The sequence below is a fragment of the Ligilactobacillus equi DSM 15833 = JCM 10991 genome, assembly GCF_001435735.1.
Taxonomy (GTDB): Bacteria; Bacillota; Bacilli; order Lactobacillales; family Lactobacillaceae; genus Ligilactobacillus; species Ligilactobacillus equi.
The window spans coordinates 1-57,100 of the sequence record NZ_AZFH01000011.1; the positions used below are offsets into that span (position 1 = coordinate 1).

The following is a 57,100-nucleotide window of genomic DNA, read 5'->3' on the forward strand; positions in this document are numbered from 1 at the left end:
TTGAACTTAATGATAGCTTGAAAATACAAGCAGTCAAGGAACATTCATCCGTTTCAAAGATATTATCTAAATTGGCTAAAGAATATTTAGAAAAAACAAAATAGCTCTTACGAGCTATCGAGTGGAGCGTAAATCTCCCCACTAAAGTAGGGGGATTTACGCTCCTTTTTCATTAAAGCTGATAATATTAGCGTAGTGGTTTCACAAAATTTCCAACAAAACGGTTTCTCTAATTTACCTAAAGCTATTTTAAACGCCTTTACCTACGCTGGGTTCCAATGTGTAACTTTACCAACCATTATCGCTTGTGGAAAAGTTTTTCAGGGACAAAAGAATTACGGTGAAAAGAAATCTATGTGGGTTTCTTTCGTAATGAACACCGTTGCTTTAGGAATGGCTGTTATCATGTTGATGAGTTACCAAGGTATTTACTCCAAGAGTGAAGCAGGCTTAACTTTACCGACTTTGACTTCTTTAGCATCTATGCACATGGATTGGATGATGATTGTCTACGGTATTACTTTAGTGTTATGTTTAATCTCGACCGGGGTTACGACAACGTTTGTCTTTGTGAGTCGTTTTGAAAATTCCAAGGTCGTGGCTAAAATTCAAAATCCTGTTCGTCGTCGCATAACAATTTCTGCCTTTATTATTATTTTATCCATGACCATTGCGTTAGCAGGTTTGACCAATATTATCAAATTCGGTTATGGTTACTGTGGTTATTTAGCCATTGCGATTGTAGTTATTCCATTTTTAACTATTGGAGTTTACAAGAACCGAAAATAAATTTGACCTAAAAAGGTAACAAAATAAGACCATAACTTCAAAAATGAGTTGTGGTCTTATTTTTAGTTAAAAAGGTCGCAACAATTAGCGCTAAACTTGGTTTGAAGGGAATATATCTTACCAAACCTTAGTTTCAAAATCGAGTAACTGAACATTTTTGGGGGTGACGAAACTCAAAAGTCAAGCTATTAACCGCATACCAAAAATGAGTAAACAAGTATAATATCCAAGACCTAAACGACCTTCTACCAATGCTCACTTGGACTAATTAACCGAGTAGCTAGCAAAAAAGCTGAAACTCTCAATTCGGAATTTCAGCTTTCTTCTAATTAAGTTTTAAATCTGCCATGTCGTGACGTAAATCTTCGAGGCTGATTTGACCTGGTGCCGAAGTCTTACCTACAGCGCCAAAGGTGAGGGCGGAACCAAAGACTTGCCCGGCAACCCGGCTTACTTTACCTAAGTCACCCATTGACATAGTAATAACAGGGATATCAAGATCTTCTTGTGCTCTATTAGTAGCGGTGAGTAAAGTTAGTACATCAGTGACGTTGTTTGGCATAGCTGCTAATTTCGCCACATCAGAGCCAAGTTCCGCCATTTCTTTAAGACGGCTAAAGATATCTGTTTCAGAAGGCGTTTTGTCGAAATCATGGTTTGACATAATGGTTTTTAGACCATTACGGTGCGCCAAGTCTAAAACTTGCTTAATTTCCTGGCGATCATGTTCGAGTTCGACGTCTAAGAGGTCTGCCATCTTGCCTTTTGCAATTACTTGGCAAAGTTGGAAATATTGGTCATCAGCTAAAGTTAGGTTTCCACCTTCACCTTTTGTCCGGAAAGTCATAAGAAGGGCAATATCACCTAAAACTTCACGAATAGCCGTAGCTGTTTGACCTAATTTATCGTAGTCAGTTACATCTTGATAGAAATCAATCCGCCATTCGACAACATCAGGCTTTAAAGCAGCGACAGTTCGGGCTTGTTTGACAAGTGCTTCACGGTCTGTATCCACCAAAGGAACGGCAATTTTAGGAATACCTTGGCCAAGAGTAATATTACGAACTTGAACTGTTTTCATATTATTCACCATCTTTAAAGAGTAATTCACGAATGTAATCAACCGGCATATCTTCACCAGTCCATAACTTGAAGGCTTCGGCACCTTGTTCAAGCATCATACCTAAACCATTGAAGACATGTTCAACACCCGCTTCTTTAGCCACTTTCATTAGCTTAGTTTCCCGTGGTGCATAAACAGTATCATAAACAATCATATCCTTGTGGAACCATGAGGGATCATTAACCAATGACATGTCTTCAAGTGGTTTCATACCGACCCCGGTTGCATCACAATAAATATCACAATCAGCAATCGCTTGCTTAAAGTCTTCTTGATCTTCTAAGCGATGAAGGGTAGCCTTGCAATCCGTCTTTTCATTGATAATCTCAACATTCTTCTTAGCTTGTTCCCATTGAGGGTCATTTTCACGGTTGAAAATGGCAATTTCAGCCACACCATCTAAAGCAGCTTGAATGGCAATTGGAGTACCGGCACCACCAGCACCTGCTAAAGTCATCTTCTTGCCGATAATGTTAAGTCCTTCATCTTCAAGTGATTTCATGAAACCAGTTCCGTCAGTTGTGTAACCAGTTAAGACGCCGTTGTCGTTGACGATGGTGTTAACTGCACCAGTCATTTCTGAAGCAGGAGATAATTTGTCTAAATAAGGCAAAATCTTTTGCTTATTAGGCATGGAAACGTTAGAACCGCGCATGTCTAATGTCCGAATAGCATCCACAGCTTTTTCCAATTTTTCGTTGTCAATTTCAAAAGCTAAGTAAGCATAGTTTAGGCCTAACTTAGCGAATGCGTGGTTATGCATTGTAGGTGACATTGAGTGGCGAATGGGGTATGCCATCAAACCAATAAGTAATGTGTGTCCGTCAATTCTTTCCATGATAAATTCCTCCTAGAAATTTGATTATTTTAATTTAATAATTAGTTAGCATATTATTTAGGCTTGGCTTGCTTTTGTTCCAGCGACAAAACCAGAGGCAAAGCTCCAAGAGTTCATCATACTTGGCATGGAGTCGTGGCCGTTAGCACCGCCGACAATTTCCCCAGCAGCGTATAAGTTAGCTACTGGTTGATCACTTTCGTCCAAGAGTTGCATATCTTGGTTGGCCATGTAACCACCAAGGGTGGTTGCGAAACGGTCGCGTTGTTCAATCAAATAGTAAGTGTCGCCTTCAAAACTGTGTAAAAATTCTGGAGCACGTCCAAATTCTTCATCCTTATTATTGGCAACGTAACCTTCATAATCAGCAACAGTTTTTTCTAAGCCAGCAACATCGATACCCGCTTTTTGGGCAACTTCTTGTAAGCTACCTTCAACTAAAACAGGGCGCTTCTTGCCATCGTTTGCCAAGTATTCAGCAATTTCAGTCTCAGAGAAGTCGTGTAAGACCAAGAGCTTGTAGAACTCATCCCAAGTCCTTTGATCCATTAGTAAGTAAGCAACTTGACCATCTTGTTTGAGAACTTGATCACGTAACTTAGTGTAAACATCAGATTCGTTAACAATCCGCTTCCCGGCTTGGTTGACATAGATGGAACCCATATCAGTTGCTAATTTAGAAGCATAAGTGGTTAATTTGGCAATTCCAGGTTCAACTTCCAAACCGTGAGGGTAAACCTTGTACCAGTCTAAGTCGTGAGTTTTTAACTTCAACTCCTTAGCATAAGTGTAGGAATCACCCGTTGAAGTTAAGGGACCGTAATAGTTAATTCCATTGCCACGACCTTCATTATAAACTTTAGCCCCATAACCGCCGGCAGCTAAAATAATCTTATCTGCATAAATCTTAGTTTCGGAGTGCTTACCACCACACCATAGACCAGCTAAAGTGCCGTCGCTGTGTTTAAGTAAACCTTCTACCCGACAATCTGTTAAAATTGTGCCACCTTTGGCTTGGAAAGCTTTTGCTACTTTAGTGATAAATTCATAACTACTTGAAGTAGGTAATTCAATTTGACGTTCTACTGAGTGCTCTGGCGTTTGTGTTTGCGCCTTTTGGTAGTTTAAATCGGCAAAATCAGAAATGAAGTCGATAGCTTGGCCGATATTGTCTGCTAATAATTGGGATAATTCTGGGTAATTAGTATTTTTTGATTCATGTGCAATGTCGGCAGCTAAACGCTCTGCGGAATCTGCTTTGGAAGCATCACCAAAGATTTTAGCAGATACTTGCGAGCCAGTACCAACTACGTTTGAACCGTTTAAAATGGTAGCCCCGCCAAGGTAACCATTCTTTTCGACCAGAATAACTTTTTTACCCAAGCTTAAAGCTCGACTAGCAGCAACCAAACCAGCTCCACCAGAACCAACAACTAAAACATCAGTTGTAAATGTCTTTTCTTCTTTTGGCTTAGGAGCCGGAGCAGGAAAATCTATACCATTTTCCTTTAACGTCTTGTCAGCTGAATCTAAGATAGACTTAGTCATATCGCTGGCCCCAGAAATGGCATCAACTTTAAAAGATTGTTCGGTAAGAATATCTTCCTTTAATTGATTGAACACTTGTTTAAAAATAGCAGGCGTTTCAGAGTGTTTGTCGATGGTGACATCTTGAATTTTTTCATTTTGAACATCAACAGTTAGATCAATCTCCCCGTTATGTCCATGAGCTTTAACGGTATACTTACTCATTAGCAAAACCTCCTAATTTTTCATTGGTTTGTTATTTGTTTCACTAAATGTTTACAAGAAAATTGTAACCGCTTTTTATCGATAAATCTAATTGATTATTTTTGACTTTCTAAAGAAAAATTCTATGGATTAACAAATTAAGCATTTTTTCTTAACGTAAGCAATAAAGGACTGAGTTGCTGGACTTTGGTAATGTTCACGTAAAATAGCCATGTACAAGAAACGGTGCCATTGTGGGTAAGCAATGGGAATTTTCTTCAATTCCAAATCGTCAAGGTTATCTAGTTGAGGTACAATCCCAATCCCAAAACCCGCGGCAACTAATCCCGCAACTTCCACGTCTTCAGAAACAGAATAGGAGGATTCAGGATGTTGACCACATAAGTTATAAAGATGATTTAATTCGTTAGCTAGACCGGTATTATTAGCGTAAGTAATATGAGGATAGGCAAAGGTATCTTGCAAATTAATAGACTTTCGATTAGCTAGTGGATGATCTTTAGGAGTGATTAAATAAAGTTTTTGTTCCAAAATTGGATAGTAGATAATATCATCCTGATCATCAACTTTAGAGCAGAAGCAAATATCATATTTTTCTTGTCGTAAGCCTTCTATCATAGCCTGAGAAAAACCTGGGGTGGGGGCAAATTCAAAGTTTATTTCTTGGTCATGAACCTCATCTAAAAATTCTCGTAACAATTTAGGGAGAAAAGATGAACCTAGAGTTCTTAAAGAAGTTATCCTAATGCTATTATTTTCCTGATCTAAATGATGGATTTTTTCAACTGCCTGATTTAAAATTTCCAAGGCTTTATTGCTTTCTTTAACAAAAATTTTGCCACGTTCAGTTAACTTTACATTACGCCCGACTTTTTCGAAAAGAGTGGCATCAATCTGTGTTTCCAAGGTTTTTATAGCATACGATAAAGTTGGTTGGGTAATGTTAAGAATTTCCGCAGCTTGTGTATAGTTTTCGGTTTGTGCTAACACCGCAAGATATTGAAGTTGGACTAAATTCATAAAAAATTCCTTTCTTTCATTGTCAACAAAAACGTTAATCTATAGAAATTTTAAATCTATTACACGAATAAATCAATTAGATTTTTTCTTGAAAACGATTTATATTATACGTGTCAGAAAGATTGATAATAAAATCACAAAATATCCAAGGAGGAATTTCTTATGAGTAAATCACATCCAATTACTGTTAGTTCATGGACACTAGGTGACCAATGTAGTTTCGAAGATCGAGTAAAAGCAGCTGCTAATGCTGGATACGATGGCATCGGTTTACGAGCAGAAACTTACGTTGACGCTTTAAACGAAGGTTTAAGCGATCAAGATATTCTTGATATTTTGGCTAAGTACAACGTGAAGTGCACTGAAGTTGAATATATCGTTCAATGGTGTGAAGAACCACGCTCTTACGAACAAAAATATAAGGAACAAGCTTGTTTTCACATGTGTGATTTGTTTGGGGTAGAACACATTAACACTGGTTTAATGGAAGATTACTCCGTAGAGTACACTGCTAAGAAATTGCAAGAATTAGCTGCTCGGGCAGGTAAGTACATTATCGCCTTAGAACCAATGCCATACAGCGGAATGAACAACCTTAAGAAAACTTGGGACATTGTGCAAACTGCAAACTGCGACAACGTACGTATGTTGCTTGATACTTGGCACTGGTTTAGAGCTGGGCAACCATATGATTTGTTAACTAAAGAACAAGCTAAGTTAGTTATTTCAATCCAATTAGATGACGCCTACCAACGTCCGTACGCCCAATCTATCTTACGTGATGAATCAATGCATGATCGCTTGGCACCCGGAACAGGGGATGCTGACACCGTAGCCTTTGTGAAGATGATTAAGGATGCTGGAGTTGATCCTAAGGTAATTGGGGTTGAAGTGATTTCAGACCAATATATGGCTAAAGGTATCGACTGGGTGGCTAAATACACTTATGACAACACCGTTAAGGTTCTAGAAGAAGCTTGGCCAGAAATTTTGAAGGATTAAGAGGAGGATAAAAGTATGACTGAATGGTTAGGATTAAAAGATAAAGTTGTCGTTGTTACTGGTGCTGTCGGTGGTATGGGAACTAAGTTTACCGAAGACTTTGCTAGTCAAGGAGCAAATGTAGTTTTAATGGACTTAATTACTGATAAGCTTGAAGCTCGTGCTAAAGAATTGGCTGACAAGTATGGTGTAAAAACTTTAGCTATTACAGCTAATTCAACTAATGAAGATGACATTAATACTGCCGTAGCTAAAGTGGTTGAAACATTTGGTCGTGTTGATGTTTTGGTTAACACGGCTGCTATCTTGCGTTTCTCACCATTAGAAGACTTGTCCGTTGACGAATGGAAGACTGCTGTTAATATTAATTTGAATGGCTACTTCATTACTTCCCAAGCTTTTGGTAAACAAATGATTAAGCAAAAGAAGGGAACGATGGTTCACATTTCAACTGTGGCTGGTATTTTCCCTGAAACGTACTCTGGTGCTTACTCCACAACTAAGGCCGGGGTCTTGATGATGTCTAAACAAATGGCTGCTGAATGGGGGCAATTTGGGATTCGGAGTAACTGTGTTCTTCCATGTTTGGTTGAAACGCCATTGTCTCATGACTTCTATACCGACCCTGAAGTTGAAAAAGGGCGTTCCCGTTTAGTTGCAAGCAAACGGATTGGTAAGCTTGAAGATATTTCTAATGCTGTTTTATACCTAGCTAGTGATCGTTCAGATTACACTAATGGAGAAGAGTTACGTGTTGATGGTGGGTTAGGTATTATGATGCAAGACATGATTCCTAAGCCAGGTGGTCGCCGTCAATATGCGATTGACCACCACAAGAAATAAACTGTTCTAAAACGGTGTTGAGGCAGGCGTTTGAAAGAAGTTGCCTGCCTCTTTTTTTAAAGACAGAGGTGTTATTTATGAAAAAAACAAACTATGCTGGTGTTGCAACATCGGTTTATATTAACTTCGCCATTGTGGGGATGGCAACAATCTTCATCTCCCAATATAGCACTTATTTCCAAGAAGCATGGCATACTGACGTTAAAGGAATTTCTTTAGTCCTGGCAGCCGTTGGTTTAGGACGGGTGTTCACAATTTTTCCAGCTGGAACAATTTCCGATAAACTAGGTCGAAAGAAAACAATGACTATCGCCATGATGTCTGACATTATCTTCTTATTAGGAGCAGCTTTTGCTCACAATGTGTACATGGCTGCTATCGCTGCTTTATTCTTTGGTTTTACCAATTCATTTGGGGACACATCTTGTTATCCTGCCTTAACAGATGCTTTCCCAACGCGGGCAGCATCTATGAATTCCTTGGTCAAGGCTTTCATGTCCCTAGCACAATTCCTTTTCCCATTTTGGGTATCTACGGTAACCAATGCGACTGTAACCGCCATATGTTTGGCTATTTTCTTGGCTTTAGATATGGTCTTTATGTGGAAAGTACAATTTGCTTCTCAAGATAAAACAGAGCAATTAGCAGAAATTAAGGAAGAAGAAGGGCAAAGAGGAGTTGACGGACCACAACCATCTATGGCTTTAGATGGATCCTTATTGATTGCTATGGGCTTTACCATCTGTTTTACTTTCTATGTATTTTCCCAATATTTACCAAACTTTGGGATTAACGTGTTAAAGGTTAGCCCTGAACAAGCTAAAACATTGGTTTCCTTCTACGCTATGGCTTCAATGATTTCTGTATTTGTAACCGCCATTTTAGTTACTAAAATAAAGCAATTGTTTTTAATCTTAATTTACGGTACGATTGCCGCTTGTGCTTTATTCATGATGATTTTAGCTCCATCATTGACGACCGCTCGGATCGGAAGTGCTTTATTAGGTTTCTTCGCTGCCGGAGGGATTTGGCAAGTTGGTTTAGCAATTTTAACCAGCTACTTCCCAACCGGTAACGGAAAGCTAACTTCCTACTACTCATTTATGGCTTCTGTGACTTACTTCGTTGGTCCTTTGGTATCAAGTTTCGTGATTAGTAATACTGCAGAAAGTGTTTTGGCTGTTTTTTGGATTACGGCAATTATTGCAGCCATAACGATTGTTTTAGCCGCAATCTTACTCTTCCGGCAAAATAAATACAAGTTTGGCTAAAACAACATTTTCAGATCCGACTTAGTCGGGTCTTTTTTTATCGTTTCAATAGAGAGTTTGAATAATTTAAATAATTTATTTAATTAGTAGAAAGCGTTACCACGAGTTAAACTTGATATATAAGTTAAATTAATCACAAGTAAAATAAAAATATATCTATAGAATAGGAGTTGATTTAGATGGTTAAGATGATTACAGATTTCGAAAAATTCGCAGCTAAACTATTAAATAGTGATGGTGAGCACAAACTTAAAGCGACTGGTAAGGAAATGTATGGCTTATACAAACCAGATGTTGTTTATGAAACAATTGATGGTGTAGAAAGAACCTTACAAATGGTAGTACCTGAAACCAAGGAAGACAACCAACAAAAGTATCCTTTACTTCTTTGGGTACAAGGTTCAGCTTGGTTTAAGCAAGATAACTATAAACGGATAACCGTCATGTCACGCTTAGCTCAAGCGGGGTTTGTTACGGGAATTCTACAATATCGTGAATCAAGTATTGCTGAATTTCCAGCCCCTGTGCAAGATACCAAAGCTGGTTTGCGTTATTTGCGAGCTCATGCTGAGGAATTTAAGATAGATACCAATAATGTTTTTATTTTAGGTGATTCAAGTGGTGGTAACACGGCTTTACTTACTGCTTTCACGCAAGACGATGGCCGTTTAGATTCAGATTTATACCGTGATTACTCAGCACAGGTAAACGCCGTCGTCGCCTTTAATCCAGTGATTAATATCTGTATTCCTGAAGATTTTCCAACTACACCAAATGCAGGACAACCTGATTCACCTGAAGGGCAAGAAATTGGTCATCTAAATACTTTGGAAAATCCAGAAATTTCCGCCAAGGTTAACGTTGATACTTACGTCACTGCCGATGCACAATTGCCACCAACTCTTGTAATGCATGGTACAGCTGATACGACTGTCTCTTGTCGTCAAAGCATCCTACTTTACCAAAAAATGCTCCAAATGGACAAAGAAATTGAGTTTTATTTAATTGAAGGGGCTGAACACGGGGATGTAGCCTATTATACCGATGAAAATCTCGCTCGAGTCTTAGAATTTATTAAAAAGCACATCAAATAGTAAAGGAGAAGATGCTCATGACATTACTAATGGCAATTCTACTGATTATCATCGTAGTTATCACCGTTGTGACCGATAAAGTGTTTAATTTTGTGTTACTAACGGTACCAATTATCTTTGCCTTTATTTTAGGCGACAATATCTTTAAAGTCTCAACTTATGTCGTTACACAGTTCGCATCCCTGATGCAGTCAACTGGTTTTATGCTCTTATTTGCCTTTTTGTATTTTACTATGTTGACCAAAACGGGGATGTTTAATACCATCGTTAATTTCATCACTTCCAAAGTTAAGATGAATGCCGTGGTTTTAATGATTTTGACCACTTTAATTGGGGGCTTTTCAATTTTGACTGGGAACTTTACTCCCGCTTATCTGATTACCTTCCCAATTTTGTTACCTCTATACAAGAAGTTCAATGTTGATCGCGGCGACGCCTTTATGATTGCCCAAACCGCGATGTCTGCCATGTGCTTTATTCCTTGGGGCATTGGGATGGCTTACACAGCATCTTCTGCCGGCTTAAATGCCACCCACTTGTCCAAAGAAGGAATGTGGTGGGGATTATGTTTTATTCCTGTCATCGTCTTACAATTAATTTACTTTGCCATGCGCCATAAGAAAATTAACGGGACTTTTGGGGCAGTTAATCACGAAGAAACAGCCCAAGAAAAGCAAGAAGAAGCCGAATTTGAACGGCCAAAGATGCTTTGGATTAACCTTGTGATTTTCGTGATTGTGATGATTGCCTTGGGAATCTTCCAGATTGCTCCTTACCTGGTCTTTATCTTTGCGACTGTGGTAACCGCCATGCTCAATTACCCTAAAGACTACAGCAAGATTTTTGCAGAAGTTGGTCCTATGTATGTCAACATTTTGATTATGTTACTGGCAATCAATGTTTACCAAGCAATCTTTAATAATACAGGGATGGTCAAGGCTTTATCCGATGCCTTGATTCAATATACACCACACTTCTTATTGCACTACCTAAGCATTATTATGTTGCTGTTGTGTACGATATTCCCTTCCAAATTTTTAACGCTTTGTACCCAATTTTCATCACCATTGGGGCAAGTTTTGGGATTCCAGCGGTTGCGATGATTGCACCATTTATCTGCAACCTTTCCTTAGCAACTTCTGTCACTCCAACCAACTCCTCGACTTACATCGGGGCCGGGCTCTTAGATTTGGATGTTCCTTCCTACACCAAGCGTGCCGTCCCAATCATGACGGTCACAAACGCCTTAGTCATCCTGGTCGCCGCCGTCACCGGAGTTTTGCACATTTAATAATTTGATGAATTGCGTGTGATATAATGAAAAGTAAGGGGGACATAGATATTATGAAAAAAGTAATTTTATTAGGTATGTCTGCTTTAACAGCTTTATCATTATCGGCTTGTCAAAGTAGAAAGCAAAATTCAAGTAACTCGAGCTCGGCTCAAGTTTCATCGATTTCAGAAAAGAAGAATAAAAAGTGGAGTTATAAACACGGTAAGATTATTACCAATGATCAAACTTTCAAGCAAACCAAATCTCAACTGGCTAGTTCCGCTGACGGTAAGGAATTTTTGATTTTATCTTATGATGTAACGAATACATCCAAAAAAGATCAAGTATCAACAGTACTTAAATCGATTGTGGAACCATCCCAAAACGGGAAAAAACTCCAAAGTGTTGAAAGTGATTTTCCAGAAAATGATGCTTTAAAAACGCAGGTTAAAAATCTAGAAAAGAAGCTACAACCCAGTGAAACAACGACAGTGTCTTTAATTTATAAATTGATCGACCAAAGTGAAGTGACTCTGAAGTATAAGGGAGAAATGTATCAAAAAATCGGCAGTTCTAAACTTGATGTAACTGATTTATCCCAAATGGAAGTCCAAGCTTCTTCTTCAGCTCAGTCAGGCTACGACCAACCATCTACTGCTAGTCAAGCTTCTACTACGACGGATACAAGTAGTGTAGAGGATGATGGTGACACATATGTTGATGAAGATGACGGGGAAAGTTACGAGGACGATAGTTCGGCCTCTCTTAATTCAATATTAGAGCAATGGCACCGTGAAGAGCAAAGAGCTAATGAGTATCAACAAGATGAGAATGGTCAATGGTATCATGAAATTAACGGTAGTGCATATCCAGTGGATGCTCCACCAGCAGATTGGCCTTGATAGTAAAAGTCGGCAGAAATGTCGGCTTTTTGTTTATCAGCTATATTTTCGCAACAGGCTTCTTTTGCTATAATGGAGAAAAAGGGGGATGAATCTAATGTTATACACTTTAACTCAATTGGTCGTCTGTATCTTGTGTGTTGCCTCAACGGTTTACAGCTATAAAAATCGGGCCAAAGCCTTTAAAGTTGATGTGAAAAATGCTAGACGCAATATTATCATCAGTGCCATCGTCTTCATCTTAATGATTCTCGCAATTATAGCGCACTCATTAATACTCCAAATTTGTGTAGCACTTGCCTTAATCTGTGAATATCTACATGGAAGACTCCTTTACAAAAAAATTAAGTGAGTTTGATGGTTTTACTAACAAAAAATAAGTATCTGTGTTATACTTAGTAATAATTTATTCGGGAGGTAAGATTATGTCAAAATATGTTGTTTCTTCAAGTTTACGTAACATCGGTTATCAGGTTGGAACCCAAGCAGGCGTGCACCGCTTTTTAATTGATGAACCTGTCAATTTACGAGGAACAGATGCCGGTCCTAACCCGGTCCAATACCTTTTAGGGGCGGTCAACGGCTGTTTAGCGATTACAGCAGAATCTGTAGCTAAAAGACAAAAGCTCACCTTAGACAAATTTGATGTGCGTTCAGTCGGCAATATTGCCCGCTTTGAAGACGGCTCTTCAGCGGTTGACCACATTAAGGTCACTATCACTTTTAAAGCTGATATTGAAGGGCAAGCTAAAGAAGATTTCTTGGCTGAAACTCTAAAAAAATGTACCGTTCACAAGACCTTAGCACCAGGGGTCAAATTTGAATTCGACTTTATTCAAGAAGATTAACATGGGGAAAGTTTTATGCGTAAAATATCTAAGCTCTCAATTCCGTTAGCCTTGAGTTTGCTGGTTTTAGCTGCTTGTGGTAATAAAGACCAAGCCAGCCAAAAAACAACTTTAAATCTCATGCAATCCTCGGAATTAACTACTTTAGACAATACTAATCAAGCAACGATGCCAGAGTTTTCAACCTTAACCAATTTGGACGAAGGTTTGTACAAACTCAATAGCAATAATAAAGTTGTTCCGGCCATTGCGACTAAGATCGTCAAACCTACCAACAATGGCAAAACTTACACAATTAAGTTAAGAAAAGATGCGCGCTGGTCCAACGGGGACAAGGTTACAGCACAAGATTTTGTTTATTCTTGGCGACGGTCTGTTGATCCTAAGAATAAACCAGTTTACACTTATGTCTTCAGCGGTATCAAGAATGCGGATGCGATTGCAGCCGGGAAAATGTCCGTTGAAAAGTTAGGGATTCAAGCTAAGGGAAAATACACTTTGATGATTGAATTAGAACATCCGATTCAGTCTTTCAATAAGTTAGTTACCATGCCTACTTTCTTACCGCAAGACCACAAGTTCGTCCAAAAGGTTGGCACTCAAAAGTATGGAACCAGTGCGAAGACCACCGTCTCAAATGGGGCCTTTAAGATTACTAACTGGACGGGAACCAACACTAAGTACAAGTTAGTTAAAAATAAGTATTACTACGCTAAAGATAAGGTTAAGTTACAGACAATTAACTACCAAACCGTCAAGGACGATACTACTGCTTATAATTTATTTAAGACCGGTAAGCTTGACGATACAGTGGTCTCTGGCGTTGTCGCCCAAGGATTGCAAAATGACAAGAACATGAAAAAAATCCCACGGGCTTGGACTTACTACCTGCAAGTTAACCAAAGCGGAGATGCTCCGTTAAGTAATGCTAAATTACGGAAGGCAATTTCCTTAGTCTTAGATCGTAAGGAACTTACACAAAAGGTACTGGCTGATGGTTCCACGGCTGCTGGGGCCTTTGTTAGTCCTAAGACTGCCACCGACCCAACAACCGGCAAAGACTTTAGCTCTGAAGTGTCTGCCTCAACTAAGGCCAATGTCGCTCAAGCTAAGAAACTTTGGCAAGAAGGTTTAAATGAAAGTGGAAAATCTTCCATCACTTTAAACGTAATTGCTGAAGATACTAGTCAACAAAAGAAAGTCACGGAATACCTTCAATCGACCATCGAAAGTAAACTAAGTAACGTCACGGTAAATGTATCTAATCTACCATCAAAGTCCTTGTCTAACCGTAAGGCCGATGGCGATTTTGATTTATCATTGTGGTACTGGTTAGCTGATTATGCCGACCCAATTAACTACTTAGGAATCTTAACGAGTGGTAACTCGATGAATCCAGGTAAATATGCTGACAGTACTTACGACACTTACATCAAGAATGCCCAAAATGCTGGTAATCAAAAGACTTACTGGCAAAACTTGCAGAATGCGGAAAAACAACTCCAAAACTCAACAGGTATCATCCCACTTTATTATGTCAAAGAAGACCACATGGTGAAATCAAACTTAGCAGGGGTTAATTACCATACTGCCGGCTTTGCTGATTACACCCGGGCTTATTGGAAATAATTTTTAAGTTCTAGATTAATTTCTAGAACTTTTTTTGTTTAAATTTTCGAGAAAACGTTTTGCAATTTTAAATTTCTCTAAAGATGCGCTCTAACCCGCCTTAACAAACACGAAGTAAGCTTAGAAGTAGAGAAAAGTTTTATCGTGAGGTGATAATATGAATAAGCAAATTTTCTGTCCAAACTGTGGGCACGCTAACAATGCAGACGAAAAGTTTTGTGCCAATTGTGGCCAAAGTTTAGCAGATGTTGTGCAACCAACACCACCGACAGAAAATAACACTACTAGTCAAGCTAAGACTTGTCCAAATTGTGGGTAGGTTGTCGAAGCGGGGACTCTTTTCTGTGAAAACTGTGGGTTTAATTTAGCTAATGGACACAAAGGAGCCCGTGTTTCTGCTCGTAAGTCTAAAGGAAATAAAAAACCTTTGTATCTGGCTATAATACCTTCTTCAGTAACTAATATTAAAATGTACATCTGCGTTTTTATAACATTTGGAATTGTTCTATATTACGTACGGGAAGGAATTGTTCAAATATTCACATTGAAAAATTATATAACGGAATAATCAAAACATAGTTATTGAAATTTATTGCTCTACTCCATAGGTTTCACAATAAAAATATAATGTAAAAAAGACTTCAAATTCCTGTGTAATTCCAGTTTTGAATTTCACAGGAATTTTTTCATGAGAAAAATTTGACAGATAATGGTACAATAAGTATTTAGATTTTAAATACGAAGGGATGTTTCATACCTTATGGAAGAACTTTTTGAAAAGGCACCGGTTAAAAAGGTCTACTATCAATTGGCCTTGCCGGTGGTTTTCTCCATGGTCGTCTCCATGATCTATAACTTAGCTGATACCTTCTACGTTGCCAAAACCGGGAATACCGACCTGGTTGCCGGTGTCACAGTGGGCTCGCCACTTTTCACCTTTATGATTGCTGTCGGCGATATTTTTGGTTTAGGTGGGAGTGCCTTAATTTCGCGTCTTTTTGGGCAAAAACGCTATGAAGAAAGTAAACACGTATCAGCATTTTCATTTTATTGGGCTATTATTGTCACTGCAATTTTAACCGTGCTCTTATTAATCTTTGAAAGTCCTATCTTACACTTGATGGGGGCGACAAACGCTACGTATTCCTATGCAGCAGGCTTTTACCGGGTCTTAGTCCTGGGGTCAGTCTTTATCACTGTCTCCTTAGTCCCAGGAAATATGATTCGAACAGAAGGTTTGGCTGTAAAGTCCATGATTGCCACGATTGCTGGGACAGTCGCCATGATTATCCTAGACCCCATTTTTCTTTTTATTTTCAACTGGGGCGCCAGTGGAGTTGCCTTTGCCAATGTCTTAGGTTACGCTTTAAACACCGGTTTATTAGTATGGTTCACTTACAAGGATAGCAAGTACCTATCCTTTAATATCAAGTACATCTCTTTGGGATGGCAACACATCAAAGATATCATCGCCATTGGGATTCCTGCTTCGATTACCAACTTCATGCAAACCTTTGCCATGGCTTTTCTAAATAACTACCTGGTTGTTTACGGAACAGATAAGGTGGCCGCTATGGGGATTACACAAAAGATTTACAGTATCGTAATTTTAGTCTTAGTAGGCTTTGCCTTTGGAGCACAACCACTAATCGGATACAACTATGGCGCTAAGAATGCCAAGCGTTTCCGTGAAATCTTACGCTACGATTTGAAAGTTGAAGTTGTTTATGCAATTGTAGGGGCCTTGATTTTAATCATCTTTGCGCCCATTATCGTTCGCCTCTTTATGAACCGGCCTGATATCATCACCAATGGTTCTTACATGTTGAGAGCTTGTGTCGCAACGACACCATTTATTGGAGCAATTTTAGTTTATACGACGGTTTTCCAATCAGCTAATATGGCTGGTAGTGCTTTAGCCATGTCAATTTCACGGCAAGGAATTGTTTATCTGATTACCATGATTGTTTTAGCTAAAGCATTTGGCTTACACGGGGTTATCTGGGCACAACCATTGGCTGATGTTATTACCTTTGCGATTGGTTTTATAATCTACCGTCACAATTTCAAGGATTTCAAATAAGTATGAAGAATCTTCTTCGGAAGGTTCTTTTTTTTGCAAAAAAGCCCTTAGCAGAGCCAAGAGCTTAGTTAAAGTGCTTTTGTAACCACGAAATAATAGTTTGTGCAACTAATTTATTTTGTTGTTTACTGCTTATAGTAGCTTTTCCATCGCCTTTTTGATGACCGTAAGAGCCAAAACCTGAGTGATTTCCGCCATCAAGTGTTACGAAACTTGTCTGACGTGGAAGATAGATTTTGTTATGGCGATACTTTTTCCAGTTGAGAACTTTATCATGACCGGCTGTAATCGATAAAGCTGGGATATTGAGCTTTCTTAAGGAACCTTTTTGATCGGGATAACTGGCTAAAAAGAAAATTCCTTTAATTTGTTGTGAATGGTTAGCAGCATAGCGACTAGCCATGGCGCCACCTAAAGAATGACCTCCTAAAATAAATTGCTTAAGTTTTTGATTGTGGCTTATTTTTTGCGCCTTATTAGGAGAAAGCACCGCTAAATTAAGGGGAAAGTAGGCCAAATAGACATCATAGCCAGCTTGACTAACCCTTTTAATCCAAGGTGCATAACTCTTGGGCGCTACCAAACCACCGGGATAGAAGACAATGGTGGTTTGGTGCTTTTTACCTTGTGCTTTAAACAGGAGTCCTTGATGGGATGGTAGGACTTGAGCCTTTTGACTTGCTTTTAGTGCAACTTGACTAGGTTGGTAAGTTTTACTTTGGAGTAAACCATAACCCAAACCTAAAAGAGCCAAAATCGTTATGCAGACATACAGTAATTTCTTCTTCAAAAAAACAACTCCTCTAAAAAATGCAATGTAATAAGTATAGCATAGACAAGTTTTGATTTGTTATTTCTGTTTTGTAATAAATTCAAAAGACATTTTTGAACTCAAAGTATATATTTAAACTCTAAATATAAAGTATATATTTAAACTCTAAATATATAGTAGATAAGAAAAAATACAAGTCCTCTATCAGATGTGGTGCAGGAAATTGTTAAAAATATTTGGAAGTCAGACGTAAGCTGGGGGATAATGCTTGCTTTTTCTGGAAATTAGGGCTATCTTAAAGTTAGAAAAAAGTGAAGGGGGCTTGCCAATGACAACAGCATTGATTACATTTTTACTTAGTAATTACGGTCTAAAGACTTATTTGATAATTTTCCTTTTTATCTTTGCAGAAACCGGGTTTATCTTCATGCCATTTTTGCCTGGAGATATGATGATCTTTTTGGCAGGTGTCTTTCTTGTCGGCCACCACGTTAGTCCATTATGGGTAATTTTAGCCTTTGCGTCGGCTGCAATTGCCGGTGACACGCTTAACTTTTCTCTTGGACGCAAATATGGCCGGCGTTTACTAGAAAAGCCTTTTATTCGTAAGTTCGTTAAAGACGAGCATTTAAAAAGGGCAGATGCGTTCTTTGAAAAACACGGTGGTCTAGCTGTTACCTTAGGGCGCTTTATTCCAGTCGTGCGAACCTTAATCCCATTTAACGCTGGTACCAGTAAGATGTCAAAGACAAGCTTCATGTTTTTTAACATTTTAGGTGGAGTAACTTGGATTAGTTTATTTGTGGCTGGAGGTTACTTCTTAGGTGGAGTAAATTTTGTCCAAGAATACTTCGAATTTATCGTCATTGGTTTCATTCTGGCTTGTGGTTTAGTAGCAGGTCTAGGCTATTTATTAAAGAAAAGAATTACAGTTTAAATCTAGGTGGAGACATCTGGATTTTTTATTTTGCACAACTTATAACGTAGACAAAAAGTGGACATAAAAACTCTTAGGCCGTATAATATATGTACAAAAATGTAGACAAAGGTGAATCATGTTAAAACCCAAAGAAGTTAGTCAAATTTTAGATGTCAGTGTTAAAACCTTACAAAGATGGGATGCTAAAGGAATCTTAGTGGCGCAAAGAACGGGACATAATCGACGGTTTTATAGTCAAGATCAGATTGACAAGTTTTTGCAAAATAATAGTGAACGCTTGGAAATCGTTTCATTAAAAGGCTTGACAAGTAGACAGCAAGCCATTATTAAGGATTTACTAACAGATTTTAGAAAAGCCAATCAAGTGACACGCTAAGTTCAAAGCTTAGCGTTTTTTATTGTCTCAATAGCTAAATGATTTTAGTACTGAGTAGTAAGTCAGCAATAATTTCAAACTAAAATGCAAGCAAAGTATCTGTGACAAAGCAAGCAAAGTATCTGTGACAAAGTATGTAGAAAAATCAAAAAAGACTTACTGATAAAAGCAAGAATTTAGCACATTAATAGATATGGACTATATGGTGAAAATCTAGGGGCCCTTAATAAAATTCTTCGCTATCTTTCCGAAAAACTAACATTTTTTAGAAAGATATTTAAGCCTTGAAATAGTCCCTTTTATTGGTGCTTACGAATTTCTTCGTTCTTTATTTGCGCAACATTATTAGGATTTTTCATTATTAGGATTTTTACTAGACGTGTCATTTTAAATCAAATAAGCTGGCATCAATTTCCTACAACCTACAAAATTGTCCAAAAACTTATCTTGAATACGTATTTCTAATTTACCAAGAGCACAAGTTGGCTTCTTAATTTTCTTTTATTTATGGGATAGTTTGCTACTTTTCATCAATCATAATTATTTCAGAATGGCGACGCTTGATATTTACAATCTAAGACATAAATTTTATGCATCTTAGCCCCCTCAATTCTCCCATCATTTTAAATATACAATTTTTTAAATTAAATTTGGTTGCACACAATATTCCTCACTATTTTTAATTAAGATAAGCGTCCTGATCAATTTTTCCGATAATAACTAAAATTCATTAAGTTTAACATTAAAATGTTATTGACAAAACATGGAATTTGGTGAGAAAATTATTAAATAAAAGCATTATTATTTAGATAGGAGAGTTGAGCATGGATATTATTGTTAAAAAGTTCGGTGGGACTTCCGTTCAAGACGATGAAGCCCGCCTACATGCCTTAAGACACGTAAAGGATGCTGTGTCTAAAGGTTTTAAAGTTGCCGTGGTTGTTTCTGCAATTGGCCGCCAAGGAGCTCCTTACGCTACCGACTCCCTACTTAGTTTAGTTGGAGGCAAGGACACGCTTCTAGATGAACGTGAGTTAGATATGCTGGTTTCTACCGGAGAAATTCTTTCAACCGGTGTCTTCACAGAACTTTTAAAACAACATGATATCAAAGCCATTGGGATGACTGGCCCTGATGCCGGGATTAAAACTAATAATGAATATCAAAATGCCAAGGTCCTAGATGTTGATACAAGGTCTATCTTAGATGCCTTTGCAGACAACGATGTCGTCGTCGTTGCTGGTTTTCAAGGCTTATCTCAAGAAGGAAGAATTACGACCCTTGGACGTGGTGGTTCTGATACTTCAGCTGCCCTATTGGCGGCCGCCTTACGGGCTAAATATTGTGACATCTTCACTGATGTTTCTGGGATGATGACTGGCGACCCGCGCGTTATCAAGCACGCCCGCTTCTTAAATGAAATTTCTTATGATGAAGTAGCTAACATGGCGCATGAAGGGGCTAAGGTTATTCATCCCCGCGCTGTGGAAGTCGCCCAACAAGCTCACATCCCAATGCGTATCCGTTCAACTTGGGATGACGTCGATAAATTGGGTACGGTAATCTCCCAAAACGGTATCAAACATCCCGTAATTGGTGTTACCCACCAACTCGGCTTGACCCAATTTAGAGTACCAACTGAACATAGTGATAAAGTGCTCTCACTACTTGCCGACCATGATATTAGTGTCGACTTCATTAACATTAATAGCGAGGCAGTTGTCTTTAATTTAACTGGTAAAGCTAGTGAACGTGCGAAGTCTTTGTTTACAGCTCATGAAGTTGACTTTAGCTTTACTGACGATTGTGCCAAAGTTTCAATCGTCGGTTCTGGGATGATGGATACTCCAGGGGTGGTTGCAACCTTAGTTACCGCTTTATCCCAAAAGGATATTGATATCCTCCAAACTTCAGATGGTTTCTCAACGATTTGGGCACTAGTTACTGGTAGTCAATTTGCCAAGGCCGTCAATGCCTTACATGACGCCTTTATTTTAAATCAAACTATGTAATATAACTAAGGCAAGCTGAACTGAGAACTGTCAAATAAAAAAATAAAGTTTTTCTGTTGCTTGATTCCAGGTATTCTACCAGGATCAGGCTTTTTAGTTTTTTTACGAATCGCTAGGTTTAACTTTAATCAATCTAAGGAATCCACAGCATCCCGTAAAGAACCAAAAATTGTCATTTAAGGGTTGACCACAGGATTCTGCAATTAACCCAAAAAAACCACCTCCTAAATAAGGAAGTGGGTAATTATATAAAAGTCGTTGTGAAGACAACGACCAAACGAACATAGACTATGCACTGAAATAGTTTAGGCTCAAAATTCAATTCTTTAACAACTGTATCTTACAATATATTGTTAAAAAAATCAAGTCCAAATATGTACGCGAGGCACGACTCGCCTTGTTAAAGAATCTAATTTATGAGCCTACAAAACTACTTTTTCTTAGAAAAGTAGAATTCCACCACTGTCTTAATAGTTTTAGCAACTACAAGAACTACTGGTGCGTAGGCACATAACACATCGTTCAATGTGCTGTGCACAATTCCACCTCCTAATCACCGGTGAAACCGATAATTTGTCGTGCCAAATTATCAGCATCACTACTCCGGAGTAGTGTGCCCAATTTAGGACACGAAACCATTATACATTCAAACATTCCTGCTATCAAGAATATTTGAACGTACCAAGTACGTTTAATCGCTTCAAGGTTAAACTGCGGAATCACAGGATTAATCAGTCCCCTCCGTCACTTTAACAATGCTCCAAGTGACTTGTAGTTCACAACGGTTAAATCTACTTAGTAACTTGCCAAATCTACAATAAATTCTCGTGTCATCAGCGTTTTCCTCCCTTTGTTTTGTCATAAATTCAAGGTGTTGCCAAGTCCTTTTGAGTTGGGTCGTTAAGAGAGTTTCATAAGCTTACGGTGACTAGCGATAAAACGTAAGGGGTACCGATTGCTTCCATCAGGACCGTTCCTAACGTTTGCCAGCTTGCAAGTTCTTGCGCACTAGTGGCGTATCCTAGGATTGGCGTTAAAATCGATAGAATTAATTGCACGACAAAAATCAGATTCTTGATCCGGACCTTCAAGTTAGTCATTGTATGTGTTTCTCCAGTCTAATAACACGCTTTTCTTGTTCTACTACGTCATTTTCTATTTTGATAGACGTTCAGTAGTTTTTTTCAAATCGTTAATCATATTTTTTAATTCCTGCAGATTAATTCGTTGTAGCGTTCAAGGTTGGCATTTTTAAATTGAACTCGTTCTTTACTGTTTGTCGGTTACATTGTCCCGTTCTAGATACCATCAGTTAGCCCCCTATTGTCAGCGATAACTTGCATGTTAGTCGCTAATTGGTCTTGTTGCTCCTTGTCAATCGCTTCAGACTCTGCTTGAACATCATTAACGATAGATAAAGCTTTAAGCCATGTCTTACGCGATACAAGCTCCGATAAGGTTTGTGCGTCTTTGATGTTATGTGGTAGATCGTAATGGAAACTTACGTCTATATCATCCCACGCTTCCGGGTCAACCCCTTTAATAAGCATGGTTTTAAAAAGAACCCGGTAAAGCTCTCGGAGTGACTTGGTAAACTTCCGCGCCTTGCTGGTATCCAGGTTAAGCACTGGTTTAAATTTCATTTCCAAGGCAACTCCACTGGCATTCCCGAAATCTTTATCATTAAGGTTAACAATCATACTAGTTTGATATAACGCGTCTAACAGCCTGTTAATGAGGTTTTCTTGCGTTGTGTCTGCGTCTGGCTTTGATAAAAAGTCAACATCTAAGGTTTCTACAGGTTCATCCTCGTCCATTGAAGATTTAAGGTTAATAATGCGAGTGTCTCTTAGTGCGTTTAAGTCTTCTTGTTCTAAGATCGTGCCTAGGACTTTCATATATGCACCCCCAAAGTAATCCACATCATTAGACTTCTCACTAATAGCTTTGTTTAACTCGTTAACGATACTTAATACATTTTCAATTACACCAACTCGTTCAGAGTTTTCTGGTGCCTCAATAATTGGGATGGCTTTAAACTCGTTGGTTTGACCTTCACCTAATCCACCACCGGAATTTGAAGTGTTTAGGTTCCATGTTTTTTCCGTTGAAAAAAAGTTCTACATTGTAACCAACACCGAAACTCCCTTGATTGCAGTATCTTACACCATAAAGTGGCGGTGCAAAACAGTATCGTCGTAAATCACAAAAGCTTCATCAGGAGTGGTTGATGTTAGATAAATTTCCCCCTTTTCGTCTGAAAACACAAAAAAGTATGATTTCCCGTAAATATCCGCTTGTTTAGATACTTCCGCGACTGCTTCTGGAACATTTTTTCGACGGTTAAACTCGGATAACCCCCTATTTGCCACGTCTTCCTCCAGAGTAATTTTAACCGGGTTACCTGTGAGGAAACCGTTGAAGGTGTCCACTAACTTTTTAGCAAAATTGAGGATTACTCGATTATCCGGCTTGCCATTAGGTTTGGCGAGTGCTTGGATAATAGTGACATATTTTCCTTGGTAGTAGTCTTTATATTTCTTGTAGTCAGGAACGAAACGACTTTCATTATAATCGATAAAGATAGTACGCTTAGATAAATATTCCGCCAATTATAATTTCTCCTCGAAAATAGACTTATCTCATAGAAAAGAGGAATGCTCATGGCGACATTTGAAAAATACACAACAAAATATGGAGAGAGATACAAATTTAAAGTGTATCTCGGAACAGATAAAGTTACCGGCAAAAGAATCGAAACCACCCGACGAGGTTTTAAGACTAAGAAATAAGCTCAATTAGCATTGAATTCACTAAAATCTAGGTTTGATGCAGGTTTACTTAACAAGACTGACGGCATTTCCAAAACCTTTGATGCTTTATTTCAAATGTGGCTAAAGAATACCGAAAGAATGTAAGTACTGCCGAATATCGTGAATATTGCTACAAGAAATATTTGTAAACAGACATCGGTAACCGACAGTTGGCTAAAATCACACCCGCTACGTTGAATACATTGCAAATAAGCTTGGTGCGAAATATCGTCAATTCGACAGCTACTTGGTTAGTTTAAAATTACCTTTGAAGTACGCTTACAGAATGGATTTCATATCAAACAACCCATTTGATAAAGTCGTTTTCCCCAAACGGGTTTCTGAGGGAGTTATTAAGAAAATAGATAAGAAAGACAACTTCTTCACTAAGCAAGAATTAAATGATTTCTTAACTCGACTACAAGTAAAATCGCATGCGGAACAAAAATATACTCTCTTTAGGTTATTAGCTTTTTCAGGAATGCGAGTTAGCGAAGCTTTGTCACTTAACTGGCAAGATATTTATTTTGATAACAGCTCAATCCAAATAAACAAAACAATTTATCGGGGAGCCATAACACAAAAAACATCGTTTCTTCATCCCCTAAGACATCTTCTTCGATAAGAACTGTCTATTTGGATAAAGAAACGATGCAGACCTTGTCCAAATGGAGATTATATCAAAATAAAATTTTAGCTGCAATCGGCCACCCTACCATGACTTTGGACCAATTAGTCTTTTCAAACCCAGAGACCAATTCACTTTATGCAGTCTCTGCTCCAGCTAAGTGGTTATCAGTTTTGCTGAAAAATTTTAATATGAAAAAGATTACTCCACATGGTTTTCGACACACTCATGCTACATTGCTTTTTGAGACTGGCGTTGATGTCAAAGAAGTTCAAGCCCGGTTTGGCCACGCGAATTCACAAACAACTTTAGATATCTATACTCATATTACTGAATCACGACAACATAAAACTGCTGATAAGTTTTCTACTTTCATGTCAAACTAACTTACAAAAAGTAAATGTGGGTTTTTTTGTGGGTTTTTCTTAAAAATGGCCTAAAAAAAGGCCCAATTTTCAGTGCTATAAATTTAATTTTCTTGATGTAATCCATTGAGGATTAAGTTCAATAGTACGGCTGAAATAGAAGCAATTACAATTCCGTTTGCAAGTAGTAATTGTAAGGCTTGAGGGAGGAATTGGAAGATATTGGAGTAAACTGAGACCCCAAGTCCTAGACCCATAGAAACCGCCATAATAATCAGATTTTTTTCATTGGTAAAATCAATTTTTATTAACATACGGATACCCTGGACGGAAATCATGGAAAACATAAAGACCATGGCTCCCCCTAGGACTGGAGTGGGGATGATGGTTGCTAAGGCCCCAGCCTTGGGGAAAAGTCCTAAAATCATCATAAAGGCTGCTGACCAGTAAATTGGGGTCTTGGTCTTAATTCCTGAAAGCTCTAATAACCCAACATTTTGTGAGAAGGTTGTATATGGAAAAGTATTGAAAATTCCCCCAAAAACTGCAGCTAATCCCTCAGCCCGATACCCTTTCTTCAAATCCTCCGTGGATAATTCCTTATTTAAAATGGAACCTAAGGCAAAATAAACCCCCGTGGATTCCACCATAGAAACTAAGGAAATGATAATCATAGTTAAAGATGAGGACCATTCAAATTGTGGCAAACCAAAATAAAATGGACGTGGCATATGAACCCAGTCAGCACTCATCACCGGATTTAAGGAAACCATTCCAAATGCCCAAGCAATGGTTGAACCTAGTACTAAACCAATTAAAACAGCGATTGAGCGTATGAACCCCTTACCCCAAATTTGACAAACCAGGATAATTGCCACTGTAAGAAAACCTATTCCTAGGTTAGGTAAGTTTCCAAAGTCTTTAGCGGTAGCAGCCCCACCCCCAATGTCGACAATCGCAATGGGAATCAAGGTCAAACCAATGACAGTGATTAAAGTTCCTGTTACTACTGGTGGGAAAAGTTTGCGAATACGGGCGAATTGACCAGCAACTAACATAGTGAAAATTCCCGCTACAATAATTGCACCGTACATGGTAGCAATTGAGAAATTTCTTCCAATCATCTTTAAAGGTTCAACAGCTTGGATGGCACAACCCAATATAACCGGTAAACCAATTCCAAAGTAACGATTACGTAATAATTGTAAGAAAGTAGCCAATCCACACATGAAAATATCAATCGAAATCAGGTAGGTCATTTGATCTTCAGAAAAATTTAGGGCCGTTCCAATCAATAAAGGTACGGTAACGGCTCCAGAATACATAGCCAATAAATGTTGAATTCCTAAAATAGCAGCTTTTTTATGACTTAACTTGTTTTCCATTATTTATTCTTCTCCTAGAAAGTGGACTTGGTTATCAGTAAATGAGGCAATTTGAGCCAACGATTCAACTCTTAAGCCCGCTTGGCGAAGTGCTTGGCCCCCATTTTGAAAGGCTTTTTCAATCACAATCCCAACACCTACAACTTTGGCTTGAGCCTGGTTGGCAATTTCAACCAGCCCCTTAACCGCTTCACCATTAGCCATGAAATCATCGATGATTAGGACTTGATCATCTGCTTGTAAGAACTTTTTATCAATACCCACAATATTTTCAACCTGTTTAGTGTATGAATAGACCTTGGAACTGTAGACCTCACCATTTAAAATCGCACTTTTTTGCTTGCGTGCAAAGACAACAGGCACATGCAAGGCTAATCCCACCATTAAAGCCGGGGCAATTCCTGAAGATTCAACCGTTAAAATACGGGTAATCTTTTCGTTGTCAAAACGTTTGGCAAATTCTTGACCAATTTCATACATTAAATCAGAATCGATTTGGTGATTTAAAAAAGAGTTCACCTTCAAAACATTGCCCGGTAAGACCTGACCATCTTGTTTGATTCTATCTTTGAGGTTTTCCATAAATAAAAAATCCTTTCCAATTCCTAACAGAAAAAGGCACACTACACAAAGTATGCCTCCAGTCGCTTATAGTTCGAAGTTACGGCTCCGAGTAGAGACTTTCCTCCAATCAGGAAATTATATAAACTTTGTATTTTGGGAATTTTTCCCGGATATTTAATTGTCATCAGATAAAAGCCGACTTATTAAATCGTTATAGATGATTATAATTCGTTTTTTATCTAATCACATGCTAAATTCTACCATATTTTAGAATGATTGTCTGTATTTTTCTTAAAATAATTTTCTTAACACACCAAATACGCTTATTGGCGTACACTAAAAACTTTGCTACAATAATGGTTAAAATAGAAAAGAAGGAGAATTTAAGATGGTTGATATTGAAAAAGAATTTCCTAACATGGATGACCCGGCAACTTTAGAAAAATATGCCCGAGAATTCATGCAAGAACAAATGTTTGGTTTTGTTCAACTGGCCCAAAAAGAAAACCCTGCCCTTTTAGCCAAAATTCGGAAATCTACACCGACTTGGCCAATTATCAAAAAGGCCTTAGAATTAGCCGAAAAATAAGAAAGTCCAGCTAGTCAAATTCTAGCTGGACTTTTTACTTACTTGGTTATTTCGATGTTACCTGCTTCTGTTTCAGCCTCTAAAACATTGTTACTGTGCTGTTTTTTACGGTAGGTCCCTCCCTTATCTTGATTATTTAGACTGACCGTTCCCGTCTCGGCCTCCAAATGGTAACCACTAAACGTAGTGTGGAGGCTTCGAATATTCCCTGTATCAGCTTGAAGTTCAAGACCCCGCTTAACTCGCAACTTTTTAACGGTAATATTCCCGGCTTCTGTGCTCAATTCAGAGTGCTTTGAAAGTGATAATCCCTGCACTAAAATATCTCCAACGTCTGCTTCCACGTCTAACTTAGTCAATGGAGTCTTTGTTGGGACAATAACTATAATCTGATTATTCTGGTCCTGACGACTATCCCGCACTTCTTGTTTAATTATCAAACGTTTATTAAATTGGCTGACTTGTGGTGTGAATTTCTGTTTTCCTCGATACTTAACTTGATACTTATCTCCTGTTTTGACAGTAACTTTAGCCATGTCGGCCTCAATTTGAATGCTATTGAAATCTTGGTTAGAGTAGTTTTGCGAAGCCTTAACTTTTACAACACAAGATAATAATACCGTCATAGCAATAACTAAACTAAAAACATACCGTTTCATTTGCAACGCCCCCTTATTCCAAAACCTTGTCTTTACTACTAAATTTAGTATATCATGGTGGCGTTTTCTAAGAAATAAAAAAAGAACAGCTTTAAACTGTTCTTAAAGTGTAGCTGATAGAAGACGAGAAAAATCTTGTTTAAACTTGCGCCATAGGGACTGTGATTGAAAGTATGCTAAATCTAATTCCGTCGCTTCTTCAATATCAGCTTCAAAAATTTTCTTTAATTGCTTGGCCTTGTGGTCATTATACATAAAGGCATTAACTTCGAAGTTCAAGAAGAAACTGCGATAATCCATGTTAGCCGATCCGACTGAAGAAATATGATCATCAGATACCATAGTTTTAGCATGTAAGAAACCTTTATCATAACGATAAATTCGCACACCGTTTTCTAAAAGATAGTGAGCATAATATTCTGTTGCTCGATAAACAAACGCGTGGTCTGGCATACAAGGAATCATAATCCGCACATCAACGCCTGATTGAGCGGCAATAACCAAAGCTTCAAGAACCGCAGCATCTGGAATTAAGTATGGACTTTGAATATAGAGATAATCTTCGGCTGAAGAAATCAATTTTTGATACCCCCGCTTAATGGACACATGTTCATTATCAGGACCTGAGGATACAATTTGAATAGCAGTATCACCTTCAGAAGGAATTTTGTCGAATTTAAAATACTCTTCAGTGAAAGGTAACTTTTCTTTACGAGTCCGCCGACAAGACGTATTCCAGTCCATGGCAAATCTTAATTGCATAGCAGCTACGGATTCACCAATAATACGCAAGTGTGTATCACGCCAGTAACCAAATTTTTCATTCTTACTAATATATTGATCAGCAACGTTAAACCCTCCAATATAACCAAGTTTTCCATCAATAATCACTAGTTTACGGTGATCATGGTAATTTAAACGTGGTACTGACGTCCAACGACGCGACTTAGGTGTCGAAACAAAGGCTTGCGCTTGTCCGCCTACTTTTTCAAATTCCTTGAAGGTTTTATAATTCGTTCCGTGGGAACCAAACAAGTCATATAAAATCCGTACTTTAACCCCACGTTTTTGAGCGTTTGTCAATTCTTTTAAAAGTTGCAGGCCTAAGTTATCAGAGTAAAATGAATAATATTCAACATTGATAGTTTCTTGCGCTTGCCGAATATCTTCGAATAAAGTGGCAAATTTTTCTTCCCCATCTGTAAAAATCGTAACGTGATTATTTTTGGTCAGGACAGAACCATTTGACTCTAAGAAAAAATGCACTAAACCACGTCCACTAGCTGTAATATCCGTATCATTGGTCAGCTCACGAGCATCCCACTCATCTTTTTGACGAGCGATTGCGGCTTCTAAAGTTAGTTTTTCTTGCTTTTTAATTTCAAAAATTTCTTCACTCGACATTTTACGTCCGGCAAAGGCATACAAAATAAAACCAAAAACTGGTAATACCACCAGCACCAACAACCAAGCCCAGGTAGCTGAGATTTCCCTTTTTTCCCGAAAAACCGTCACAATAGCTGCTAACAAGTTTAGATGCCAAATTATTAACAATATATTTATCAACATGTGGTTTTCAACCCCTATTGCATATTTAACTAAAATTATAGCACAAAGCTATTTTATATTCGGTAATCCATCAAAAAATTATTGACAAAATTAAACTAAAAATAGAAAATAATGATAATTAGATAAAGTGGAGGTTTTTTTACGATGAAAAAAGTTGGTTACTACAATGGTAAAATAGGGCCCTTAGAAGAAATTCAAATGCCCATCACGGATCGAGCAGCTTACTTCGGGGATGGCTGCTATGATGCGACTACCTACTATAATAATAATATTTTTGCGTTTGAAGAACACCTAGATCGTTTCTATAATTCTTGCCGTCTTTTAGAGATTGACTTTCCTTTAAGTCGCCAAGAATTGAAAAAAGAAATCCAAGCTGTCGTTGATGCCAATGAAGAAGACCACGGGATGGTTTACTGGCAAACTTCACGTGGAACAGGTGTCAGAAACCACGTTTTCCCTAAAAATGCCAAGGCTAACTTAATGATTTTTTCTGTTCCAGCTGAATTGGTTGACCAAAAGACAAATTTCAAATTGATTACCCTTGAAGATACCCGATTCTTACACTGTAATATCAAGACTTTAAACCTTATTCCTTCTGTGATTGCCAACCAAAGAGCAACTGAAGCAGGTTGTGATGAAGTGGTCTTTCATCGTGGCGAACGGGTTACCGAATGCGCCCACAGTAATCTTTTAATTATCAAAGATGGGGTACTTTGGTCTTCTCCACGTGATAACTTAATCTTACCTGGAATTACCCTCAAGCATCTTTTGGAATTAGCGGAAGAAAATGGTATTCCAACTCGGGAAGAAGCTTATACTTTAGATGATGTGTGGAATGCTGACGAAGTCATTGTTTCTTCTTCTATCTGTTTTGGAATCCGAACGACCGAAATTAATGGCAAATCTGTCGGAGGTAAAGACGAAGCAACCCTACGTAAATTACAGGAGGCCTACATGAATAAATACTGGGCTGACGTTGCCGAACGCCATTACTAGAAATGATTAATCTCAAGTTCTTACACTTGAGATTTTTTTATATCAATTTTGATAATTTGCTGTATAATTTTGACATGTGTCTACGTCCTATATGTGTTAGAATCAACATGTATATCTTATAAAATTATGGGGGAATTAAATATGTCAAAAATCTTGATTGTTGGTGCCAATCATACAGGAATTGCTGCTGCCAACACGCTACTAAGTCGTTATCCTGGCCATGAAATTACCATAATTGACCAAAATGATAATATCAGTTATCTCGGATGTGGGACGGTTTTATGGCTACAAAAATATCTTAGTGACTTTAATAGTCTTTTCTATACAAGCGCTGATGATTTCAAAAAATTAGGCGTTGATATTCACTTGCGTACACAAGTCATTGACTTAAATTTAGAGCAAAAAATTGTCACAACTAAGGACTTAGCTACTGGGGAAAATAGTCACTTAAATTATGATAAATTACTCCTTGCAACCGGATCGTTACCAATTGCACCACAAGTTTCTGGTTTAGAATTGCGAGGTATATCTTATATTAAATTTGCCCATGAAGTGCAAAATTTAGATGAAAAATTAGCGGACGAAAGTAAAAAGACAGTGGCTGTAATCGGAGCGGGTTATATTGGTGTTGAACTAGCCGAAGCCTTACAAAAACGGGGTAAAAAAGTTCTCTTATTTGACAAAAATGCTACTTGTTTAAGTAATTACTTCGATCCCGAATTTGCTCAAATTATCGACAATAAAATGAAGCAAGCAGGAATTGAACGCCACTATCAAACTGAAATTACCGCCTTTAACGGTCAAAACGGCTGGGTTAAGGAAGTTGTTACCCAAGATGGCAAAAAGTATACCGTGGATTTAGTAGTTAATGCTATCGGTTTTAGACCAAACACTAATTTAGTGCGGGGAAAACTAGATATGCTAGCCAATGGTGCTATTTTGGTTAACGAGCATCAAGAAAGTAGTCACAAGGATGTCTTTGCAGCTGGGGATTGTGCAACTAGCCACCATAACGTCTTAGATAAACCCGTGTACATTGCTCTCGCTTCTCATGCTATACGAGAAGGTATTTTAGCTGGTCATGGTTTAGCTGGGGGTAGTCCCGTCTCTCCAGGTTCTCAGGGGGCAAATTCCTTACAACTTTATGACACTAACCTAGCTGCGTGTGGTTTAACTTTGGAAACTGCTAAAGCAGCTGGATTTCAAGCGCAAGTTAGTGACTATGACGGCTTACAAGAATTAGATTTTATGAAAAGTAACTTTAAAGTAAAGATGCGCTTAGTTTATGACCAAGCCACTCGTCGCCTTTTAGGAGCACAATTAGCTGGCAACCAAAATGTTACCTACTTCGATTATCTCTTCTCCTTAGCTCTTCAAAAACACATGACCATTGATGAGCTAGCCTTTTTAGATTTACCATTCAACTCATTTTACAGTCGTCCTTACAACAGTATTAATTTAACTGCACAAAACGCACAATAATGTTATAATTTGCTTAGAAAAAATGAAAGAAGGTCTAACCTTGACTGTGCCAAAACGTCTTTTAGAAAACTTTACACCAATTAACTACCAGCTCTACCTTGATATTAATCGCTCAGCAAAACTAATCCAAGGTAAAACCACCATCAAAGGGATAGCTAAAAATGATAAGATTTACTTACACCAAAAATTTCTCACCATTAAAACTGTGAATTATCAAGGACAAGCTTTGAAATTTAAGGTTGACGATGAAAATGAAACTTTTAGCTTTCAGATACCACAGACTGGTGAAATTGAGCTTGAAATTACCTACCAAACTCAATTAACTGATACAATGATGGGAATCTATCCTTCTTATTACCAGCTTAACGGTAAAAATAGGCAAATTATCGGAACTCAATTTGAAACTACCTTTGCTCGTCAAGCCTTTCCTTGTATAGATGAACCAGCGGCTAAAGCTACTTTTGAGTTGGCCTTGAAATTTGATGAGATGCCTGGTGAAACAGTTTTGGCTAATATGCCTGAAAAAGCCTGTCAAGATGGAGTGCACTACTTCTTACCAACAGTTAAGATGTCTACCTATCTCGTAGCCTTTGCTTTTGGAGAATTACAGGCAAAATATGCTGAAACTAAAAGTGGTGTAAAAATCGGTGTCTTCGCTACCAAGGCTCACCAGGCTAAAGAATTAGAGTTTGCCTTGGATATTGCCACCCGTTCTATCGAGTTCTTTGAAGACTACTACCAAACTCCATACCCGCTTCCTCATAGTTGGCAATTGGCTTTACCTGACTTCTCAGCTGGAGCCATGGAAAATTGGGGCTTGGTCACTTACCGTGAAGCTTACTTAACTCTTGACCCTGATAACACCCCGCTTTCAACCAAACAAGTAGTAGCATCTGTGATTGCCCACGAATTAGCACATCAATGGTTTGGGGATTTAGTCACCATGAATTGGTGGGATGATTTATGGCTTAACGAAAGCTTTGCCAACATGATGGAATACGTGGCCTTAGATGCTCTCCAACCAGACTGGCATATCTGGGAAATGTTCCAACAATCCGAAGTTTCTGTTGCTCTTAACCGAGATGCAACTGCCGGAGTCCAAGCTGTCCATGTTGAAGTTGAGGACCCAGCTGAAATTGATTCTATCTTTGATAGCGCGATTGTTTATGCCAAAGGTTCTCGCCTCTTAGTAATGGTACGCGATTTAATCGGAGATGATGCTTTACGGACGGGCTTGAAAAATTACTTTGCCCAACATCAATATGCTAATTCGGTTGGCGACGACCTCTGGCAAGCTCTAGAAGATGCTTCCAACATGGAGATCAAAAAAATTATGCACGCGTGGCTACAAGAGCCTGGTTACCCGGTCTTAAAAGCGAGCGTTCAGAACGGGCGCCTTATCTTAGCACAAAGTCAATTTTTTGTGGGGCAACATCCAGAAAGTAAAAATATTTGGCCTTTACCACTCCATGCTAATTTTGCAACTCCAAAACTAATGGATCAAGCCCAACTTGATTTAGGTGATTACCAAACCTTACGGCAAGCCGTAGGGCAACCATTACGCTTCAATTTAGGAGCTAACAGTCATTTTATCGTACAATACGACACTACCCTGTGGAAAGATCTCAAGTCTCATTTGGCTGACTTAGATGCCATTAGCCAGAGACAAATTCTTCAAGACTACCAACTCTTAGCTAAAGGAATGGTAGCTTCTTACGCGGATATAATTGACTTACTCGAAATTTTAGCAGATAGCCACTCAGCTATGGTCACAGCCAAGGTTTATGAAGTAGCCCATGATTTGAAACAATTTGTCACACCACAAAGTACTGAAGAGACTGCCCTCAAATCCTTCTACAAACGCTTATCAGCTAAAAACGCTCAACGTCTTGGTTTAACCAAACAAATTAGTGAAAGTAACGACGATTTACTTAGTCGCCCTATCGTACTCAAGGCTGCACTTTACGGTCACAATGAAGAAATCATTGATCAATTACACCAAATCTTTATCAGCCGGGATAATCTTTTAGCCTTACCATCCGACATTCGGGGCTTGATTTTGAGTAATGAGGTACAAAACTTTGGGACGAAAAAACTTTTAGATAACTTCTTTGAGACCTATCAAACTACTAGCGATCCTTCCCTAAAGGTTGACTTACGCGCCGCTCTATGTGGTAGCGATGATCAAAAATTCTTGAAGAAGCTTGTTGGCGCTTTTAAAGATGCTAGCTTAATTAAGCCACAAGATTTACGAGCTTGGTACTCTGGCCTTCTCGCTAATGGTCAGGGTCAAAACCTCGCTTGGAACTGGATTCGTGATGATTGGACTTGGCTAGAGGCTACCGTTGGAGGAGACATGTCTTTCACTTCTTATCTGACCGTCACTGCTAATATTTTAGCGACTAAAACTCGACTCCAAGAATTCAAGGAGTTCTTCTTACCTAAGCAAAATCAACCAGGTTTGGGAAGGGAAATCACCATGGATATCAATGTGATTGAAAATCGAGTTAACTTAATCTCTCAGCAAAAGAAGGCTGTTTTAGCTCAATTATTATCCTAAACTCAAAAGCCTCATAACTTAAAAACCTTAAGAAATTCCGTTTTCAAAGACGCCTATTTCTTAAGGTTTTTATTATTGATAACTCTTAAAATTTCTAGCCTTTTTTGCTAGTGACTACAGATTAATTTCAAGTTTAATAGGTGTATGATCTTGACGGTCACCAGAATCGAGCATAACCGAAGCAGTAACTTTATCTAAAATGTTGTCACTAACTAGCCAATAATCAATCCGCCAACCAGAATTATTAATTTTACTAGTTTTAGCTCTTTGAGCCCACCAAGAGTAAACATTCTTAGTATCAGGATGCAAAGCTCGGAAACTATCGCTAAAACCAGCCGCTAATAGATTGGTAAAGCCCGACCGTTCTTCATCAGTGAAACCGGCAGAATGATGATTACTAGCAGGGTGAGCTAAATCAATTTCTTGGTGCGCGACGTTGAAGTCTCCACTCGCTAAAACTGGCTTACGACTTGCTAAATCAACTAAGTATTGGCGGTACTTTTCATCCCAAACTTGTCTTGAAGCTAGACGTTTTAGCTCACTACCAGCATTTGGAGTATAAACTTGGGTTACATAGTAATTCTCAAATTCTAAGGTAATAATTCGACCCTCTTGATCCATAGTATCGGGAGCCCCAATTTCCGGATAAGTAACTACGGGCATTAATTTTTTACGGTAAAGATACATCGTACCCGCATACCCTTTACGTGCCGGTTCAATTGAAGAACGCCACACAACTTCATAATCAGGAAAGTATTCCCTTAAGATTGTCAGATGTTTTTTCGTAGGACCTTTGGCCGATAATTTAGTTTCTTGAATGGCTAAGATGTCAGGGTCTTCAGTTTGAATAGTTTTTAACACTTGGCGACTCATTTGCGCTCGCGCAGAGTCACTCGTTAAAGCTGCGTTAATGGAATCAATGTTCCAAGATATAAGTTTCACTTTTTCACCTACTTGTTTTTATTCTTTAAAATATTTAATCGCAAAAATTCCAGCTTCTGCTAAAGCCACAATCACTAGGCCAAAAATTACGACTTGCCAGTCTCCAAAATTCTTGTATGAAAAAATTAGAATCCACACAGCCAACATGAGACTTGCTAGCAATGCAAGATTGCGCCCAATAATGAGAACGAATTTTAAAATTTTAAAACCAGACTGTTGAAATTTCTCTTTAAGAGTAGTGGGCTCAGCCTGATGGGTTCGTCTTCCTTGAATTGTAATCACCCTTTCTTTACCTATAAGTATAGCACAACCTTTACTTTTCATAAGTTCTACCATCTTGCTTTTCATTAAAATATTCTCATGAAATCTACCTTCTCTTAGCGTTATAATAAAGGACAATTATATATTATTTATAGAAGGGAATATGATTATGGTTTCTTTATCCTTTGTGATTGTTGCGCTCGCGGCTTTCGCAGTCCCCATGATTTTAACTCGTTTTAAAATCAGTGCCATCCCTGCTTCCGTTGGTGAAGTTGTCATTGGGATTCTCTTAGGTCAAAGTGCCCTTAATATTGTCCATACTAGCGACTTATTAAGCAACTTCTCAACCTTTGGTTTACTGGTGGTCATGTTTTTAAGTGGGATGGAAATTGACTTCAGTTTATTCGCTAAAAACAGTACGAATCTCTCCCCCCTTGAAGCTAAGCAAAAAGCCAATGAGGAGAAAGTGATAACACCTCTTTTTGTAGCCCTCATAACCTATGGCCTTGTGATTTTAGGAGCTTTCCTTGTTTCACTAAGCTTCTACTATCTTAGACTTTTTGACAATATCGCTTTAGCCACGATTATGTTTATGACAATTTCCTTGGCAATCGTTGTTTCGGTTTTAAAAGAAAATGAAGTCTTAAACCGCCCTTTCGGCCAAACCGTTCTGCTAGTCGCAATTTTAGGACAAGTTGTACCAATGATTGCCCTGACGGTTTATTCTTCACTGATTGCGGGAAAAGGGGGGAGTTTATGGTTAATTGCTATTTTAGTAATCACCGCAGCCTTTATGTTTCGAAACTTCCGAACTTTCTTCGATTTTTTTGAACGTATCAATAAGGCCACCACACAAGTCGACGTACGATTAGCTTTTTTTATTTTACTGGCACTTGTGTGGGTTGCTGAACATGTTGGTGCCCAAAATATTCTCGGTGCCTTCATCGCCGGAATTGTTTTCAAACTGCTACAGCCTGCTGAAGATACCGAACGACGACTTGATGCCATTGGATATGGTTTCTTCGTTCCATTTTTCTTCATTATGACAGGGGTGGGCTTGAATTTGCCAGGTTTGTTAGCCTCCAAAAAAACTGTCATCTTGATTCCGTTAATTCTTTTAGCTTTTGTTTTGGCTAAATTACCAGCCTTTCTAGGTTTAAAGTTGCGCTTTTCGAGTGGTAATTCCTTGGCAGCAAGTTTTTTATCTTCAACCACTTTAGCCTTAATTTTAGCAGCCTTGACTATCGCTAAAGGCTTAGAAGTTGTAACCGAACAACAAGCTGGTGCCTTTACCGTAGCCGCTATTTTAACTTATTTGGTTGGACCTGTACTCTTTGGGCGAATTTTCCGAGTATCTAAGGAAAATCCAAAGAAAACTCAGGTTCACTTTATCGGAGTTAACTTACTGACGGTTTCAACTGCTCAGCAACTAGATGACTCACTTTATGAAGTTAACCTTTATACCGACGTGCAAAAAAGTTTTAAAACCTTTAATTCTGAAGCCAATGTACATGCTATTGACTCCGTAGACGCGGACTACTTAATTAAAAACGATGTCTTGGATACAGACATCTTGGTTCTTGGTTACTCAGCTAATCCTGAGGTCAACTATAACTTGGCTCTTCGTGCTAAAGAATATGGGATTAAACGAGTAATTATGCGTTTTGATAACGTTAATCCTGAAATTGACCAAGATCATGAAAGCCATCTTCAAGAAGCAGGTGTTGAATTCTTTACAACTTTTGATTTAGGAGTTTCCTCTATGCGGGCTATGGTTGAATCACCATCTATGTTGGAAATGTTAACCAGTAGCGATGCTCGACTTTACGAAGTTACAATTCAAAATGCTAATTTTGATGGCTTGGAAATCCGAAACTTACCATTGGTTGATAAAATCACCATTAGTCGAATTTTTCGTAACCATAAGGCGATTGCCCCTCATGGAAATACCCGCATCATGCTAGGTGATCATATGGTTTTCTCCGGCAATAAAGAATTTGCCCAAGCCATCCGTAATTCCCTAGGTAAAGAAAATGAATAGATCAAAAAAGGTAACTGTTATTAGGTACAGTTACCTTTTTTAGAGATTGAAATTAAAGTTTTCCACGACTTTATCCAAATCTTCTTGTTCGATCCCCAAATAGTGACGGGTAACTCTTTGGGAAGAATGGTTAAATAATTGAGAAATAATCTCAACATCCGTCCCATTTTGATATAGTTGTCGTCCAAAAGTTTTGCGAAATGAGTGGGTACCAATTTTAGCCGCCAACTGTTCATTACCTGTTTTCCGCGCAATTCGCACCACCATTTGATAAAAACCATGGACTGAATAATGCCCGTTTTGATTGCCTGGAAAGAGAAAATCATTTTCATCTTGATAGTCATAGCTTTGTAAGTAATCTTGAATTTCAGTCTGGCAATTATTCCAGAAAAGTTGTTTAGTTTTGCCAGTTTTTTGTTCAATAATTTTGACCCGCGTTTTATTCAAGACATGCCCAACCCGTAATGTTACGACGTCAGAGGCACGTAAACCATTATTTAAAGCAATCGCTGTAAGCAAAACATTTCTTTTGACCAAATGTGGTCGTGAATATTGTCGCATTGCTGCGATTAATTCTTGATATTCTGCCTTGGTCAAATATTTAACGTTTTCGACCCAAATTTTCTTATGGCCTTTGACTTGACCATTTTGTTTATTCTTTGGGATATACCGATTTTCTTTTGTCTTTACCATTTTGACTCCTCTCATTCATGTTCACTTCATTGTAGCATGCTTGCTTTAGAATGTGAAATTAGTTATTCTACAAGAAATACCACTTTCGTGAGGTGAAAATTCATGGCTGATAACTACTTATATTTAGAACAACATTGGCTCGAGGTACCTTATTATCAAAGTAAACGTCGAGTTCGGGTCTTGTTGCCAGCTAATTACTACGAACATCCCGACAAAAACTATCCCGTACTATATATGCACGACGGACAAAATGTTTTCTATAGTAAGGAAGCTTTTGCGGGGTATTCTTGGAAAATTATTCCACTCATCAAACAGCCTCCCAACTTACCACAAGTCATTGTAGTCGGGATTGACAATGCCGAAGCCAACCGTCTCGATGAATACACACCTTGGCCTATCAATGACCACCATTTTAAAAATCTCGGTGGCCATGGCTTTGCCTACAGTGATTGGGTTGTTAATACGGTTTAACCCTTTATTGACCAAACCTATCGCACTCGCTCTAATTGTCAAAATACCCTTTTAGCTGGTTTTTTTTTAGGGGCTTGATTACCGCTTTTATGGGGTCAGATTATCCAGATATTTTTGGAAATTTAGGGGTCTTTTCAAGTGCGGCTTGGCTCTGTCAGGATGCTTTTAATGACTTTGTGATTAAACATCCCTTGCGTCTTTAATTTCCTAAATATTAGGTTCCGCACATAATCTAGTAAACAACCGGCTAATAGCCACAAAATTGCCAATCCTAAAACCGCTAAAACCAGCCACCATGGCTTCATAATACTTAACCGTGTATAAGCTCCCGTGATGATGGTGTAGACGAAAGGGTTGGTTTGTAAAAGATAGGCGCCAAAGGACAAAGGACTAAGACTTAATAAACTTTTTTGTAACCATAAACTTTTAATTGGAAAGCGAAGTAGCCAAATAAAGAGGCACACTGCTTCTAAAACCAATAAAGGATTAGTATAAGCAATTACCACTCCTAAAAACAATTTATCATCCCCGTGTAAGAAACGGACCTTCACCCAACTTAAACTATCACTAATCAATAAATTAGCTAGACTAGCCAAAAAGTAAATGCCTAGATATACCACGTTTTTTAGGTGGGGATAACCATGTAATTTAAGATATGCCCCTACAAGATACATCATCAAAAGCCATAAAATAGAGTAGCCTCCCGCTAACCCATAGCGATCACTACCTGGAATAGAACCTAAGACACTAAATAAAAAGAGGCCAGCCAAAATAATTTTCAAAAAGCTAGCTTTTGGGATAATTGTTTGAGTCCTGGTTTTAATAAGGGTGCTAAAAAACAAACTCCTAAATAAGCATTAAAATACCAGTGTTGCTGAAAGACGGTCGGAAAAAGTGCCTTAACTATTTCCATTAAGCCTAAATCACGCTGACTTATAATCATCCCCCACAAACATAACCAAGAGTAAAAGAGCACTTGCAACCATAGTTCTATAATACGTCGGCGCTTAAAACAACTATTAATGCCTAAATACCCCGAAAGCAAGGCAAATAGATTGACCGCTACAACACCTAAGAAATACAAACAGGCGACTAGCTGAGTATTTAACTGTGTGAACGCCTGGGCCTCCAAAATACCTCCATTTAACAAAATACCTCGACAAAATTCTTATTATATCAAGGCCATATATTCTTTCCTGAACTGGCACTTGCTTAATAACATTTTCTTTCAAACTGACAACACCTTTTAAATAATTTTTGTAAGAAAAAACTGCGACAATACTAGCGCAGCCATTTTCCTATTTTAATTCATCCACATAACGGCTAATTTCGGCAATGGTTTCTTGGGCTTCAGTATTAAAAATTAAGCCGATATTTCCCATAACATCGGAAAAAGCATCTGGGATGTGCTGAATTTCTTTAAGATACTGACCATATTTAGTCTGGATCTTCCAAACTATGCGCATACTCATGCCCATTGAAACGTGAGAAATAAGTACTGTAGTAATTATTTTTAATTTCTTGGGTAAAATGATTTTGTGTTACTATCTGCGCATAAGCTTCAAACAAATTAATTTCATGACCGTAGTTCATTAAATCAATGGACGAACCTCCTGCCGGCCGACAGTTAACTTCCAAATCATATAGGGTCCCATCCGCTAAGCGGAAAAACTCAATATGGAAAAATCTTTCCTTAATTTCAAACGCCTTCACAGCCTTTAAACCATACTTTCTCACGTCAGGCGCCACTTTACGATCTTCGTAGAAGTACATTTCATGGTGTCCTTCTAGCGTTTCTAAAGCCGGTTCGCTGTAAGACATCGAAGAATAGAAGACGACTTTTCCATCTTGATCGGTTAAACCATCAAAAGTGACAATGTTACCATAAATGAAACTTTCCATAAAGTAAGCAGTACCGTGATGACGATTAGCAATGAAGTTATCTAAACTCTCTTTATCAACAATCTTGTGAGTATCACTAGCTCCTACTCCATTATCTGGTTTGGCAATTAAAGGAAAACCTAATTTGACGAAGGCCGCTTGAATTTCTGCATCAGTTTGGACTCGATAACCGTCAACCACAGGAATTTGGTGAGCTTTAAAGAAAAGCTTCATAGTTATTAGAATTAACTGTATAAAATTGAAGTTTACCACGATCAATAAAATCGACAAGCCGCAATCATGTTATTGTCAGCAAATTCATTTGCCATTCCATCAGAGGTCGGAAAAACCAAAACTGGTTTGCCCGTATGACCATAAACATTGTAATGTATTTCGCGACCTAAATTAAAACTATAATGCACATGACTTGCAAACTTCATCCTAAAGCCTCTTTTCCTATCTTAATTTTAATCTCATTAAACGTTTAAAAAATATCGGATGCAATCAAATATTTATATTTTTTTTAGAAAAGCTATTTATATTTACCCGTCAAGATGGTTATAATAAGAGAGGATATTTATTAGGGGAAAATATGAATAAAGAAAACTATTTCTTTTAAACTCCCAATGATTTTTATTTTGAAAGGATTTTTATTTGATGGAATTATTTGGAAATATTTGGGTTGCACCTGATGTTGAAAAACAAACAGATGAAATTAATAACTACAACTTTAACGCTACAGCTACAATCGAAGGCCTCCCTTTCCCTACAAAATACACTATGGATGCTTTGGTTTCTTTAGCCGGTTTGGATACCAATACTAGTCATGTTTTAGAAGTACGGATTGATAATGAAGTTGTTTACACGGAAGAATTACCTGTTGACATGCTAAGAAGTGACGCTTCCAAGAAGGGAAACCTTAACATGACCGTGACTCTCAAGAACTTTGATCTTAAGAAATCAGGTATACATACTTTCTCTCTTTGGATGGATAAGCAACGTCTTGATGATTTCAAATTGTGGTTTGTATAATACAAAAAGCATTTCCGGGTGGAAATGCTTTTTTAGAACCCTGGTACGTATTCACGAGGCTTTTGTCGGCCTACTTTTTTAGCAATCTTAACCCGATATAAGTCAGTATCAGCAGTTTCAAACAGAGTACGGTATTTCATACCTTTCTCACGATGAGCTAAGCCAATTGATAAATTTAAATCAAAAGGGAAATCTTCTTTTTGACTTAATTGATCGATATTGTGATTAATCTTGTTCTTAAAAACTTTAGCATCATTTTGATTTTTAAAAACCGCCGCAACCACAAATTCATCCCCTGCATAGCGGGCAATGGTTAATTTTTCAACCTCTTGCGGTACTGATAATTTTAAGGCATTCGCTACTGTCATCAAAGCCGCATCCCCAGAAATATGTCCATAGGTATCATTAATATTTTTAAAGTCATCAATATCAACAATATAAAGATAAGATTCATAAAATGTACTATCAGTAAAAAAATCTTCAATTTCGCGTTCAAAGTGTGCACGATTATTTAATTTTGTCAAAGTATCCTCTGAAATTAGCTTATTAAAAGCATCAATTGAAATTGCTACCACCCCAATTGTTACACTAGGTGCGAGGACTGCATAAATATTATCAAAAATCGATAATAATAACCCTAGCAAAACAGGAATGGGATAATAAAGGTAGCCTCTAAAATTTGTTCGATACAAGTAGGTCCGATATATGTAGATGTTCTTTATGATAAAGAACATCCCATAAAAAAGGTAAGCTGCCGGTGCAATAACTAGCAATAGAAAGAAGTTTTCATTAATTAAAAAACCATTACTATCAATTCTAAAAAACCATTGTGTTTGATAGTTTAAAAATAAGAGAAAAGCCTCAATTGACATCATGCTCATAAAAATCCACAGACTATCAAAACTCGTATTTCCCATGACTGTTGTAAAATAACGATTCCAATAATAAGAAGCTAAAATTCCCACAATAAAGGTCAGCGAATTTGTAAAATAAGACCACTCTACAATATTACCCAAGGGCCATAGACCACGTGTACATAGGCGGGCGACACTACTTACTAGGTAAATATTGCCTACCCAAATAGCCATCACTGTAAAGTCATCAACATAGCTTTGCCGATTATTAAAACGATAATTAGCAACTAAAATTAAAATTATCAAATAACAAAAAATATTTGATACCATATAAGACATCGATAATGCCATAATCCGCCTCCCCTCAAAATAATACCAAAACTTTCTTCCTTTTATATTTTAGTCCTATTTGTCTTTACATACAAGCTATTTTCTCCGGCCTCCATTTTTTTATCATTCATAAAATTAAACTTATTGTTACTTAAGTAGAAAAGCCGGAGTATAATATACAGCAGAGAGGAGAATTTTTATGTATTATAATGCTGCACTAGTACTTGAAGGCGGTGGCATGCGTGGCAATTACACTGCCGGTGTTTTAGATGCGTTCATTGCTAATGATATTCAATTTAAGTGTGTTATCGGAGTTTCAGCCGGAGCTTTGGCTGGCGTTAATTTTGTTTCCAAGCAATTCCGTCGAACCTTTGAAATCAACCGTCGTTATAGCAAGGATAAGGACTATATTTCTTTTAGTCGTCTCTTAAGAAAAGAAAATTTCTTTAATTTAGAGTTTCTTTTTGCAGATCATGGTTTTGAATGGCATAATTTCGATGAACGGGCGTATTTACGTTCAGAAACTAATTTTATTCCTGTTGCCACTCGACTTAATGATGGCAAAATGGTTTATTTCGAAAAGCCTATAGGTCAAGAACTAGAAGATGCTCTCTGTGCGTCAGCTACCTTACCATTCATTGCCAAGCCCTACCAAACTTCTCAAGGTCTCTGCATGGATGGTGGCTTCTCTGATTCAATTCCCTATGACTTAGCTCAAAAACTAGGCTTCAATAAAATTGTCGTCGTACGCACCCAAGAACGTTCTTACCGCAAAAAGCCCACTTCTCGTGTTATGAAGGAGCTTTACCTGCACGAATTCAAGGAATACCCTGACTTTGCGAAAGCAGCTATTACACGACCTCAAGTTTATAATCGTTCTCTAAATATCTTAGATGGTCTTGAAGAGTTAGGAGAGGTTTATTGCATTGCTCCTCAAGAAGAAGTCAAAGTGGGACGCTTAGAAAGAAATCCCGAAAGAATAAGTGAACTCTACCATGTTGGTTTTGATGATGCGATAAAGGCCCAAAGTGAAATGTTAACCTACTTACGTTAACATTTAAAAAGTCCCACCAAATTACGAAATTTATTTGGTGAGACTTTTTAATTTTCATTAAAATAAATATTTGTGTAGAAAATGGTCATAGTTAGTTAGGCTTTCTTGAATTTGTTCTAAATCACTTGGAAGGTTACCACTTCTAAGTAAAGCTAAAATTCCTGCTATATTTTCTACAAATAAATCAATCCCCAAAAGGAAATCAGCTTCTACGAAATGCTCCAATAAAATTTGTCGTAAAGTTAGTGTAAATTTACTTTTGTATCCAGGAATTGCCAATAAAATTTGATATTTTTGTTCTAAAGGTAGGACAAGTTCTAGAAGACTTTTTCCTTTTTGGTAACTAGTCAACTTGAGGCGAAGACTGTCACGATACTCTTGCAAAGATTTAGTCACAATTTTTTCGCTAAAAGTGTTTAAATCTTTATAGTGTAAATAGAAGGTTCCTTTACCCACAACCGCATGATCAACTAATTCCTTAAGTGAAATTTTTTCTAATGTTTTTTCAGAAAGTAATTCTAAAAAAGCATTTTCAAGTGCCATTTGCGTTTTGAGAACACGTAAATCTGTTTTAACCATGTCCCATCACCCCATTTCCTTTGTCATTTTATTAGGCGAAAGCCCCGTTAGATATCCCTATATATAAGCGAATTTACAATGTGTACCTAAACTTTTATTTTAGTAAGGCATTAACATGTGACAGATGAGCAACTTCCGATATGGCTAAGGTTTCCCCGTCCATTATTATACGCTATATCATATTAAAATTACTAACCTTTCTTGTTTTTTGCTTAAGATTTTTTAAATTATTGCTAAAATTGTTTTTGAAAATGAAAAATGTCAACTCAGTTTACGAGGAGGAAATCTAGTGTTAATTAAAGATAACTGTACTAAAAGTATAGCGGATGAAAATATAGCTTCGACTTCAAAAGAAATTGCACGTGTTATGGCAACCAATGTTTCTTCTTCACTACATATTGTTGATGATTTATATGATTCATCGATAGAAGTAGTTGTCGCTAAAACTTCAAAAATAAAGAAAAAACAAAATAATTAGGTTTAGATGGAAAAACCTTAATTTTGCCGATAGTTAAAATGGTACACTAAGAACCGCTAGAAATAAACGTTTTTACAGCGAAATTTCTAGCGGTTCTTACTTTCTTAAAATATTCCTAATTTCAGTTAACTATCCATCACAATGTTGCCTGCATTATTTTTCGCATTAAACAAAGTTTTATCAGTTTTAATAAATAACTCATGGACTGTTTGCTTCGCATCAACCTCTGCAACTCCAATGCTAACTGTTACTCGTGTTTCTTCTGCGATTCTCATCCGAATAAGTTCGGCTAGCTTTTTCGTCTGGTCATAACTAATTCCTTCGAATAAAATGAAAAACTCGTCACCACTATAACGAAATGGCTCAGCTTTATTGTCGATACTATCTCGAATAATGTCGGTAACTTGCTTTAGCATGCGATCACCACCGAGCCGACCAAAATGATTATTATATATTTCAAACATATCGATGTCAATTAACATCGCTGTAGTGTAAGTTCCTACCCCACTAGGACCATCTACCAAAGATGACAAAGTCTTACGGTTATAGAAACCTGTAATATAATCTGTATTACTTGACTGAATTAAAATTAAGTGGTCCTCAATTATTTTAGCCATTTTTAGCATCATTTCTCTAACTTCTGGCTTAAAGACTTTTTCACGATCATCTAGAAGACAAAGTGTCCCATATAATTCCCCATCAGGATTATGAATCGGGCATCCAAGATAAGTAATGAGTCCCTTCTTAGCCCCGATAGAGTGTTTCCAAATGTCATCTTTATCTGCATTCGTAATTTCAAAAAAGTCATCCTCTGAAATAACTCGTTCACAATAGATTTGGCAATCTTTCAACACACCAAGACCACTAACATTGTAATACTCAAGACCGGCTTCATTTACAATCATATTTTCAAGTTCACCATTATATAGGCGGTTAATTAGCGCAACTTTCACATCTAGCAAACTTGCTAATAATTCTACAATTGATTGCCATTGTTCTTGAACCTCATCATTAATTGGAAGGAGTTGATTCATGTTTTTCGGTATGCTTTTCACATTCATCATATGCTTCCCCCGTTGTTATATTTTAGATAAATCACATATTATTCGGCCTTCATTATCTCATTTATTTTTTGAATGTGCAAGTCAATCTTTAAGGTAGATAGTCAAAACTTTTTGTGGGTAATTCACTTTTATTGGTGATATGACGGCATTTGTAAGTTTTTGTATTTTTTCCCAACGTTAACTATTGCCCTGTTCAATCTAGAATTTGACGTTAAAACCCTAGTTTGAGGGTTTTCGTAGTACTTATCATTCTTCGTGTGTTTCTTTAGCTTTTGCTTACGGATTTCGAAAATATCTATTTTGTTGTATACAACATCCGGACCTCAGCTAATGTATTGACTCCTTCGACGCTCCACGCTATAGGGCGTGAACTGAATTTTTCTGATAAATAGAGATTTATGTGCCCTTCAATAGAATCTCATATAGCTTTATTGTATCCCTCGAGATAATGATTTTTTGTAAATTTAGTTAAAAAAATTTATCCATAGAACTTTTGTCAGTCTTTAAAGTATTACATGGAGTTTTGCAAAATATCGTCCTAGACTTTTTCACCTAATTGCTTTTTTTATTTTAATTTAAGTTAAAGTAACTTTTACTTGATAAGTATTAAAACAAAAACCCTAAAAATTCCGTTCTAAAAACATTGACTTCTTAAGGTTTTTAATATTGTTATTCTTGTATTTCTAAAAAACTAGTTATTTCCCAGCCTCATCTTCCCTTACTTGATGGTTAAAGCCTTCTTGAAACTTCGCCACAAGCTAATGTCGTCATTTTGTAAAATTAAACCAAAATAAATTTTCGCAATGTAATTAGCAAGTAAGAAGATTGTCATAAGTAATAAACTCAATGATATTAGTACCTGCCCTCCACCTACACTGCCATCAATCAAACGTAATGGCATAAAAAAAGAAGATAAGAAAGGAACATAGGACAATACTCGTACGATAATATTTTCTGGATAAGCAGCCAGCGCCATCACTCCAAAAAAGCCTCCCATAATCAGATACATCAATGGTTGCACAGCCTTATTCGAATCTTCAACACGTACAACCAAGGCACCACAAAAAGCAGATAATATTGTATACAGTACCACTCCTAAAACTACATAGAGGAGACTAACTGATAATAAATTTTGAATAACATCAGTAATTAGACTTTGATTAGTCTTTAACCAGTTAAACTTTTCGCCAAGCTTTGGCAAAAAACTATACAAAATTCCGCCACCCAGTAAATAAATTGAAACCTGAGTAAAAATCACCCCGAAAAGTCCCAAAATTTTGCCATAAAAATAAGTTTTGGCTGGAATACTGGAAAAAATAACTTCCATAATTTTGGTCCCTTTTTCAGCCGCAATCTCTTGGGCAGTGGTTGCACTATAATTTAGCAAGATAAAGTACATTAAAATAATTAAAATCATTACTGATAATAATTTAACTGTTTCTTTATTATTATACTCAGAGTCTATTTTTTCATTAAAAACAGGGACTTGCTGTAACTGTTTTTGTTCTTCTACAGTTAAACCAACTCGAGCATAATTAAGCGCTAACTGCCTTTGATTTAACACCGTAGTTAACTTTTGCTTAAGTTCTGTATCTAGTGTCTTTACACCCTGATAAGTTGCCACTAAGCGTTGATCCGCTTGATTATCGATTACCACGTAGCCAGCAATTTTTTGTGCAGTAAGGGCTTGATCTGCCTTAGCAACTTTTGTATAAGCCAGAGTTAATTGTTTATCTTTCTTTAAACTTTGCCTCAACTCTCTATCATTAGTAATCACCGCAATTCTTTGATTTGTAGCCTCTTGATGACCGATAAAATAGCCAATTCCTAAGGAAATTCCAAAAAAGATAAAGGGACTCAATAATAGCAAAACAAAGGCCCAAGATTTAACTTGACGTACATAAGTTTCTCGGGCCACAATCATTAATTTTTTCACATTTCCACCCCAGCTTTCAACTTAAAAATTTCATCAAGTGTCGGAGGTTGCTGATCAAAGGTACGGATGGGACCTTGTGCAGCCAAAATTTGAAAAATGTTTTGCCCCTGGCTCGGGTCACTTAATTCTAAACGATAAGCCCCACTTTTTTCTAAATTTACCTCTGCCACTCCGGGTAATTTGGCTAACTCTGCAGCAGTTAGACTGGCACGTACAAAAAGACGACTAAGTCCAAAGCTCTCTCTAACTGACTGAATCGGTCCATCTAATACCACCTGTCCCTGATTAATCATAACTACATCATCACAAAGTTCTTCGACATTATTCATAGAGTGATCAGAAAAAATAATCGTTGCCCCACGTGCTTGTTCCGATAAAATTACTTGTTTTAGAATTTCCGTATTGACCGGATCTAAACCACTAAATGGTTCATCTAAAATAATAAAATCCGGTTGATGCAATAAGGTTGCAATTAGTTGAATCTTTTGCTGATTCCCCTTAGAAAGGCTCTTGATTTTATCATCAATTTTACCCACTACTTGAAGACGTTCCATCCAAAGTGGGAGTTGCTTTTGAACCTGAGATGTAGAAATTCCTTTAAGGTTAGCTAAATAACGAACCTGATCAAAAACAGTTAATTTAGGCATCAAGCTCCGTTCTTCAGGTAAATAGCCAATTTTTTCATAGCTTTCTTTACTAATTTTTTCTCCATTTAAACGAATCTGACCTTGGTAATCCAAAAAGTTTAAGGCACAGTGGAACGTCGTAGTCTTTCCAGAACCATTTTTACCAATCAAACCCATGATACTCCCGCTTGCAACTTGAAAAGTTACCTCTTTTAAAACTTGTTGTTTACCAAAATATTTATTTAAGTTTTTCACTTCCAACATGGGTAATCATCCCCCCTTCACTTTAAGTTTAGTTGAACTAAAGAACTACTGTCAACGTAAAAAATACTTCCGTTTAACTTAAAAGTATTTGTACTTAATCAACAATAACATATGATTTAATATTTCCCAGATAGCTACTTCTCTTGGTCAGCTCGATTAATTCCATCAATTAGATTATCAATAAAAATTTTTGACCTAAAAAGGCGAGCTTTCCCGTGATGATAAACCATCGCGACAAAAGCCCGCACGATAAAAACAAAAACTATTTAACCGTCTTTAGCCTGGTAATCAATTCCATTAGCTTCGCTTCTTCACCTGCTTTAAAACGAACCCCTGAAGCATATGGATGCCCACCACCTGCATATTCTTGAGCTAAGACGTTAATCACCGTGCTTTGAGAACGGAGACGTAATCGCCAACCTAAATCCTCATTTTGAACACACATAACCCATTTTTCTACACCTTCAACACTCCCCAAAAGGTTTACAAAATTGGCAATCACACTCGCTGACCAACCCTTGGCTTTGAGTTGTGCTTGATTAATTATTATCCAAGCTGTATCACCTTCAACTCGGAGATGTTCGTAAATATACCCTTTCATCCGACTTTCTTCTAAACTAGCTACTGATAATTGGTGGTTGATGTTCACCAAAATCTGAGCCTCAAACCCTGTCATCATTTGAGCTAAAACAGCCATGGTGGTATGGGAAAAAGCATAAGCCAAACGTCCAGTGTCCCCCATAATTCCCTTGTAAAGTAAGGTAATAACTTCCGAACTCACTTGGTCACCTTGTACCTGGAACAAATCTGCAATAATTTCCGAGGAACTGGAAGCGCTAGTCACGATTAATTCTTCCGTTTCAGCCGGATACCCGGCATCCGTCGTCTTAGGATGGTGGTCAAGTTTGATAATCCGATTAGCTTGGATAAACATCTCGTCGGCTGACATACTATCAGCTAGATTACCACGGTCCATCCGCGCCACATTGGCAGTATCAACCACAATAAGCAAACTATCCGTAAAATCTTGTGGGGTCAAGGTATCCATTTCACCAAAGTCTGCTAACTCATCAGGACGCAAACCGCCCACCTTTAAATTTAAATTTCTGGCTTGTGTCCTTTCACGAATAATTTGCGCTAAACCTAATTGAGCACCTAAAGCATCAAAGTCAGGACGTTCGTGTCGCAATATCACTATTTTCTCAGCACTCAAAATTTCTTGGCATAACTGCATTTTTAATTCCATGATTATTTCTCACCTTCAAATTTTTCTTCTGCTTTAGTATAGCATTTTTTGTATTTAAGATAAAAATTAATTTTTAAAGCGAAAATTTTTATCAACCATTCATCAGTTTTCAGTCTAAACTTTCTAAATTTCCCAAAAGAAAAAGGCACTCTCTTGTGTAAAGAGCACCTTCTAGGCTAATTACGGATTCGCTTGCCCCAGTATTGAAAATAGTCTGTTCGTAAGGAGCCATTGTATAATTTTCGTTTCTTACTAGCTTTTTTCCCGTAATATTTTTCAAACTCAAGATCAGAGGTCAAAATATATTCACTCCAGCTTTCATGCGGTAAGAAAACTTGTCCCATCTGCTTATAAAGTTGGCGTACAGATTCCTGATCACTTAATCTTTCCCCATATGGTGGGTTGGCTACTACAACTCCATTAATTTTATCCGTCTTAAAGTCTTTTACTGCTTGCTGCTTAAATGTGATACTATCTTCTAAATTCGCCGCCCGAGCATTTTCCTTAGCAATTTCAATCATCGAGCCATCAATATCGTAACCTGTAATATCTAATTCAACGTCAAAATTAGCTTGCGCCTTGGCCTCATTTTTAATTTGCTTAACTAAAGTAGGAGTTACAAAGCTCCAATTTTCAAACGCAAAGGAACGCATCAAACCAGGGGCAATATTGTACCCAATCATAGCTGCTTCAATTGGTAAGGTTCCCGAACCACATACAGGATCTACAAAAGGCTTTTCAGGGTACCAATGGGCTAGCAAAATTAAAGCTGCAGCCATATTTTCTTTCATCGGCGCGCCCCCCTTGGCAACCCGGTAACCCCGTTTAAAAAGCGAAGATCCAGTCGTATCTAAGGTTAACATAACCTTATCTTTATTGATCGCCACTTCAATAGGATAAAGTGCTCCCGTTTCAGGTAAACGGGTTCGGCGATGGTATGCTTCACTTAATTGGTTAACAATTGCTTTTTTAGTAATAGCTTGTACAGAAGGAACATTGTGTAGAGCTGATTTCTGTGATTTACCGGAAACAGGGAAAGCTGCATCCATTGGTAGTAATTCATCCCAGGCTACAGCTTTAGTTCCTTGAAATAATTCTTCAAAAGTTCGTGCTTCGAATTCAGCCAACACAATCTTTACGCGATCAGCAGTCCGTAACCAAAGATTGGTTTTTATGATGTCAGTTACATCTCCTTCAAAGCGCACCCGACTATTTTCTACTTGAACCTTTTCATAACCTAAGTGGCGTAATTCATTTCCAACAATAGCTTCAATCCCAGCTGCAGCAGTAGCAATTAATTTAAATTTTTTGGTCATAAAATTTTCCTTCCATAAATAAAATAGCATAAATTTTCATTTGTTCATTAAAAAAGGTCGAGACAAGTCCCGACCCTTTACCTGCTTTGTAAATCTCTATAAGCCAAGTTCCGTACGTCAACTAGCCCAGGTCGGCTAATCAACGTGGTAATCATCTATCTCCAAGTATTTCTACTTGCCCCCAAGGTTTGTTCATTTCCGCCTTGAAGCGCCCCTACCAAAGTTTGGGTTACCTGCTCGCAGGGTTTACCGCGTTCCACCTGCTTTGTTTCCAAAGCAGCTTCGTCACTGTGGCACTTTTCAGGACTACTCAAGCTTAGCTAAGCCTTAGCTCTTTTATCCGCCGTCACCAAAATGGTGCCCCACCTTATTTTTTCAGTGAGTACGATCACTACAGACATCGCAGTCTGTGCAAGCCTGGACTTTCCTCAGCATATAAAAATATGCCGCGATTACCCGAAATTTACAAAATTATTTACTTTTAAAAGCGATTACTCTGACTTTCGTCGTTAAGCTGTGTGCCACCAAAAACGTGACGCTCTAAGTTGGACAAACGTTTTAGGATATCCATGTTTGTCGAAGCAGAAGCAGAGCGACTTATTTGATTAGTCCCACCAACTTCTAATTGCTTGGTTAATTCATCAACCTTAGCCACCAATCGTTCATTTTCAGATTGGAGCCGTTGAAATTCCTTAGTATAGTATTCATAGTCTTGAATAATAATATCTAAAAATTCATCGACATCAGCCGGATCGTAACCACGAACCTTATTTCTAAAATTTTTGTTAATGATGTCTTTAGGTGTAAGATTAACATTTTCCACCGGAATGCACCTCATTTCCTACTTAGGAACTTAACTCATAACAATAAAATTATAGCAAATTTAAGTGTTTTTGACTAGTATTTTTTTAATATTTTTTAGTAATCATTTTCTCTTTGTACTTTTTCTTGATAAAGTTCAGCCTCATTTTGTAACTGATCCATATCGATTAAGCTTAAATTTAAATCTTCTCGTTCTTTGAGAACCTGATAATCATATTTACTCTTGCCCTCAAATTCGGGATCATAAACTAAGAGCGCTCCATGACAATGGGACAACATGAAATTTTGATAGTTACGCAACTGTTGCGGACTTCGGTAAGGATTTTTACTAACCTCGCCAAAAAAATCGACTTGACTTTTAAGCTGAACTAACTTACTTTGGTTAACTTCTTGCCACTGCTGACCAAAATTGCTAAAAGCTACCAAAGCCCCAATTTTTAATTGGGGATATTCCGATTTGAGTTCCAAACAGACTTCAATTCCCCATTGTTCAACTCCCAACTGTAAGCCTGTCAAAACCCACTCTAACCCCCGATCCAATAAGTTGATTAACTCTTTACGTAGTGCCTGCTTAATCACCGTTACTTTAGGATCATTATCTTTAAAAACACCTAATTCATAACTTCGATAGCCACTTAGCCAGATATTCACGGTTATCCCCCCTCTCTTACTTTAATACCTACCTTATATTTTAGACGTTTTTTTAAATTAAACAAGACGCTTTTATATTTGCCAACATTTGGTATAATGGAGTTATCAGGGGGGATTTTTATGGTTATTCATTACCCAAATGGAAAAACTTTTCGTCCACAAAACATGCCCACACAAAAAATTAAAGCATCGCCTAGTAAAGTAAACTACGGTAATCGTGGGATGACCCTTGAAGAAGAAATTAACGATAGTAATCAGTATTACCGTGCTACACAAAAAGCCGTTATTCATAAGAAACCAATTCCGTTACAGATTGTCAAAGTTGACTATCCTAAAAGAAGTGCTGCGGTCATCAAAGAAGCTTACTTCAAGCGTCCTTCGACAACGGACTATAATGGCGTTTACCGGGGATACTACTTAGATTTTGAAGCTAAGGAAACACGAAATTTAGCTTCCTTTCCTCTAAGTAATTTTCATCCCCATCAAATCGAGCATATGCGTGCTTGCCAAAAGCAAGGTGGCATTTGTTTTACTATTGTGCGTTTTTCAAAAAGTCAGGAGGTTTTTCTAATGCCAGCTGACCTGCTCTTTACTTATTGGGATCAACAGACTACCGGACGAAAGTCAATTCCCAAAAACGAAATTGCCCAGGTCGGTTGGAAAATTGATTATCGTATTAAACCACGTCTCCCATACCTCGATTATGTTGACCAACTAATTGAAGTTTCAAAGAGACATCTTTAATAAGGAGGAGAAAGCTAGCGAAATAAGGGTAATTTGCCTTTGAATTCGTTTAGCAGATTATTTATGAGTGAGCAAGAACCAAAATACTCGCGCACTTCACGACGACAAGCCCAGGAAAACGTGCGTCGCAGTCGTCGCAAACCAAGTAAAGGTGGCGAACTTTGGAAAAAAATTATCGCTATCGTTTTCGCTTTATTTGTTCTAGGTTTCGTTATTTTAGGAACGGTATTTTTTGTCTATGCTAAGTCCGCACCAACCTTAAATGTTGATAAATTAAATAGTTCAAGTGAAACTACAATTTACGATTCCCAAGGTAATAAAATTATTTCTTTAGGAGCTGAAAAAAGGCAAACCATTTCTGCTAATCAAATGCCCTCAGAGCTTAAGGATGCGGTAACTTCGATTGAAGATAAACGTTTCTATAAGCATAATGGGGTTGACCCTTACCGAATTGTAGCTGCTACCTTGGCTAACATTACCCACGCCTCAGCAGGTCTCCAAGGGGGGTCTACTCTTGATCAACAATTAATTAAGTTATCCTACTTTTCAACCAAGCGTTCTGACCAAACCTTAAAACGTAAGGCCCAAGAAGCTTGGTTAGCCCTACAACTTGATCGCCAATACAGTAAAGACGAAATCTTAAATTTCTATGTCAATAAGGTTTATATGGGGAACGGAATTTACGGGATGGAAACTGCTGCCAAGTATTATTATGGTAAATCCCTAAAAAAACTTAATTTAGCCCAAACAGCTCTAATTGCTGGAATTCCTAACGCCCCTTCATCTTACAACCCTTATGCCAGCATCGAGTACGCTACTAGCCGTCGCAATGATGTCTTGTTAGCCATGTACAATAATGAAGAAATTAGCAAGTCTGAATATCAAGCTGCTAAAGCGCAAAGTGTTAAAGAAGGCTTGATTCCTCAAGCTGAACAAGAAGATACCCATAGAAGTAAGCGTGCCATCTGGGCCGATGCTTATTTAAAACAAGTTATCAAAGATGCTAGCGATAAAGGATATGATCCTTACTCTGGTAACTTACAAATTTACACTAACGTTGACATGGATGCCCAGGAAAAATTATATGAATTAGCTAATTCGGAATTAATTGGTTATCCTGACGATAATTTACAAGTTGCTGCCACGGTAGTTAACCCCAACAACGGTAAAATCGTAGCCATGATTGGGGGACGAAATAATTCCGATACAACTTATGGTCTAAACCGAGCGGTACAAACGAACCGTTCTACAGCTTCAACAGCTAAGCCATTAGTAGATTATGGCCCTGCTATTCAATACCTAAGTTGGGCCACATATCACAAATTGAGTGATACGGCCTACAATTATCCCGGTACAAGTGTGGCGGTTAATGACTTTGACCATGCCTATAAAGGGGATATGTCCATGCAACAAGCTTTAATTGAGTCACGTAATATTCCTGCCGTCAAAACCTTAGAAAAGGTTGGAATTGATAAATCGACTCAATTCCTGTCTAAGTTAGGTTTTAATATAAAAAATCTACACTACTCGAATGCTATTGGTCTTGATGCTTCAAGTTTACAAAACGCCGCTGCCTATGCCGCTTTCGCCAATGGTGGGACCTATTACCAACCAACTTATATCAATAAGATTGTTACAGCAAACGGTGACGTTAAGGAATACGCTAGTGAAGGGGTACGTGCTATGGACCGTTCCACGTCCTTCATGATTACCGCCATGTTAAAGAAAGTTATCACTTCAAGTAACGGAACAGGTAATTTAGCATCTATCTCTGGCCTTTACCAAGCTGGGAAGACTGGAACTAACGGTTACCCTTCAGACTCCAAGGTTTATGTTCCAAGCAATTCCATCATGGACGGGTGGTTTAATGGTTATACTAAGAATTACTCCATTTCTGTTTGGACTGGTTACGATCAACCTTACAAGCACTTTATGTCTGATTCCGTAGCTCGTAGCATACCACTTTACCTTTACCGTGATATGATGACTTATCTTTCCCGCGGAGTTACCAATTCCGATTGGACACGACCAAGCAATGTCTATCCAAAACGAATTGATGGGGATACTTACTACTATCTTGCTGGCTCTGAAGATCCTGACATTATTTCAAGTAAAATCAAGAGTGTTTCTTCTGTGCTTTCTTCGATTTCAGCTTCATCTAAGTCCTCTCAATCGAGTGAATCAAGCTCATCAGAAGAAAGTTCTAGCGAAAGTAGCTCTACTACTGAACCTAGTTCCTCAGCAGAATCTTCTGCTAGTGAGTCTTCTCAAACTAGCACGTCAACTTCACAACCAAGTAGTGCTTCACCTCAACCAAGTGCACCTGCGGATGTACCTGCAAATAATTGAAAAACAACTTAAAAGTTGATTGTTTAGATACAGTCGACTTTTTTACTGTACAACTAACCCAAGGAGAATAGATAGTTTATGAAAAACGACACTCAATATTTACAAGCAGCGCTTAAAGCCGCGGGATTTACTGGTCAAGATATTTTAGAACTTACAGTCAACCAAGGTAGTATTACTATAAAAAGGAAAGAATTAAACCAACAAGTTGATTTAACGTTAACCCTTTGGCTAACCTTCACCACTAGTGTTCTCTTCACGATATTACTTTGGAAACAGCCATATTCGCAAATTTCTCTTACAGGTCCTAATTCTATCGCGAGTTACCTACTAATTCTCGGAACCATTAGTGGCTTAATTGCTTTTACGTATGAGTTCTGCCAAAACGTAGCATTTAAAACTCAAAAAAAGATTATTTTTTGGCGTAACTTCCCGAGTATTATTCTTAGTTTCACCGCAATTTTAGCAACTTCAATTGTAGGCTTTTTTGAAATCATTAAGCTCCTCTTTAGCGGAGCATCTTTTGATAAAATTACTACCCTAGTCATCTTCATGAGCCTTAACTTAGCTCTTAATTATCTCATGGCGGTGATTGGCTACCGTTTAACAATTCCTTTTTTACGCAGCCTCTTCACTGTCGTAATTATTGGGGGAGTTGTCTTAGCTATGGCTACCAACCAAAACTTGCATTGGTGGCAATATAATCTTAGCTACCTTGGTACTAACCAATCAAACTCTTGGTGGCAATTTAACCTAACCTTAATCTTAGCAGCAGGAATTTTTTTAGCGCTAATTGATTTTATCTTCGTCTTTTTGCCTAAAACTCAACAACTCATTTATTTACGCATAATTTTATCATTAATCGCCTTGAATTTAGCAGGTATTGGGCTTTTTCCCAATAATCCCCACCTCCACTTTTGGCACGTACAAGTAGCCAACTTCTTAGTTATTATGATAATCATCTTGATTGTACTCATTAAGTGGCTCCTACCCAACATAAGTTCGCGTTTTTTACATCTTTCTATTCTTAGTGGCGTTGGCTTAATCGGTTTAGAAATTTTATTTCAATTTATTGGTTATCTCTCTCTAACAGTTTTTGAAATTTCAGCTTTTTCCTTAGCTTTCGCCTGGTTAGTACTTCTCTTTGATCACCTTTTTATCCTCGCTAACCGAGGAACTATTAGTTATGAACTCACACTTAAGCAACTTCAGTAATTCTAATTGAACAAACTCAGCAGTCAACTACCCCCGAACAAGTTCGGGGGCTTGTAACTCACGACACTTGCGTGTCA

General features: G+C 37.8%; 56 protein-coding genes, 1 other RNA gene, 1 pseudogene and 1 riboswitch. Of the genes and pseudogenes, 30 read left to right on the forward strand and 28 right to left on the reverse strand.

Going from position 1 to position 57,100, the window contains the following annotated elements:
* Nucleotides 1–195 precede the first annotated feature (195 nt).
* Nucleotides 196–789: a hypothetical protein gene (locus FC36_RS01885; protein WP_235805793.1), complete on the forward strand. Its 594-nt coding sequence runs from the start codon at nt 196–198 to the stop codon at nt 787–789.
* A gap of 325 nt (nt 790–1,114) precedes the next feature.
* Here the strand turns inward: FC36_RS01885 and aroD are convergent, their stop codons facing one another.
* The 4 genes from aroD to FC36_RS01905 all read right to left on the reverse strand — a co-directional run bounded on the left by aroD (nt 1,115) and on the right by FC36_RS01905 (nt 5,522).
* Nucleotides 1,115–1,870 (reverse strand): type I 3-dehydroquinate dehydratase, encoded by a 756-nt coding sequence (gene aroD, locus FC36_RS01890; protein ID WP_025020477.1) that lies wholly within the window; start codon nt 1,868–1,870, stop codon nt 1,115–1,117.
* A gap of 1 nt (nt 1,871) precedes the next feature.
* Nucleotides 1,872–2,750: a shikimate dehydrogenase gene (locus tag FC36_RS01895; protein WP_023859934.1), complete on the reverse strand. Its 879-nt coding sequence runs from the start codon at nt 2,748–2,750 to the stop codon at nt 1,872–1,874.
* Between the two features lie 57 nt (nt 2,751–2,807).
* On the reverse strand, nt 2,808–4,502 hold the full coding sequence (locus tag FC36_RS01900) for an FAD-dependent oxidoreductase (protein WP_025020479.1): 1,695 nt from the start codon (nt 4,500–4,502) through the stop codon (nt 2,808–2,810).
* Nucleotides 4,503–4,631: 129 nt separating this feature from the next.
* Entirely contained in the window at nt 4,632–5,522 is an 891-nt protein-coding gene (locus FC36_RS01905; RefSeq protein WP_025020480.1) for a LysR family transcriptional regulator, read from the reverse strand.
* Nucleotides 5,523–5,684: 162 nt separating this feature from the next.
* Between FC36_RS01905 and FC36_RS01910 the strand changes: the two genes are divergently transcribed.
* The 11 genes from FC36_RS01910 (at nt 5,685) to FC36_RS01955 (ending at nt 16,467) form a co-directional block, all read left to right on the forward strand.
* Nucleotides 5,685–6,524: a sugar phosphate isomerase/epimerase family protein gene (locus tag FC36_RS01910; protein ID WP_023859937.1), complete on the forward strand. Its 840-nt coding sequence runs from the start codon at nt 5,685–5,687 to the stop codon at nt 6,522–6,524.
* Nucleotides 6,525–6,539: 15 nt separating this feature from the next.
* A complete protein-coding gene (locus tag FC36_RS01915) occupies nt 6,540–7,367 on the forward strand; it encodes an SDR family NAD(P)-dependent oxidoreductase (RefSeq protein ID WP_025020481.1) in 828 nt (275 codons plus the stop codon).
* A gap of 77 nt (nt 7,368–7,444) precedes the next feature.
* On the forward strand, nt 7,445–8,638 hold the full coding sequence (locus FC36_RS01920) for an MFS transporter (protein ID WP_025020482.1): 1,194 nt from the start codon (nt 7,445–7,447) through the stop codon (nt 8,636–8,638).
* Between the two features lie 179 nt (nt 8,639–8,817).
* Nucleotides 8,818–9,732 carry an alpha/beta hydrolase gene (locus FC36_RS01925; RefSeq protein WP_025020483.1) on the forward strand — a complete coding sequence of 305 codons (915 nt, stop codon included), beginning with the start codon at nt 8,818–8,820 and terminating at the stop codon, nt 9,730–9,732.
* A 17-nt stretch (nt 9,733–9,749) separates the two neighbouring features.
* Entirely contained in the window at nt 9,750–10,835 is a 1,086-nt protein-coding gene (locus FC36_RS01930; protein ID WP_202813090.1) for an SLC13 family permease, read from the forward strand.
* The gene (locus tag FC36_RS12340) at nt 10,832–11,023 is read left to right on the forward strand and encodes a hypothetical protein (RefSeq protein ID WP_202813091.1); all 192 of its coding nucleotides are present in this window, start codon (nt 10,832–10,834) and stop codon (nt 11,021–11,023) included. Before FC36_RS01930 ends, FC36_RS12340 begins: the two co-directional genes overlap by 4 nt.
* Before the next feature lie 53 nt (nt 11,024–11,076).
* Nucleotides 11,077–11,907, forward strand: a complete 831-nt coding sequence (locus FC36_RS01935; protein ID WP_025020484.1) for a DUF5067 domain-containing protein — start codon at nt 11,077–11,079, stop codon at nt 11,905–11,907.
* 425 nt (nt 11,908–12,332) lie between these two features.
* Complete coding sequence (locus FC36_RS01945) at nt 12,333–12,755, forward strand: OsmC family protein (RefSeq protein ID WP_025020486.1); 423 nt, start codon at nt 12,333–12,335, stop codon at nt 12,753–12,755.
* 15 nt (nt 12,756–12,770) lie between these two features.
* Nucleotides 12,771–14,384, forward strand: a complete 1,614-nt coding sequence (locus tag FC36_RS01950) for a peptide ABC transporter substrate-binding protein (RefSeq protein WP_025020487.1) — start codon at nt 12,771–12,773, stop codon at nt 14,382–14,384.
* 157 nt (nt 14,385–14,541) lie between these two features.
* The gene (locus tag FC36_RS11505; RefSeq protein WP_081781927.1) at nt 14,542–14,703 is read left to right on the forward strand and encodes a zinc-ribbon domain-containing protein; all 162 of its coding nucleotides are present in this window, start codon (nt 14,542–14,544) and stop codon (nt 14,701–14,703) included.
* Nucleotides 14,704–15,144: 441 nt separating this feature from the next.
* Nucleotides 15,145–16,467 (forward strand): MATE family efflux transporter, encoded by a 1,323-nt coding sequence (locus FC36_RS01955; RefSeq protein ID WP_056986677.1) that lies wholly within the window; start codon nt 15,145–15,147, stop codon nt 16,465–16,467.
* 64 nt (nt 16,468–16,531) lie between these two features.
* Here the strand turns inward: FC36_RS01955 and FC36_RS01960 are convergent, their stop codons facing one another.
* Nucleotides 16,532–17,257 (reverse strand): alpha/beta fold hydrolase, encoded by a 726-nt coding sequence (locus tag FC36_RS01960; protein ID WP_025020488.1) that lies wholly within the window; start codon nt 17,255–17,257, stop codon nt 16,532–16,534.
* A gap of 310 nt (nt 17,258–17,567) precedes the next feature.
* Here FC36_RS01960 and FC36_RS01965 point away from each other — a divergent pair, with 310 nt between their 5' ends.
* The 3 genes from FC36_RS01965 (at nt 17,568) to dapG (ending at nt 20,567) form a co-directional block, all read left to right on the forward strand.
* Nucleotides 17,568–18,176, forward strand: coding sequence for a DedA family protein (locus FC36_RS01965; protein WP_025020489.1), 609 nt, complete (start codon nt 17,568–17,570; stop codon nt 18,174–18,176).
* 118 nt (nt 18,177–18,294) lie between these two features.
* Nucleotides 18,295–18,555: a MerR family transcriptional regulator gene (locus tag FC36_RS01970; protein ID WP_023859949.1), complete on the forward strand. Its 261-nt coding sequence runs from the start codon at nt 18,295–18,297 to the stop codon at nt 18,553–18,555.
* Nucleotides 18,556–19,379: 824 nt separating this feature from the next.
* A complete protein-coding gene (dapG, locus tag FC36_RS01975) occupies nt 19,380–20,567 on the forward strand; it encodes an aspartate kinase (RefSeq protein ID WP_025020490.1) in 1,188 nt (395 codons plus the stop codon).
* 911 nt (nt 20,568–21,478) lie between these two features.
* Here dapG and FC36_RS01980 read toward each other — a convergent pair.
* On the reverse strand, nt 21,479–21,667 hold the full coding sequence (locus FC36_RS01980; protein ID WP_081781928.1) for a phage holin: 189 nt from the start codon (nt 21,665–21,667) through the stop codon (nt 21,479–21,481).
* A 198-nt stretch (nt 21,668–21,865) separates the two neighbouring features.
* Nucleotides 21,866–23,179: pseudogene (locus FC36_RS12375) on the reverse strand (phage portal protein).
* 51 nt (nt 23,180–23,230) lie between these two features.
* Between FC36_RS12375 and FC36_RS11510 the strand changes: the two are divergent.
* From FC36_RS11510 to FC36_RS12575, 3 genes are all read left to right on the forward strand, one after another.
* The gene (locus tag FC36_RS11510) at nt 23,231–23,359 is read left to right on the forward strand and encodes an Arm DNA-binding domain-containing protein (RefSeq protein ID WP_155889556.1); all 129 of its coding nucleotides are present in this window, start codon (nt 23,231–23,233) and stop codon (nt 23,357–23,359) included.
* 307 nt (nt 23,360–23,666) lie between these two features.
* Nucleotides 23,667–24,005: a tyrosine-type recombinase/integrase gene (locus FC36_RS12570; RefSeq protein ID WP_025020491.1), complete on the forward strand. Its 339-nt coding sequence runs from the start codon at nt 23,667–23,669 to the stop codon at nt 24,003–24,005.
* Between the two features lie 11 nt (nt 24,006–24,016).
* Nucleotides 24,017–24,394 (forward strand): site-specific integrase, encoded by a 378-nt coding sequence (locus FC36_RS12575; protein WP_025020492.1) that lies wholly within the window; start codon nt 24,017–24,019, stop codon nt 24,392–24,394.
* Nucleotides 24,395–24,477: 83 nt separating this feature from the next.
* Here the strand turns inward: FC36_RS12575 and FC36_RS02005 are convergent, their stop codons facing one another.
* Complete coding sequence (locus FC36_RS02005) at nt 24,478–25,758, reverse strand: nucleobase:cation symporter-2 family protein (RefSeq protein WP_056986678.1); 1,281 nt, start codon at nt 25,756–25,758, stop codon at nt 24,478–24,480.
* A 3-nt stretch (nt 25,759–25,761) separates the two neighbouring features.
* A complete protein-coding gene (locus FC36_RS02010) occupies nt 25,762–26,340 on the reverse strand; it encodes a xanthine phosphoribosyltransferase (protein WP_025020493.1) in 579 nt (192 codons plus the stop codon).
* Nucleotides 26,341–26,389: 49 nt separating this feature from the next.
* A riboswitch (purine riboswitch) is annotated at nt 26,390–26,485 on the reverse strand.
* A gap of 225 nt (nt 26,486–26,710) precedes the next feature.
* Here FC36_RS02010 and FC36_RS02015 point away from each other — a divergent pair.
* On the forward strand, nt 26,711–26,911 hold the full coding sequence (locus FC36_RS02015; RefSeq protein WP_023860312.1) for a hypothetical protein: 201 nt from the start codon (nt 26,711–26,713) through the stop codon (nt 26,909–26,911).
* A 38-nt stretch (nt 26,912–26,949) separates the two neighbouring features.
* Here the strand turns inward: FC36_RS02015 and FC36_RS02020 are convergent, their stop codons facing one another.
* Together FC36_RS02020 and cls are read right to left on the reverse strand one after the other, a co-directional pair.
* Complete coding sequence (locus FC36_RS02020) at nt 26,950–27,570, reverse strand: DUF4097 family beta strand repeat-containing protein (RefSeq protein ID WP_025020494.1); 621 nt, start codon at nt 27,568–27,570, stop codon at nt 26,950–26,952.
* A 102-nt stretch (nt 27,571–27,672) separates the two neighbouring features.
* On the reverse strand, nt 27,673–29,139 hold the full coding sequence (gene cls, locus FC36_RS02025; RefSeq protein WP_035187869.1) for a cardiolipin synthase: 1,467 nt from the start codon (nt 29,137–29,139) through the stop codon (nt 27,673–27,675).
* A 144-nt stretch (nt 29,140–29,283) separates the two neighbouring features.
* Here cls and FC36_RS02030 point away from each other — a divergent pair, with 144 nt between their 5' ends.
* From FC36_RS02030 to FC36_RS02040, 3 genes are all read left to right on the forward strand, one after another.
* Nucleotides 29,284–30,135 (forward strand): aminotransferase class IV, encoded by an 852-nt coding sequence (locus tag FC36_RS02030; protein WP_025020496.1) that lies wholly within the window; start codon nt 29,284–29,286, stop codon nt 30,133–30,135.
* Between the two features lie 141 nt (nt 30,136–30,276).
* Complete coding sequence (locus tag FC36_RS02035) at nt 30,277–31,617, forward strand: FAD-dependent oxidoreductase (RefSeq protein WP_025020497.1); 1,341 nt, start codon at nt 30,277–30,279, stop codon at nt 31,615–31,617.
* A gap of 40 nt (nt 31,618–31,657) precedes the next feature.
* Nucleotides 31,658–34,177, forward strand: coding sequence for a M1 family metallopeptidase (locus FC36_RS02040; RefSeq protein WP_338086173.1), 2,520 nt, complete (start codon nt 31,658–31,660; stop codon nt 34,175–34,177).
* Between the two features lie 114 nt (nt 34,178–34,291).
* Here FC36_RS02040 and FC36_RS02045 read toward each other — a convergent pair whose 3' ends face one another.
* A complete protein-coding gene (locus FC36_RS02045) occupies nt 34,292–35,119 on the reverse strand; it encodes an exodeoxyribonuclease III (protein WP_025020498.1) in 828 nt (275 codons plus the stop codon).
* An 18-nt stretch (nt 35,120–35,137) separates the two neighbouring features.
* Nucleotides 35,138–35,467 (reverse strand): hypothetical protein, encoded by a 330-nt coding sequence (locus tag FC36_RS02050; protein WP_025020499.1) that lies wholly within the window; start codon nt 35,465–35,467, stop codon nt 35,138–35,140.
* Between the two features lie 82 nt (nt 35,468–35,549).
* Between FC36_RS02050 and FC36_RS02055 the strand changes: the two genes are divergently transcribed.
* A complete protein-coding gene (locus tag FC36_RS02055; protein WP_056986680.1) occupies nt 35,550–37,421 on the forward strand; it encodes a monovalent cation:proton antiporter family protein in 1,872 nt (623 codons plus the stop codon).
* Nucleotides 37,422–37,460: 39 nt separating this feature from the next.
* Here the strand turns inward: FC36_RS02055 and FC36_RS02060 are convergent, their stop codons facing one another.
* Nucleotides 37,461–38,114, reverse strand: coding sequence for a site-specific integrase (locus FC36_RS02060; RefSeq protein WP_023860303.1), 654 nt, complete (start codon nt 38,112–38,114; stop codon nt 37,461–37,463).
* A gap of 102 nt (nt 38,115–38,216) precedes the next feature.
* On the opposite strand from FC36_RS02060, the gene FC36_RS11515 reads away from it, so the two are divergent.
* A complete protein-coding gene (locus FC36_RS11515; RefSeq protein ID WP_051527940.1) occupies nt 38,217–38,585 on the forward strand; it encodes an alpha/beta hydrolase-fold protein in 369 nt (122 codons plus the stop codon).
* A 134-nt stretch (nt 38,586–38,719) separates the two neighbouring features.
* Here the strand turns inward: FC36_RS11515 and FC36_RS11810 are convergent, their stop codons facing one another.
* The 4 genes from FC36_RS11810 to FC36_RS11820 all read right to left on the reverse strand — a co-directional run bounded on the left by FC36_RS11810 (nt 38,720) and on the right by FC36_RS11820 (nt 40,906).
* Nucleotides 38,720–39,367: a hypothetical protein gene (locus tag FC36_RS11810; protein ID WP_025020500.1), complete on the reverse strand. Its 648-nt coding sequence runs from the start codon at nt 39,365–39,367 to the stop codon at nt 38,720–38,722.
* 516 nt (nt 39,368–39,883) lie between these two features.
* Nucleotides 39,884–40,051 carry a hypothetical protein gene (locus FC36_RS11815; RefSeq protein WP_155889559.1) on the reverse strand — a complete coding sequence of 56 codons (168 nt, stop codon included), beginning with the start codon at nt 40,049–40,051 and terminating at the stop codon, nt 39,884–39,886.
* Nucleotides 40,023–40,700 carry an ATP-grasp domain-containing protein gene (locus FC36_RS02080; protein WP_056986681.1) on the reverse strand — a complete coding sequence of 226 codons (678 nt, stop codon included), beginning with the start codon at nt 40,698–40,700 and terminating at the stop codon, nt 40,023–40,025. The genes FC36_RS11815 and FC36_RS02080 overlap by 29 nt, the downstream gene beginning before the upstream one ends.
* Before the next feature lie 41 nt (nt 40,701–40,741).
* Entirely contained in the window at nt 40,742–40,906 is a 165-nt protein-coding gene (locus FC36_RS11820; RefSeq protein ID WP_155889560.1) for a hypothetical protein, read from the reverse strand.
* Nucleotides 40,907–41,123: 217 nt separating this feature from the next.
* Between FC36_RS11820 and FC36_RS02085 the strand changes: the two genes are divergently transcribed.
* Nucleotides 41,124–41,498: a hypothetical protein gene (locus FC36_RS02085; protein ID WP_023858839.1), complete on the forward strand. Its 375-nt coding sequence runs from the start codon at nt 41,124–41,126 to the stop codon at nt 41,496–41,498.
* 32 nt (nt 41,499–41,530) lie between these two features.
* Here the strand turns inward: FC36_RS02085 and FC36_RS02090 are convergent, their stop codons facing one another.
* A complete protein-coding gene (locus tag FC36_RS02090) occupies nt 41,531–42,703 on the reverse strand; it encodes a GGDEF domain-containing protein (RefSeq protein WP_025020502.1) in 1,173 nt (390 codons plus the stop codon).
* A 178-nt stretch (nt 42,704–42,881) separates the two neighbouring features.
* Between FC36_RS02090 and FC36_RS02095 the strand changes: the two genes are divergently transcribed.
* The gene (locus FC36_RS02095; protein WP_025020503.1) at nt 42,882–43,736 is read left to right on the forward strand and encodes a patatin-like phospholipase family protein; all 855 of its coding nucleotides are present in this window, start codon (nt 42,882–42,884) and stop codon (nt 43,734–43,736) included.
* A 57-nt stretch (nt 43,737–43,793) separates the two neighbouring features.
* Here the strand turns inward: FC36_RS02095 and FC36_RS02100 are convergent, their stop codons facing one another.
* Nucleotides 43,794–44,315 (reverse strand): TetR/AcrR family transcriptional regulator, encoded by a 522-nt coding sequence (locus FC36_RS02100; RefSeq protein ID WP_025020504.1) that lies wholly within the window; start codon nt 44,313–44,315, stop codon nt 43,794–43,796.
* Between the two features lie 289 nt (nt 44,316–44,604).
* On the opposite strand from FC36_RS02100, the gene FC36_RS02105 reads away from it, so the two are divergent.
* Nucleotides 44,605–44,793 carry a hypothetical protein gene (locus tag FC36_RS02105; RefSeq protein ID WP_056986682.1) on the forward strand — a complete coding sequence of 63 codons (189 nt, stop codon included), beginning with the start codon at nt 44,605–44,607 and terminating at the stop codon, nt 44,791–44,793.
* Nucleotides 44,794–44,918: 125 nt separating this feature from the next.
* Here the strand turns inward: FC36_RS02105 and FC36_RS02110 are convergent, their stop codons facing one another.
* From FC36_RS02110 to FC36_RS02140, 8 genes are all read right to left on the reverse strand, one after another.
* Nucleotides 44,919–45,827 (reverse strand): sensor domain-containing diguanylate cyclase, encoded by a 909-nt coding sequence (locus FC36_RS02110; protein WP_162149486.1) that lies wholly within the window; start codon nt 45,825–45,827, stop codon nt 44,919–44,921.
* A gap of 748 nt (nt 45,828–46,575) precedes the next feature.
* Nucleotides 46,576–47,793, reverse strand: a complete 1,218-nt coding sequence (locus tag FC36_RS02115; RefSeq protein ID WP_025020507.1) for an ABC transporter permease — start codon at nt 47,791–47,793, stop codon at nt 46,576–46,578.
* A complete protein-coding gene (locus tag FC36_RS02120) occupies nt 47,790–48,683 on the reverse strand; it encodes an ABC transporter ATP-binding protein (RefSeq protein WP_025020508.1) in 894 nt (297 codons plus the stop codon). Before FC36_RS02120 ends, FC36_RS02115 begins: the two co-directional genes overlap by 4 nt.
* 262 nt (nt 48,684–48,945) lie before the next feature.
* A complete protein-coding gene (locus FC36_RS02125; protein ID WP_025020509.1) occupies nt 48,946–49,929 on the reverse strand; it encodes a DHH family phosphoesterase in 984 nt (327 codons plus the stop codon).
* 176 nt (nt 49,930–50,105) lie between these two features.
* Entirely contained in the window at nt 50,106–51,245 is a 1,140-nt protein-coding gene (locus FC36_RS02130; RefSeq protein WP_025020510.1) for a THUMP domain-containing class I SAM-dependent RNA methyltransferase, read from the reverse strand.
* A 94-nt stretch (nt 51,246–51,339) separates the two neighbouring features.
* An RNA gene (gene rnpB / locus FC36_RS11520) (RNase P RNA component class B) lies at nt 51,340–51,709 on the reverse strand.
* A 17-nt stretch (nt 51,710–51,726) separates the two neighbouring features.
* The gene (gene gpsB, locus FC36_RS02135) at nt 51,727–52,068 is read right to left on the reverse strand and encodes a cell division regulator GpsB (RefSeq protein WP_025020511.1); all 342 of its coding nucleotides are present in this window, start codon (nt 52,066–52,068) and stop codon (nt 51,727–51,729) included.
* 95 nt (nt 52,069–52,163) lie between these two features.
* Nucleotides 52,164–52,718 (reverse strand): SLOG family protein, encoded by a 555-nt coding sequence (locus FC36_RS02140; protein WP_025020512.1) that lies wholly within the window; start codon nt 52,716–52,718, stop codon nt 52,164–52,166.
* A gap of 120 nt (nt 52,719–52,838) precedes the next feature.
* Between FC36_RS02140 and recU the strand changes: the two genes are divergently transcribed.
* From recU to FC36_RS02155, 3 genes are all read left to right on the forward strand, one after another.
* A complete protein-coding gene (recU, locus tag FC36_RS02145; protein ID WP_025020513.1) occupies nt 52,839–53,462 on the forward strand; it encodes a Holliday junction resolvase RecU in 624 nt (207 codons plus the stop codon).
* 63 nt (nt 53,463–53,525) lie between these two features.
* Nucleotides 53,526–55,811 carry a transglycosylase domain-containing protein gene (locus FC36_RS02150; RefSeq protein ID WP_025020514.1) on the forward strand — a complete coding sequence of 762 codons (2,286 nt, stop codon included), beginning with the start codon at nt 53,526–53,528 and terminating at the stop codon, nt 55,809–55,811.
* Between the two features lie 78 nt (nt 55,812–55,889).
* Complete coding sequence (locus FC36_RS02155) at nt 55,890–57,023, forward strand: DUF998 domain-containing protein (RefSeq protein ID WP_025020515.1); 1,134 nt, start codon at nt 55,890–55,892, stop codon at nt 57,021–57,023.
* The last annotated feature ends 77 nt before the right edge of the window (nt 57,024–57,100 follow it).

What these genes read in the sequence shown, in the direction of transcription:
- FC36_RS02050 (WP_025020499.1), bottom strand. Translation starts at nt 35,467, where the DNA reads ATGAAAAGCAAGATGGTAGAACTTATGAAAAGTAAAGGTTGTGCTATA.
- FC36_RS11515 (WP_051527940.1), top strand. Translation starts at nt 38,217, where the DNA reads ATGGCTGATAACTACTTATATTTAGAACAACATTGGCTCGAGGTACCT.
- FC36_RS01950 (WP_025020487.1), top strand. Translation starts at nt 12,771, where the DNA reads ATGCGTAAAATATCTAAGCTCTCAATTCCGTTAGCCTTGAGTTTGCTG.
- FC36_RS01935 (WP_025020484.1), top strand. Translation starts at nt 11,077, where the DNA reads ATGAAAAAAGTAATTTTATTAGGTATGTCTGCTTTAACAGCTTTATCA.
- FC36_RS01895 (WP_023859934.1), bottom strand. Translation starts at nt 2,750, where the DNA reads ATGGAAAGAATTGACGGACACACATTACTTATTGGTTTGATGGCATAC.
- FC36_RS02120 (WP_025020508.1), bottom strand. Translation starts at nt 48,683, where the DNA reads ATGTTGGAAGTGAAAAACTTAAATAAATATTTTGGTAAACAACAAGTT.
- FC36_RS02130 (WP_025020510.1), bottom strand. Translation starts at nt 51,245, where the DNA reads ATGACCAAAAAATTTAAATTAATTGCTACTGCTGCAGCTGGGATTGAA.
- FC36_RS02110 (WP_162149486.1), bottom strand. Translation starts at nt 45,827, where the DNA reads ATGAATCAACTCCTTCCAATTAATGATGAGGTTCAAGAACAATGGCAA.
- FC36_RS01965 (WP_025020489.1), top strand. Translation starts at nt 17,568, where the DNA reads ATGACAACAGCATTGATTACATTTTTACTTAGTAATTACGGTCTAAAG.
- FC36_RS01930 (WP_202813090.1), top strand. Translation starts at nt 9,750, where the DNA reads ATGACATTACTAATGGCAATTCTACTGATTATCATCGTAGTTATCACC.
- FC36_RS02035 (WP_025020497.1), top strand. Translation starts at nt 30,277, where the DNA reads ATGTCAAAAATCTTGATTGTTGGTGCCAATCATACAGGAATTGCTGCT.
- FC36_RS02085 (WP_023858839.1), top strand. Translation starts at nt 41,124, where the DNA reads ATGGAATTATTTGGAAATATTTGGGTTGCACCTGATGTTGAAAAACAA.
- FC36_RS02095 (WP_025020503.1), top strand. Translation starts at nt 42,882, where the DNA reads ATGTATTATAATGCTGCACTAGTACTTGAAGGCGGTGGCATGCGTGGC.
- FC36_RS02030 (WP_025020496.1), top strand. Translation starts at nt 29,284, where the DNA reads ATGAAAAAAGTTGGTTACTACAATGGTAAAATAGGGCCCTTAGAAGAA.
- FC36_RS01905 (WP_025020480.1), bottom strand. Translation starts at nt 5,522, where the DNA reads ATGAATTTAGTCCAACTTCAATATCTTGCGGTGTTAGCACAAACCGAA.
- FC36_RS11505 (WP_081781927.1), top strand. Translation starts at nt 14,542, where the DNA reads ATGAATAAGCAAATTTTCTGTCCAAACTGTGGGCACGCTAACAATGCA.
- FC36_RS01925 (WP_025020483.1), top strand. Translation starts at nt 8,818, where the DNA reads ATGGTTAAGATGATTACAGATTTCGAAAAATTCGCAGCTAAACTATTA.
- FC36_RS02125 (WP_025020509.1), bottom strand. Translation starts at nt 49,929, where the DNA reads ATGGAATTAAAAATGCAGTTATGCCAAGAAATTTTGAGTGCTGAGAAA.
- FC36_RS12570 (WP_025020491.1), top strand. Translation starts at nt 23,667, where the DNA reads ATGGATTTCATATCAAACAACCCATTTGATAAAGTCGTTTTCCCCAAA.
- FC36_RS11510 (WP_155889556.1), top strand. Translation starts at nt 23,231, where the DNA reads ATGGCGACATTTGAAAAATACACAACAAAATATGGAGAGAGATACAAA.
- FC36_RS11815 (WP_155889559.1), bottom strand. Translation starts at nt 40,051, where the DNA reads ATGCGCATAGTTTGGAAGATCCAGACTAAATATGGTCAGTATCTTAAA.
- FC36_RS01910 (WP_023859937.1), top strand. Translation starts at nt 5,685, where the DNA reads ATGAGTAAATCACATCCAATTACTGTTAGTTCATGGACACTAGGTGAC.
- cls (WP_035187869.1), bottom strand. Translation starts at nt 29,139, where the DNA reads ATGTTGATAAATATATTGTTAATAATTTGGCATCTAAACTTGTTAGCA.
- dapG (WP_025020490.1), top strand. Translation starts at nt 19,380, where the DNA reads ATGGATATTATTGTTAAAAAGTTCGGTGGGACTTCCGTTCAAGACGAT.
- FC36_RS01915 (WP_025020481.1), top strand. Translation starts at nt 6,540, where the DNA reads ATGACTGAATGGTTAGGATTAAAAGATAAAGTTGTCGTTGTTACTGGT.
- FC36_RS01970 (WP_023859949.1), top strand. Translation starts at nt 18,295, where the DNA reads ATGTTAAAACCCAAAGAAGTTAGTCAAATTTTAGATGTCAGTGTTAAA.
- FC36_RS01945 (WP_025020486.1), top strand. Translation starts at nt 12,333, where the DNA reads ATGTCAAAATATGTTGTTTCTTCAAGTTTACGTAACATCGGTTATCAG.
- FC36_RS02155 (WP_025020515.1), top strand. Translation starts at nt 55,890, where the DNA reads ATGAAAAACGACACTCAATATTTACAAGCAGCGCTTAAAGCCGCGGGA.
- FC36_RS02015 (WP_023860312.1), top strand. Translation starts at nt 26,711, where the DNA reads ATGGTTGATATTGAAAAAGAATTTCCTAACATGGATGACCCGGCAACT.
- FC36_RS02005 (WP_056986678.1), bottom strand. Translation starts at nt 25,758, where the DNA reads ATGGAAAACAAGTTAAGTCATAAAAAAGCTGCTATTTTAGGAATTCAA.
- FC36_RS01980 (WP_081781928.1), bottom strand. Translation starts at nt 21,667, where the DNA reads ATGACTAACTTGAAGGTCCGGATCAAGAATCTGATTTTTGTCGTGCAA.
- FC36_RS01920 (WP_025020482.1), top strand. Translation starts at nt 7,445, where the DNA reads ATGAAAAAAACAAACTATGCTGGTGTTGCAACATCGGTTTATATTAAC.
- aroD (WP_025020477.1), bottom strand. Translation starts at nt 1,870, where the DNA reads ATGAAAACAGTTCAAGTTCGTAATATTACTCTTGGCCAAGGTATTCCT.
- FC36_RS02020 (WP_025020494.1), bottom strand. Translation starts at nt 27,570, where the DNA reads ATGAAACGGTATGTTTTTAGTTTAGTTATTGCTATGACGGTATTATTA.
- FC36_RS01955 (WP_056986677.1), top strand. Translation starts at nt 15,145, where the DNA reads ATGGAAGAACTTTTTGAAAAGGCACCGGTTAAAAAGGTCTACTATCAA.
- FC36_RS02060 (WP_023860303.1), bottom strand. Translation starts at nt 38,114, where the DNA reads ATGGTAAAGACAAAAGAAAATCGGTATATCCCAAAGAATAAACAAAAT.
- FC36_RS02010 (WP_025020493.1), bottom strand. Translation starts at nt 26,340, where the DNA reads ATGGAAAACCTCAAAGATAGAATCAAACAAGATGGTCAGGTCTTACCG.
- FC36_RS11820 (WP_155889560.1), bottom strand. Translation starts at nt 40,906, where the DNA reads ATGAAGTTTGCAAGTCATGTGCATTATAGTTTTAATTTAGGTCGCGAA.
- FC36_RS02055 (WP_056986680.1), top strand. Translation starts at nt 35,550, where the DNA reads ATGGTTTCTTTATCCTTTGTGATTGTTGCGCTCGCGGCTTTCGCAGTC.
- FC36_RS02100 (WP_025020504.1), bottom strand. Translation starts at nt 44,315, where the DNA reads ATGGTTAAAACAGATTTACGTGTTCTCAAAACGCAAATGGCACTTGAA.
- recU (WP_025020513.1), top strand. Translation starts at nt 52,839, where the DNA reads ATGGTTATTCATTACCCAAATGGAAAAACTTTTCGTCCACAAAACATG.
- FC36_RS12340 (WP_202813091.1), top strand. Translation starts at nt 10,832, where the DNA reads ATGATTGCACCATTTATCTGCAACCTTTCCTTAGCAACTTCTGTCACT.
- FC36_RS02090 (WP_025020502.1), bottom strand. Translation starts at nt 42,703, where the DNA reads ATGGCATTATCGATGTCTTATATGGTATCAAATATTTTTTGTTATTTG.
- FC36_RS02080 (WP_056986681.1), bottom strand. Translation starts at nt 40,700, where the DNA reads ATGAAGCTTTTCTTTAAAGCTCACCAAATTCCTGTGGTTGACGGTTAT.
- FC36_RS02150 (WP_025020514.1), top strand. Translation starts at nt 53,526, where the DNA reads ATGAGTGAGCAAGAACCAAAATACTCGCGCACTTCACGACGACAAGCC.
- FC36_RS01900 (WP_025020479.1), bottom strand. Translation starts at nt 4,502, where the DNA reads ATGAGTAAGTATACCGTTAAAGCTCATGGACATAACGGGGAGATTGAT.